We start from the raw sequence: 57,671 nt of genomic DNA on the forward strand, positions 1-57,671 counted from the left end.
CTTCGCGAAATACCAAAACTGTTGCAATGCAACATTATTCAGAATATTCTGACAAGAATTGTCACAGTGACGAAACTCTGGCTGGTACCTGCATGGATGCATTCCGTCACTGAGTCGATTTCTGGGCTTCCATCATCCCCACGATGCGTTGCAGATCGTCTACCGACCCGAATTCGACGACGATCTTGCCTTTCCGCTTGCCTAAACTGACCGTCACCCTGGTGTCGAACGAGTCCGACAACCGCTCTGCGACATCCTGTAGACCCGGCATGACGATCGGCTTCCGTTTCTGCTGCCGAGCCTGCTGGTCCTCGGAACGATTCGCCAGCGTCACCGCTTCCTCCGTGGCACGCACCGACATCCCTTCGGCCACGACTCTGGCAGCCATGACTTCCTGAGCGTCAGCGCCGGCCTCGAGAGCGAGGATGGCCCTGGCATGCCCGGCCGACAGCACACCGGCAGCGACCCGTCGTTGCACTGCCACCGGCAGCTTCAACAAACGAATCATGTTGGTCACAACGGGGCGTGAACGTCCGATCCGATTCGCCAACTCCTCGTGAGTAACCGAGAACTCTTCGAGTAACTGCTGATACGCGGCCGCCTCCTCGAGAGGGTTCAACTGCACGCGATGAATGTTCTCGAGGAGCGCGTCACGCAACATCGAGTCGTCTTCGGTGTCGCGGATGATCGCGGGAATCTTCTCGAGACCTGCCACCTGGCTCGCCCGCCAACGACGCTCACCCATGACGAGTTGGAACTTGTCACCGTGACGACGAACCACGATCGGCTGCATCAAACCGAACTCGCGGATGGAATGCACCAACTCCGCGAGCGCTTCTTCGTCGAACGCATGTCGCGGCTGTCGCGGGTTCGTCTCGATCAAGGCGGGTTCGATTTCCAGGTACACCGCACCTGACGACTCGACCACGGGACTCTTCTCGACCACGGGCGGAGTGGCAGCCGTTTTGGTCGCCTTCAGCGCTTTCGAAGGCCTTTCCTCCGGTGGGGGAGGGGAGGGGTTGCGCTTGTCGCCCCCGATCACGACGTCCGCTGCTGCCGATCCGAGACCCGGAGCCGTCGCCGGCCCGGTCGGAATCAGGGAAGCAAGTCCCCGGCCCAGCCCACCTTTACGTGCTTGGCTCATTTCACTGCTCCTGCGTGGTCGACGTGGCAGAGCGGGCGGCAAGTTCACGACCGGCATCGAGGTAACTCATGGCCCCCCGTGAACCCGGGTCGTAGTCGAGCACGGTCATTCCGTAACCCGGAGCCTCGGACACCTTCACACTGCGCGGGATGACGGCTCGCAGCACGGTGTCGCCGAAATGCTTACGAACCTCGTCGGCAACTTGGTCTGCCAGCTTCGTGCGACCGTCGTACATGGTCAGCAGAACAGTGGAGACATGCAGATCCGGGTTGAGGTGCGCCTGAACCAATTCGATATTGCGCAGCAACTGGCCGACCCCCTCGAGGGCGTAGTACTCACACTGAATGGGAATGAGGACTTCCTTGGCCGCCACCATCGCGTTGACCGTCAACAGGCCGAGAGAGGGCGGGCAGTCGATGAGGACGAAGTCCACGTCCAATTCGGCAAGGACCTTGTCGTTGAGAGCACCCTTGAGACGATTTTCTCGTGCCACCATCGACACCAGTTCGATCTCGGCTCCCGCTAGATCGATGGTTGCCGGAATGCACAGCAGTCGCTCACTGTGCGGGCTCGTCTGAATTGCATCGGGCGCCTTCACTTCGCCGATGAGCAGCTCGTAGCTCGAAGGGGTACCCGAGGTGTGCACGACACCCAAAGCCGTGCTGGCGTTGCCCTGAGGGTCCAAATCGACCACCAACACCGTGAGTCCTTGCAGGGCGAGCGCCGATGCGAGATTCACCGTCGTCGTCGTCTTTCCGACCCCGCCTTTTTGATTGGCGATGGTGATCACGCGCCGCACAGAAGGCTTCGGCAGGCTTACCGAATGGGGATGCAGAACTTGGCTGGCACGCTGAGCGGCAGCTGCGATGGGGGTCTCGTCGGACGAGATATTCGAATAGGGCGCTGTGAAGTTCTGGTCGTCATCAGGAACCGAATCCAAATCCAGACTCGTCTGCACGGGCGTTGTTTCACGTGAAACGGCGGATTCAGATCGACCCGACATTGACTGCTCCTTCGATTGGGAATCGATCACTGGGTGCTCTCATCGTCTGTTCGTTCTTCTCGGCTGCGCACAGATATGCGTCAGCGCTGCCGGCGTTTCGGGAGGCGTTCCGCTTTGACCACAACAGTGGGCGTGCGCAGTAGATCAGTGCCGCATTCGAGTATTTCCAACTTACCCGCATGAAGCTTCGCAAGAGCCGTGCGGTCCCGATCGATCTCTTCCGACGCACTCGAACCTTTCAATGCAAGCATGCGCCCGTGTTCGTGAATGAGAGGAAGCGACCACCGTGCGAGCTTCTCCAGCGGTGCCACCGCCCTGGACGTGACGACATCGGCGCCACCCGCTTCTTTGACGACCCCCGATTCCTCGGCGCGGCCACGCACCACGAGTACGTCGAGTCCGTGTGTCTCGATGAACTCTGCCAAGTACACCGAGCGGCGAAGTAGTGGCTCGACGAGTGTCACCTTCAAATCCGGTCGAGCAATCGCCAACGGGATACCCGGAAGCCCCGCGCCACTACCGACATCGACCACCGACTCGCCCTCCGCAATGAGCTCTCCGACGACGGCACAGTTGAGTAGATGACGTTCCCAGAGCCGCGGAACCTCACGGGGACCGATCAACCCACGTTCGACGCCATCGGTGGCAAGCGACTGGTAATACTGTTCTGCAATGGCGTATCTGTCACCGAACACAGCGTGCGCCGTTGCTTGTTCGTCCCAGCCATCCGACGCCGCTTCATTCTGTTCCACGTGAAACATCCTCCCGCGTAAACCGCGAAATCTACAATCCAGACCGAATCATTATCCGCCCTCGAGCCCGCAAGTGTCTGCTTCCGAGCGACGACTCGCTACAGGGACCGTCGAATTGCATCGAAAGTGGGGGAGTGGAGGGATCTGTAGTTTCACGTGGAACAACCACACCAGCTTGACGGGCCACCGGTGTTTCACGTGAAACACCGGTGCGGCGGCTTGGTCGACGCCGTCGCCGGTCCGCTTGCATCGTCACAGTGACGAAAATGAGCTGGGTAGGTATAACTCCAGCCGGCGCATCGGCTGATCGACAACCTGTCGAAAATCCAGGGTCTGCTGCGGGTGATTCCGCGACATCCGTCACGCGCCCGCCGGCGACGTCCGGTGAGAGCATTCGCTGCTCGATCACTTCACACCGACAATGTGCGGCTACGGCAGACCGCCACCCCTCCGCCGGCTGACAACGATCGTGCCGCACCGGGGGAGTGGACCTATCGGAGCAGTCGCGTCGATTCGGCGACACGGTTGTCGATTCCGCATGTTTCACGTGAAACTGCACGACCGCCGAAGGCCGATACGCATCGACTACCCGTCACACCCCCGAAGAGAACCGCCGGACATCCATATATGTTGCATGGGAAGGCCTTTCGTCGGCCTGGTGGCCGTCATCGACCGATTCGGTGGATCGTCTCGACACCGCCGAGTTTTTCGGGGTTGCGCATCGCGTAGATGTGCCCAATGACGCCACCGGAAAGCTCCGTGACAAATACCCCTTCCAGCTTGTGGCCGGAATAGAACGCCACCCCCGGCGAACCGTTGAAGACTGCCGGTACGACTCGATAGTCGTCTCGAGTTCCGATTCTGGTCACACCGATCATCAACGCGGCGACGGCAGCGGCACCTCGGATCGGTCGCCGCGCAGCGGTCGCCTTGCCGTTAGCATCCGCGACATACACGACATTCGGCGCCAACATCGACATCAAACCCTCGAGGTCTCCGGTTGCCGCCGCCATGAGGAACTCGGTAGTGACCGTCTCGGCGCGATGCGCGTCCACAGGCACGAATCGACGCCGGCGGGCACGCACGTGTTCACGCGCCCGATGGACACTCTGCCGTACCGCCACTGCCGTCTTGTTCACGATCGTAGCGATCTCTGCATACTCGAAACCGAACACCTCACGCAGTACGAACACGACCCGCTCGTCCGGGCTGAGCGTCTCGAGTACGAGAAGCATTGCAGTGGAGACGGATTCGGCGAGCTCGATGTCCAGAGTCGGATCTTCGGCAGCCATCAGGATCGGCTCGGGCAACCAGGGACCGACGTACTCCTCGCGCCGACGCACCCTCGCGCGCAAGGCATTGAGTGACTGACGCGTCACGACCTTGGCGAGATACGCCTTCGAGTCTTCGATCGAGACCACGTCGACTTTCGCCCACCGCAAGTAGCTGTCCTGCAGTACGTCCTCCGCCTCTGCCGCGGACCCGAGTATCTCGTAGGCGAGCGTGAACAACAACGGGCGTAACTCGGTGAACTGGCGGACGTGTTCGCGTCCGGCTCCTCGATCCCGGCGCTCGATCATCTCCGCTCCGTATCCGCACCCACCACTCCTGCTCTGTCGCCGCCGCGGAGCCACGTATAGGAACCCGGACGCCGGGCTTCCCTCCTGATCGCCCACAATGTTCCACGACAGATTGCCTCTTTGATCGACGCTCCGAATCGACCGCTCACCACCAGTCGTCTCGGAGCGTCGTCGAGACGTGACAACTGAATGGTTGCGCGCCGCCGGCCAAGGCTCACGTTCTGGCCGACGAATGCCTGGTTCAACGGTGTAGGTACCGTACCGGCGATCCTGCTCAGTATCGTGTTCGCGGACTGCGCGCCCAGCGGTTCCGCAGCTTGGCAGCTCATCCGCAGCGGATGTCCTGACGGCGCTGACGCATCGCCTGCTGCGACGATACGTGGATCATCGACGCTCGTGAGTGTCTCGTCGGTCGACAACCGTCCGAGGTCATCGGTGGTCAGTCCGCTGCGACGTGCCAGATCAGGAACCTCGAATCCCGCCGTGATCACCGTTGCGACACCCGGCAGCTCGGTGACTACACCATCGCGATCGACCACGAGTACCGACTCCCGTCGAACTTCGGTGACGCAGGTCTGCTCGTGAATCTCCACCCCCAGCCTTCGTAACACCCGTCGCGTCGAGCGGCGCCCGCGCTCACTCAATGTGGGCGCGGGCTCTCCGGCACAGATCAACCGCACGCGACGTCCGGATTCGGCGAGCTCCGCCGAAACCTCCACACCGGTCGATCCGCCACCGACGATCGTCACCACACCACTGACCGCGACTGCGGCAAGATGCTCGCGCAGTATCTGAGCGTCTTCCCATTCGGCGAAGATGTATCCGTGCTCGCGCGCGCCGGGAACGTCGAGGGGCCGACCCCGACTCCCGACTGCGTAGACGAGGTAGTCGTACGAGATGTGATCGCCGCCCGCCAACTCGACCGTCCCGGCGGCGACGTCGATTCGGCTCGCCGTAGCGACCATCAGTCGAACTCTTCCGTGGAGCAGCGTGTCGTAGCCGACGTCGGCTGTGCCACTGCCGGCAATCACCTGGTGCAGCCGAATCCTCTCGACGAAGTGCGGTCGCGGGTTGATCAGAACAACATCGATGTCGTCGACGGATGTCAGACGGTTGGCGGCGAGGGTACCCGCATAACCGCCGCCGATCACCACCACCGTCGGACGACGGGGCTCCGATCTGCCGTTCGAAACGGGTCCACCCTGCGATCGAGTTCTCATGTCGTCTCCTGTTCGTCCGTCACTACCCTCGAGACACCGGGAGCACGACGACTGTGACATCACGTGAGTGGCCTCACAGCTGTCGAAGCACAAGCGGCCTCAACACAGCGACCGGCAGGATCAGATCATCGTGTTTCACGTGAAACGGCCGCCTACGACGACGGGCCCCGAGGTGTTTCACCTCGGGGCCCGTTCACGATCGACGTCTCTTGGTCAGTCCTTGAGAACGACTACGCGGCGAGAGGGCTCTGCGCCCTCGCTTTCGCTCGAAACACCGTCGACCTTGGCTACGGCGTCGTGGACGATCTTGCGCTCGAACGGCGTCATCGGTGCCAGCTCTTCACGTTCGCCGCTTTCCAGAACGCGTTGCGCCGCCTCGATACCCAGAACGGTGAGTGCCTCGCGGCGCCCCGCTCGCCACCCGGCCACATCGAGCATGAGTCGGCTCCGTTCACCGGTCGACTGTTGCACAGCCAACCGGGTCAGCTCCTGCAGAGCGTCGAGAACCTCACCTTTACGGCCGACGAGCTTGCTCAGATCGTCTCCGCCGTCGATGCTGACGACAGCGCGATCACCCTCCACGTCGAGGTCGATGTCGCCGTCGAAATCGAGCACGTCGAGCAATTGCTCGAGGTAATCGCCGGCGATCTCGCCTTCTTCGATCAGGTCGTCGTCGGAATCATCGAGATCGGTGCCGTCGAGAGCTACCTCCTGAACCGGAGGTGCGACGTCGGTGCTCACGCCCGAGTTCTCGGCATCCACAGCGATATCAGCTTCACTGGACATAGTGTCTCTTTCCTCGATCAGCGCCGCTTGTTGCGCTTGGGGGAGTTACCACGATTGTTCTGTGGCCGATTCTGTCTCGGCTTGGCCCCGCCTGTCCCGGACCCGGTCGACTTCACGGGAGGCTTCGGTGCAGGCTTCTCAGTAGACTTTTCGAGAGAAACGTCCGGTGTGGCGGTCGTCGGTTCCACTGTCTCCCCGTCGATCACCTCGGGCGCCTTGGCGGCGGCCGCCGCACCCTTCTTCCGCTTCGGACGAGCACCCGGCTTGGGCGCGTTGTCGTTGCGGCGATTGATCGCTTCCTGCTTCTTCTGCTCCTCTTCCGCGTCGATCTTGCGGAACACGAGGTGCTGCTGACCGTAGGTCCAGATATTGTTCGAGACCCAGTACAACAGGATCGCGATGGGCAGGAACGGTCCACCGACCAGAACGCCGAGAGGGAAGACGTACAGCGCGAGCTTGTTCATGATCGCCGACTGCGGATTCGCGGCCGCAGCTTCACTCTGGCGGGCAACCGATGCGCGTGAGTTGAAGTGGGTGGCGACGCTGGCGATGATCATCAGCGGAATCGCGACCAACGCAATATTGAGCTTCGACGGAAGTTCCGGGACATTCTCGGTGACGAACGCCTGCAGCTGGTTCGCGGGCATGGTGATCCACGCCGAGATCGGAGCGCCGAACAGACGTGCGTCGAGGAAGGACTGGACGTCCGTCGTGTTGAAGACGTAGTTGGAGTGCAGCAGGTTCTCTTCCGGGCTCAATCCCAGTTGTCCCATGCCGGTACCGGTGCGGTTGAACGAGCGTAGGACGTGGAACAGACCGATGAAGACCGGTGCCTGGGCCAGAACGGGGAGACAACCCATGATCGGGTTGAATCCGTGCTCCTTCTGAAGCTTCTGCATCTCGACAGCCTGACGCTGACGATCGCCCGAGTACTTCTTCTGCAGCGCCTTGATCTGTGGCTGCAACTCCTGCATCTGACGGGTGGTGCGCACCTGCTTGACGAAGGGCTTGTAGAGCACTGCGCGGAGCGTGAACACAAGGAACACCACCGACAGCGCCCACGCGATACCGCTGTCTGCACCTAGCACGAAGCCGAAGACCTTGTGCCAGACCCACAGAATCGCGGAGACCGGATAGTAGATGAAATTGAGCACGGCTCTAAGTACTCCTCTGTTCGTCCGTCGGACTGTGACACGCTGCGCGTGCTTCCGGACAGCTTTGGGGGCTACCCGCATCACGGTCACGACGGGCAGGGACGGGGTCCCACCCTCCAGAATGCCAGGGGGCACACTTCGCCAACCGCACCACAGTCAAGAAAAGGCCTTTGATGGCACCGTGTAGACGCAGCGCTTCCACCGCGTATTCGCTACAGGTGGGAGCGAACCGGCAGGTCGGCATCCGCAAGGGCGACACATACGTCCGGTAGAGCTCGATACAGAAGATCAGAACGGTGGCGGGAGCACGACGGACGGCCTTCCACACCGCGCGAACGCGGGAGGCCTCTGCAGTCTCGATCTGCTCATCGAGCGAAGTACTCATGGCTCTTCACTTACCGGCACCACTAAATTCATTTTGGTCAGACCAGCCCGTAATTGCCTGGCCAGTTCCGCAGACGTGGCCGAAGCCGCCCCCGGAAGAGCACGGATGACGACATCCGTGTCCGGCGACACCTGTCCGACCAGGTCTGCGCAGATATGACGAAGCCGGCGTGCGACTCGATGTCGAATCACCGCCGGCCCGACAGCCTTGCTCACGATCAGCCCGAAACGGGGACCGCTACCACTTACTACCAACGCCTCGACTTGCCCGCGATCGAACGCGTGCACGACAAGGTCGCGTCTTCCCATACGGCGACCGCGTCGCACCGTCACCGAAAAATCGGAGTGACGGCGCAAGCGGTGCGGCTCAGGCAACACCCCGAGCTCCTGAACTCGAAATCAGATCAGGCGGTAAGAGAATCGCGGCCCTTACGGCGACGCGCCGAAACGATTGCACGACCCGCACGGGTACGCATACGAAGACGGAAGCCGTGAACGCGCGCGCGGCGGCGATTATTCGGCTGGAACGTCCGCTTGCCCTTGGCCACGGTCAACACTCCTCGAAGTTCATTGGCGCCTCCCGGCGCCTTCGGTGATCGACGCCTTACAGCGCCTTGGATCTGGCATGTACAACACTGCTTAGGAAAACAGCATTCACCACACGCCGTGTAGTTCGGAAGACCGTTTCGATCCGGCACATGCGGCCAGCACGAAAAGATCACCACCAGCGGGTGACTGTTCGAGGTTACTTACCACCGTTGCCGAGGTCAAACCAGCTCATTCGATCGAGCGCCGAGGCGGACGCTCGCAACACGCCGAGAGAAGCGGCATCCCACACCTCGGGGACACTTCATGCATAGAACCGTGACCTCGAGAGGGACTTCCGATGTGACCTTGGCAACACTTCTGCTATCAGCCCTCCGAGACCGGAAAAACCGGACCTCCCGCGTCGATGTACGAACACCCTACAAGCCCTCAGCTGCGCATTCGGTCCGCGACTGCGCAGTCGGCGCAGGCTTCCACAAATTCACATTCATCCACAGGGCTTCGGACCCGCTACTCGAGCGTCGATCCGGGCCATCGCCGAATCAACGAGAAAACATGCAGGTAGACCAACTTTCTGTCGCCGGCCGTCGCGGAAGGCCGCGAAATAACCGACCCGATGCAGGTTTGTCCACATCTGTGGATAATTGTGTGGAAACACAGTTCAGGTGGCATATTCGTATGCCTGTCACGAGGTTCTCCTCAGATGACACAGCCACCGATCATCGACGCCACTGATCATCGACGCCACTGATCATCGGACTCCGCAGCCCCGTGCTCGGCAGCTGCAGCACAACACCGACGGCGAAACACAGGAAGGAACCACGTGAACGACGATCCCAACGCGCTCGCACGAGTCTGGGTCGACGTGGTTGCAGAACTCACCAGTGATGATCCGGGGAGTGATCTTCCGACTTTGAGCAGTAAACAGAAGGCTTTCGTCCGTCTGGTGAGACCACTCACACTCGCACAGGGTTTTGCACTCCTCTCGGTTCCGTCGCCTTTCGCGCAGGAAACGATCGAACGTGATCTTCGTGAGCCGATTCTGCAAGCACTCGGTCGCCATCTAGGCGGACAGGTCGAAGGGCTCGGCGTCCGTATCGCAACGTCCGACGCCAATGGTGGTGCCGAGCCGACCGAGGACCGAACACCGAGTCGGCAATTCGAATCGGTCAACAGCTCCGGCGCCTACCGTCGCCGCCGCTTCACCGAAGGCGACGGCGAACCGTCCGATTCCGAGACCGCGGAAACGGAAGAGGTCGACGACGACCGGGAAGCTCTCGCGAGCGTTCACGAATCATGGCCGTCGTACTTCACGAAACCACCGGCCACTCCGTCCGCGTCCAACTCGGGCGCCAACAGCCTCAACGCGAAGTACACGTTCGACACTTTCGTCATCGGCTCGTCCAACCGATTCGCGCACGCGGCGGCGGTCGCGATCGCCGAAGCGCCGGCGCGGGCCTACAACCCGCTGTTCATCTGGGGTGCGTCCGGTCTCGGTAAGACCCACCTGCTCCATGCCGCAGGCCACTACGCGCAGCGGCTGTTTCCAGGCATGCGTGTGAAGTACGTCTCCACCGAAGAGTTCACGAACGACTTCATCAACAGTCTCCGTGACGATCGCAAGGTCGCGTTCAAGCGCCGCTACCGCGAGACGGACGTCCTGCTGGTCGACGACATCCAGTTCATCGAGGGCAAGGAAGGTATTCAGGAAGAGTTCTTCCATACCTTCAACACCTTGCACAACGCGAACAAACAGATCGTGGTGTCCTCGGACCGGCCACCGAAACAACTGGCAACCCTCGAGGAGCGCCTGCGGACGCGCTTCGAATGGGGTCTGATCACCGACGTCCAGCCGCCGGAACTCGAGACGCGTATCGCGATCTTGAGCAAGAAGGCCAGGATGGATCGCCTCGAGGTGCCACACGACGTCCTCGAGCTGATCGCCAGTCGAATCGAGCGCAACATTCGGGAACTCGAGGGTGCGTTGATCCGCGTCACCGCGTTCGCCTCGCTCAACCGGCAGCCCTTGGATCTGACGCTGGCCGAAGTAGTTCTTCGGGATCTGATGCCGGACTCCTCGAGCCTCGAGATCAATGCGGCGACGATCATGGCCGTGACGGCCGAGTACTTCAACATGTCGATCGACGACCTGTGTGGGCCGGGTAAGGCCAGGCCACTGGCGCAGGCACGGCAGATCTCGATGTATCTGTGCCGCGAGCTGACCGATCTGTCGCTGCCGAAGATCGGGCAGACGTTCGGCCGCGATCACACGACGGTGATGTATGCCGACAAGAAGATCCGCAAGGAAATGACCGAACGTCGCAAGGTGTACGACCAGGTTCAGGAATTGACAGCGCGAATCAAGCAGCGTTCCAAGCGCTGATCTGCAAAAACAGGTGGCGGTGCCGCTCGAGGGAACATGCCTCCTCGAGCGGCATCGTTGTTTCCACACCCGATCGACAGCTTCGCCCTCGAGGGCCGCCAGTCGTCGGAACAACGATTCACTGACGACACGCCGGTCGAGACACGCCGCGAGTTAACAAATATTTCGTTTCAGGCGAAAAGTATTCACATCTGGGGATAACTGTGTTGATAACTCTCGAAGTCTGTGGAGATCTCGAGGAGTAATTCGGAAACTTTTCCGGCGTGCACAGATGGAGACGATCGCTCCTCGAGTCTGTCCTCGAGATCTGCACAGTCCCTCGAGGGGACCTACCTGCGTCTCGAGGCGTTACTCCACAGATTGCACAGGACTTATTACTACTACTGAGAATTCCCTGGAAAAATCTCTTTGAAAACAGGATTGGGGACAACCCCTGTGATCAACTCACAGCCGATGCCCCCTCGTCCCTGCTTCCGGTTTCCACCAGCGCCCTCGAGGGCATAACGTGGGCATCGCTTCGTCTGTGTCAGACTTGCAAGTCAGTTGGTGCAGATTCGCATCACGAACATGCCTACCGAGAGGAACAACCCGGCGATGGAGCTTGGAAGCCTGAAGTTTCGCGTTTCCCGGGAAGAATTCGCCGATTCAGTGGCCTGGGTTGCTCGGAGTCTGCCCTCGAGGCCACCCGTCCCGGTGCTCGGCGGAGTTCTCCTCGATGCAAGCGAACAAGGTCTGACGGTTTCCGGGTTCGACTACGAGGTCTCCGCTCAGGTACGCGTTTCCGCCGATGTGACCACTGTCGGTCAGGTACTCGTCTCAGGTCGTCTTCTCGCAGACATCACGAAGTCGCTGCCCAACAAGCCGGTCGACGTCACCCTCGAGGGGACCCGTGTCCTCATCGCCTGCGGTAGCGCAAAGTTCTCCCTGCCCACGATGCCGGTCGAGGACTACCCGCAACTTCCCAGCCTTCCCCAGCAATCCGGTTCCATCCCGGTCGATCTGTTCTCCGAGGCCATCAGTCAGGTTGCGATCGCCGCTGGTAAGGACGACACCCTTCCCATGCTCACCGGCATTCGCGTCGAGATCGAGCAGAACTCGATAGTTCTCGCAGCTACGGACCGATTCCGTCTGGCAGTACGTGAACTCGAGTGGACCCCGGCCAACCCAGACGTTCAGGCTGCCGTTCTGATTCCGGCGAAGACTCTCTCCGAGTCCGCGAAAACACTTGCCGGTAACGCAAGTTCACCTGTCGAGCTCGCTCTGGGTTCCGGCTCGAGCATCGGAAACGACGGACTGCTCGGCATCGTCAACGACGGTCGTCGCACCACCACGCGACTACTCGACGCCGAGTTCCCCAAATTCCGTCAGCTACTGCCCGCCCAGCACACTGCGATGGCAACCGTGGAAGTCACCCCGCTCATCGAGGCGATCAAGCGTGTTGCGCTCGTTGCCGAACGTGGGGCTCAGGTACGGATGCAGTTCTCCTCCGAGGGCTTGCTCCTTTCCGCAGGCGGTGACGACGCCGGTCGAGCCGAGGAAACCCTCAATGCCACCTTCCAGGGTGAACCGTTGACCATTGCGTTCAATCCCGGCTATCTCACCGACGGCCTGAACTCGCTACACAGCGAGAACGTACTGTTCGGCTTCACGACGGCCAGTCGCCCAGCTGTTCTGCGGCCGGCCACCGACGAGGATCCCACGCCGGACGAGTCCGGGACCTTCGCGGCACCGCAGAGCGAATACACGTACCTCTTGATGCCGGTCCGCCTTCCCGGCTGAGAACCGAGTATCCGGAGTTCACCTCACGAGGGAGATCAGGATGAAGATCGGACTGGTAGGTCTCGGCAAAATGGGCTTCAACATGCGTGAACGTCTACGCGCCCACGACATCGAGGTAATCGGATACGATCCTCGTCCCGATGTCACGGACGTCGGATCACTCACGGAACTGGCGGCGGCCCTCGAGGGACCACGAATTATCTGGGTGATGGTTCCCGCCGGTGAGATCACTCAGAACACGATCGCCGAACTTGCTCTCACCCTCGAGGGCGGTGACCTCGTCATCGACGGCGGTAACTCCCGTTACACCGACGACGCAGTCCATGCCGAGCTTCTCGCAACCAAGGACATCGGTTTCCTCGATTGTGGTGTTTCCGGCGGTATCTGGGGCCGGAACATCGGATACGGGCTCATGGTCGGCGGATCAACGACGGACGTCGAGCGGGCCATGCCGATCTTCGACGCCCTTCGGCCGGAAGGAGACGTCGCAGACGGTTTCGTCCACGCCGGCCCGGTCGGTGCTGGTCACTACGCGAAGATGATTCACAACGGTATCGAGTACGGGCTGATGCAGGCCTATGCCGAAGGGTACGAGCTCCTCGAGGCGGAAAATCTCATCGACAACGTTCCCGGTGTGTTGAAAGCCTGGTCCAAGGGCACAGTGGTTCGCTCGTGGTTACTCGATCTACTGGTTGCCGCCCTCGAAGAAGATCCGGAGCTGGCGCAGATCAGTGGATACACCGAAGACTCGGGCGAAGGCAGGTGGACCGTCGAGGAAGCAATCAGACATGCTGTCCCCGCCCCGGTGATCTCGGCCGCGTTGTTCGCGAGATTCGCCTCGAGGCAAGATGATTCGCCCGCCATGAAAGCCGTCTCCGCGCTGCGTAACCAGTTCGGTGGTCATGCCGTGCGTAGTGCGTCGTCCAAGAATTCGACATCAGAGACCTAAGTGTTCGTTCGTAGATTTTCGATGCGGGATTTCCGGTCCTGGGACTCTTTGACACTCGATTTGAAACCGGGAACGACCGTGTTCGTCGGCTCGAACGGTCATGGGAAGACCAACATCCTCGAGTCGCTGGGCTACCTGTCCACGCTGTCGTCGCATCGTGTGTCCGCAGACGCGCCGATGATCAGATCAGGCGCCGCGACGGCATTCTCCGGTGCCACCGTCGTCAACGACGGCCGGGAATTGACCATCGACGTCGAACTGATCGAGGGAAAGTCGAACCGCGCCAGGATCAATCAGTCACCGACCCGTCGTCCACGCGAAATCCTGGGCGTCCTGCGGTCGGTGATGTTCGCCCCCGAGGATCTGTCACTGGTGCGCGGTGATCCGGGCGATCGGCGACGATATCTGGACGAGCTGTTGACGTCGAGGATCCCCCGAATGGCTGCTGTGCGTGCGGATTACGATAAAGTACTTCGTCAGCGATCCGCACTTCTGAAAACTGCCGGGGCAGCACTGCGCCGGGGAGCCAGGTCCGCGGACGCGGAGAACGTGCTCTCCACTCTCGAGGTATGGGACGGCCATCTTGCCGCCCACGGCGCTCAACTGCTGGCAGGTCGCCTCGAGCTGGTCCACGATCTCGCTCCGTATCTGGCGCAGGCCTACAACTCCATCGCTCCAGAGTCCCGCCCCGCATCGATTCGATACCGGAGCAGTCTCGGTACCTCGTTGGACCCTGAATTCACCGATCCAGCAAGGATTTCCGGAATCGATGACGTCGCGTACCTCGAGGAGCGATTTCATCACGAACTGTCGGTCATGCGTTCGAAGGAGATCGATCGCGGGGTATGCCTGGTCGGTCCACACCGCGACGACCTCGAGTTGAGTCTCGGTGACACACCCGCGAAAGGTTTTGCCAGCCATGGTGAATCCTGGTCGTATGCCCTGTCATTGAGACTGGCGAGCTTCACACTGCTACGTAGCGAAGGCAGTGACCCGGTGCTCATGCTCGATGACGTCTTCGCCGAATTGGACCGTCGCCGTCGTCGGGCTCTCGCGGAAGTGGCGGCCACCGCCGAACAGGTACTGATCACGGCAGCGGTATCGGAAGACATACCGGGCGAACTCGAAGCGGTGCGGTTCGGTGTCGAGGCCGTCGACACCGACGACGGACGCATCTCCCGAATAGTGTCGAGTGAACGACTACGGGAGGTCGGATCCGATGTCGGACAACAAGGGCAGTGACAACACGGGCAGCGGCGAGAGCAAGCCGGAACTGAAGGGGATCGATCTGGCTCGTCGTGCCCTCGAGGAGGCGCGAGCCACGGCGAAGGCCAACGGCAAGGCCGTCGGGCAGGGGCGGTCCTCGCCGAAATACGGAAATCGCCCGCGTCGACGTGGGGGTTGGTCCGGTCCGGGGCCGGATGCTCGGGACCCACAACCGTTCGGGGCGCTGACCGGTGCCGTCGCGAAGTCGCGCGGTTGGTCGCCGAAAGTGTCCGAGGGCACCGTCCTGGGGCGGTGGCCGCAAGTGGTCGGTGAAGACATCTCGGCCCATGCCGAACCGGTGTCGCTACGGGACGGGGTCTTGAGCATTTCTGCGGAATCAACCGCGTGGGCAACACAATTACGGATGATGCAGGCTCAGATCCTGGCGAAGATCGCGGCGGCGGTCGGTGACGGAGTTGTCAAGACACTGCGCATTACCGGTCCCAGTGCGCCTAGTTGGCGCAAGGGAGAGCGCCACGTGAAAGGCCGCGGACCTCGCGATACCTACGGTTGAGGGCCGGGGAACCACGACCTGGTTCTATCTATTACTTCGTGTTACAGTTAAAACTCGTTTATCGAGTGAACTGTGTCACAAGGCTGTCGTCCAGCAGGACCGACAGGCATGAAGGAGTAGCCAGATGTCGCCTAACGCCTCGACGCCCGCCTCTCTCACCGAGCCGGAGCACATCTTGTTGCAAGCCCGCAACGTCGAGTTCGACTGGGCCGACCTTCCCATGCACTGGATTCCCGGCGACCCCTTCAGCACCCACGTCCTCAACGTGTTGCATCTGCTGCTGCCGGCCGGTGAGGAATGGTTCGTCGAAACCTTCAAGGAAGCACTGCCCCTCATCGAGGACGAGAAGCTTCGCGAAGACGTCGTCGGTTTCATCGGCCAGGAGGCCATGCACTCCAACGCCCATTCCGGTGTCCTCGTGCACCTGAAGGAAAACGGACTCGACCCCACGCCCTACACCCAGCAGATGGAATGGGCGTTCTCGAAACTGCTCGGCCCCCGTCCGATGACAGGCCTGCGTGCCGAGAACCACCTGGTGGAGCGCTTGGCGATCATCGCTGCCATCGAACACATCACCGCATTTCTCGGCGACTGGGTACTCAACGCCGACGGCCTCGACAAAGCCGGAATGCACCCGACCATGCTCGATCTGCTGCGCTGGCACGGAGCCGAAGAAGTCGAACACCGCTCCGTCGCCTACGACGTGATGCGCTACTTCGACAAGCGTGAGACCCGCCGCATCCGCACTCAGATTCTCGTCACCCCCATGATCGTGTGGTTGTGGATCCGAGGCACCAGATTCCTGATGCGTAACGATCCCGAACTCGCTGCGCAGGCACCGCGCCGTCGACGTCCGCACCTGTCCGACTTCGTCGCAGCGGGAAAACGTGGCACAGTTCCCACCACGTTCGAGCTGGTCAAGCGGATGTCCACATACTTCAGCAAGTCGTATCACCCCAGCAACGAGGGCTCCACCTCCCAGGCGGTGCAGTACCTGGCATCGTCACCCGCAGCCCAGGCAGCGGCGCGATGATCTCGCTCTCGAGGGTCAAGGAAGTCATCTCCGGCCACGACGGTCTACCGCGGCTCGCGGCCCCACCGGATCTGTCCGGCCGCAACCGCCCCGATCGCGCCATGCGGATCACGGAGTTGTTGGCGGACAAGTACCTTCGAGTATTGACCGCGTACGACTACAATCCGGACAGCGCCGGCCACAACCCGGACAGCGCCATGACCATGGTGGTCACCGATCGCGTCGTGGTCGCGACCGACGAGAACGTGGTGCGTCTGCGATTCGAATCCGTCGACCGCTCGCCGATCCCCGCCTGGCATCCCGGCTCGCACCTCGATTTCCACCTGCCGTCCGGACTGCGCAGGCAGTACTCCCTGTGCGGTGATCTCGCAGACCGCACCGGATACAGCGTCGCCGTACGCCGAATCCCCGACGGTGGTGGTGGATCGATCGAAATGCACGCTCTCCAACCTGGTGATCGAGTCACCGTTCGTGGGCCGCGCAACGGCTTCCCGTTCGTCGGTGAAGGCAGCGCTCTCTTCGTGGCCGGTGGCATCGGAATCACGCCGATCATCGCAATGGTCCGTGCAGCAAGGCAATTGGGGATGGACTGGCACTTCGTCTATTCCGGTCGTTCTCGTGAATCCATGCCTTTCCTCGAGGAGATCGCCGGCTGGGATCAAAGTCGGGTCTTCGTTCGGCCCGACGATGAATACGGACTGCCCACTGCCGCAGACCTTCTCGGTCGCGCTCCGGACGGGGGAGCGGTGTACTGCTGTGGCCCGACGCCCATGCTCGACGCCGTTCGCCGCGGTTTCCGTGAAACACCATCCACTGCTTTGCATTTCGAAAGGTTCGGGGCGCCGCCCGTTGTCGACGGCAAGGAATTCGAAGTGCAACTGGTCAACTCGGGTCAGGTGCTGACCGTGCCCGCCGACGAATCCGCGCTCGACGTGATCAAGAAGACCTTGCCCGGCGTCGGATACTCCTGCCAACAAGGATTTTGCGGAACCTGCCGCGTGAAGGTTCTGGCCGGAACCCCCGACCATCGGGAGAAGCGCCTCACCGACACCGAACAGGAAAACGAGATGTTGATCTGCGTATCCCGCGCCGACGGCGGACGTCTCGTCCTCGATCTCTAGGACGTCCCGTCCCCGACTCCAGAAGGGTATTTCCGACAATGACCAAGCCCGCTGCCCGCCATGCCGTGACCGCCCGACGTGTCACCCACGGTGACGTCAGCCTCGCCGTGTTCGAACAGGGCAAAGCCGACGCCGAAACCATCGTGCTGGTCCATGGCTGGCCTGACACCCACGAGTTGTGGCAGCGCGTCGCACCGTTGCTCGCCGAGGACTACCGCGTCGTCAGCTACGACAGTCGCGGCGCGGGGGAGAGCACCGTCCCCTCGAGGGTGCAGGACTATCAACTCGGTGCACTGGCCGGTGACCTGTTTGCCGTCATCGACGCCGTGAGCCCCGGCACACCTGTGCACGTTCTCGCACACGACTGGGGATCCGTCGAGACGTGGGAAGCCGTCTGTGAACCGGGGGCCGACGCCAAGATCGCGTCGTTCACATCCATCTCCGGACCAAATCTCGATCACCTCGGCAAGTGGATCCGAGCCAGCGCGTCGAAGCGTCGGTTTCTCGGTCCCGCTGCGCAGGGTGTCGCATCGGCGTACACGGTGCTGTTCCAGGTTCCCGGACTCTGCACCCTCCCGTTGCGCCTGTGGTTCTCCAGGCACTGGCCTGCGTTTCTCGGTTTCTTCGACCGCCTCGACCCGAAAGTGGTGGGCACGGCGCCGACCCTCGCCGACGACATGGTCAACGGCCTGAAGTTGTACCGGGCGAACATCAGGCCTTCGCTCGGCAAGCCGCGTGAGCGGTACACGGACATACCGGTTCAGCTGGTGTTGAACAAATTCGACAAGGCGGTTCGTCCCATCGGCTACGAAGACACCGAGAAGTGGGTCTCCGACCTGCGACGACGTGAGATTCCGGCGGGGCACTGGTCACCGATCTCACATCCGGGCGAGGTTGCCGAACATACGCGGGCGTTTATTGCGAGCCTGCGATCACGTCGCTCGGTGAAGCAAAGTTCCTAGCGTTTCACCCTCAGTTGATCGTAATAATTCGTCTGCGGCGCAACCAGGGGTGTCATTGACCGCTTGTAGTCGGTGCTTACCAGTAAGATGGTTTTTGGTAACTAGCGGCAACATTTCTCGACCCCGCTCCGACGACACCCGCAAGGGCATGCTGGCGGCTGCGCTCGAGTATTGACGGAGAAGGAGAGCTACCCACCCGTGGCTGCCCAGAAGTCAGATACAAGCACTTCCAGCAAGGACTACAACGCCTCGTCCATCACAGTCCTCGAAGGACTGGAAGCGGTACGTAAGCGACCAGGCATGTACATCGGTTCCACCGGTGAGCGCGGCCTGCACCACCTCATTTGGGAGGTCGTCGACAACTCCGTCGACGAGGCCATGGCCGGATACGCCACCAAGGTCGAGGTGACCCTCCTCGAAGACGGTGGCATCCGCGTCGTCGACGACGGCCGCGGCATCCCGGTCGGCATGCACGCCTCCGGTGTCCCCACCGTCGAGGTCGTCCTCACCCAGCTACACGCAGGCGGAAAGTTCGACTCCGACTCGTACGCGGTGTCCGGTGGTCTGCACGGCGTCGGTATCTCCGTCGTGAACGCGCTGTCCACTCGGCTCGACGTCGACATCAACGTCGACGGTTACCGGTGGCAGCAGACGTACACCGAGTCCAAGCCGGGCGAGCTCGTCCAGGGCAACGCCACCAAGGAGACCGGTACCACCGTCAGCTTCTGGGCTGATCCGACCATCTTCGAGACCACGCGCTACAACTTCGAGACCGTCGCGCGTCGTCTGCAGGAAATGGCGTTCCTCAACAAGGGATTGACCATCACGCTCACCGACGAGCGGGCCGAGGTCGTCGACGACGAAGCCGTCGAGGTTGCCGAGGCACCCAAGTCGGCTGCCGACGAAGCACAGGAAGCCGCCGAAGCGGCGCCCCGTAAGGCGAAGACCCGGATCTACCACTACCCCGGTGGCCTCGAGGACTACGTCCGGCACATCAACAAGAGCAAGAGCCCGATCCACAACTCGGTGGTCGGATTCACCGCCAAGGGAACCGGCCACGAGCTCGAGGTCGCGATGCAGTGGAACTCCGGCTACTCGGAGTCCGTGCACACCTTCGCCAACACCATCAACACGCACGAGGGTGGAACGCACGAAGAGGGTTTCCGTGCCGCCTTGACCACCGTGGTGAACAAGTACGCGCGCGACAAGAAGCTGCTCAAGGAAAAAGAGCAGAACCTCAACGGTGACGACATCCGTGAGGGTCTCGCCGCCATCGTCTCGGTCAAGGTCGGCGAGCCCCAGTTCGAGGGCCAGACCAAGACGAAGCTCGGCAACACCGAGGTCAAGTCGTTTGTGCAGAAGGCCTGCAACGAGCACCTGCAGCACTGGCTCGAGGCGAATCCCGCCGACGCGAAGACCATCGTCAACAAGGCGGTCTCGTCGGCGCAGGCCCGCATCGCCGCCCGTAAGGCACGCGAACTGGTGCGTCGTAAGAGCGCCACCGACCTCGGTGGACTGCCCGGCAAACTCGCCGACTGCCGCTCCAACGACCCGGAGAAGTCCGAGATCTACATCGTGGAGGGCGACTCGGCCGGTGGCTCGGCCAAATCCGGTCGCGACTCCATGTACCAGGCGATCCTGCCGCTGCGCGGAAAGATCATCAACGTCGAGAAAGCGCGCATCGACCGCGTCCTCAAGAACACCGAAGTCCAGTCGATCATCACCGCTTTCGGCACCGGTATCCACGACGAATTCGACATCGCCAAGCTGCGCTATCACAAGATCGTGCTCATGGCCGACGCCGACGTCGACGGCCAGCACATTGCAACACTGCTGCTCACGCTGCTGTTCCGTTTCATGCGCCCGCTGGTCGAACACGGCCACGTGTACCTCGCGCAGCCACCGCTGTACAAGCTCAAGTGGCAGAAGGGTGCGCAGCCCGAATTCGCGTACTCCGACCGTGAGCGCGACGCGATACTCGCCGCCGGCCTCGAGTCGGGCAAGAAGATCAACAAGGACGACGGTATCCAGCGTTACAAGGGCCTCGGTGAGATGAACGCCAAGGAACTGTGGGAAACCACCATGGACCCGACGGTTCGGGTCCTGCGTCTGGTCACCCTCGACGACGCGGCCGCTGCCGACGAACTCTTCAGCGTGCTGATGGGCGAAGACGTCGAAGCCAGGCGCAGCTTCATCACCCGCAACGCCAGGGACGTCCGTTTCCTCGACGTGTAGGGCCTGCGGCCCCTGTGCGCCTTTTCGGTGGTCCCGACTACCGAAAATGCGCGCAGGGCGCGTGCGCCCCATCTTCTTCTTAAGAAAGTGAACTCATGACCGACACCACGTTGCCACCGGACGGACCGCAGCACGACCGGATCGAACCGGTCGACATCCAGCAGGAAATGCAGAACAGCTACATCGACTACGCCATGAGCGTCATCGTCGGTCGCGCTCTGCCGGATGTCCGGGACGGCCTCAAGCCGGTGCATCGCCGCGTGCTGTACGCGATGTACGACAACGGATATCGTCCCGACCGCGGATACGTGAAGTCCGCCCGCCCCGTCGCCGAGACCATGGGTAACTACCACCCGCACGGCGACTCCTCGATCTACGACACCCTGGTCCGCATGGCCCAGCCGTGGTCGCTGCGCTACCCGCTCGTCGACGGCCAGGGCAACTTCGGTTCCCGCGGCAACGACGGCGCCGCCGCCATGCGTTACACCGAGTGCCGGCTCACGCCGCTCGCGATGGAAATGCTGCGTGAAATCGACCACGAGACAGTCGATTTCACCCCGAACTACGACGGGAAGACGCAGGAGCCCACGGTCCTGCCCAGCCGGGTGCCGAACCTGCTCATCAACGGGTCCAACGGTATCGCCGTCGGCATGGCCACCAACATTCCGCCGCACAACCTGCGTGAGGTCGCCGAGGCCATCTACTGGGCCCTCGACAACTACGAAGCCGACGAGGAAGCCACCCTCGAGGCCGTCATGGAGTGCGTCAAGGGACCCGACTTCCCGACCCATGGTCTGATCGTCGGCGGCCAGGGAATCCAGGACGCCTACCGGACGGGTCGCGGATCGGTCCGCATGCGCGGTGTCGTCGAGATCGAGGAAGACGCCAAGGGCCGCACCACGATCGTCATCACCGAGTTGCCCTACCAGGTCAACCCGGACAACCTGATCACCTCCATCGCGGAACAGGTTCGTGACGCCAAGATCGGCGGCATCTCCGACATCCACGACGAATCCTCGGACCGCGTCGGCATGCGCATCGTCGTCACCGTCAAACGCGACGCCGTCGCGAAGGTCGTGCTGAACAACCTCTACAAGCACACCCAGCTGCAGACCAGCTTCGGCTGCAACATGCTTTCCATCGTCGACGGAGTGCCGCGCACCCTGCGTCTGGATCAGATGATCCGTCTCTACACGACGCATCAGCTCGAGGTCATCGTCCGACGCACCAAGTATCTGCTCCGCAAGGCCGAAGAACGTGCCCACATCCTGCGCGGCCTGGTCAAGGCACTCGACGCACTCGACGAGGTCATCGCGCTCATCCGTGCGTCACAGACCGTCGACGTCGCCCGCGCCGGTTTGATGGAACTCCTCGACGTCGACGAGATCCAGGCCGACGCGATCCTCGCGATGCAGCTTCGCCGTCTGGCTGCACTCGAGCGTCAGAAGATCGTCGACGAGCTCGCCGAGATCGAGATCGAGATCGCCGATTACAAGGACATCCTGGCAAAGCCGGAACGTCAGCGCACGATCGTGCGGGACGAGCTCAAGGAAATCGTCGACAAGTACGGCGACGACCGCCGTACCCGCATCATCGCCGCCGACGGGGACGTCAACGACGAGGATCTGATCGCCCGCGAAGACGTCGTGGTCACGATCACCGAGACCGGCTACGCCAAGCGCACCAAGACCGACCTGTACCGCTCGCAGAAGCGCGGTGGCAAGGGCGTCCAGGGTGCCGGCCTCAAGCAGGACGACATCGTCTCGCACTTCTTCGTCACCTCGACGCACGACTGGCTGTTGTTCTTCACCACGAAGGGCCGTGTCTACCGCGCCAAGGCGTACGAGCTGCCAGAGGCGAGTCGCACCGCTCGCGGCCAGCACGTCGCGAACCTGCTGGCATTCCAGCCGGACGAGCGCATCCAGTCCGTCATCCAGATCAAGACGTACGAAGATGCGCCTTACCTGGTCCTCGCCACCCGCAACGGTCTGGTCAAGAAGTCGAAGCTCACCGACTTCGACTCCAACCGCAGCGGCGGCATCGTCGCGATCAACCTGCGCGACGAGGACGAACTGGTCGGCGCCGTGCTCTGCTCCTCCGACGACGACCTGCTGCTCGTCTCGGCGCAGGGTCAGTCGATCCGCTTCTCCGCCACCGACGAGGCTCTGCGCCCGATGGGCCGCGCCACGTCCGGTGTTCAGGGAATGCGCTTCAACGGCGATGACGAACTACTCTCCCTCAACGTCGTACGCGAAGGCACGTTCTTGCTGGTCGCCACCTCCGGCGGCTACTCCAAGCGCACCGGCATGGAGGACTACCCGGTTCAGGGTCGCGGCGGCAAGGGCGTCTTGACCATTCAGTACGACAAGAAACGTGGCACTCTGGTCGGAGCGCTCATCGTCGACGACGACGACGAGCTGTACGCGATCACCTCGGGAGGCGGCGTCATTCGTACCGCTGCCAAGCAGGTACGGAAGGCCGGACGTCAAACAAAGGGCGTTCGCCTGATGAACCTCGGCGAAGGTGACACCCTATTGGCTATTGCTCGCAACGCCGACGAGCCGGAAGAGCTCCTCGACGCCGCGAACAATGCCGACAGTGCCGACGACGGAGCTAAGGAGTCCTAGTGAGCTCTCCCGACCAGCCGGGCAACGACCAGAAGCGCGCGAGCGTTTCCGGTCAGGTGCCCCCGAAGCCTGAGCAGAGCGCTGCTCCGGCCGGGACGAACAGCTCGAAACCGCCGGTAGGTCAGCCGGCGAGAGATCCAGGTCAGCCTGCTGCGTCGGCATCTATTCCGGCGCAGCAGGCTCCGACCCAGGCGCAGCCGACGGTTGCGCAGTCCCGCGGCGGTCAAGTCCCGCCGTGGCAGCGCGGAGCGCAACGGGCTGATGCTGCTCGGCCGACACCGCAGGCTGATGCTGCTCGGACGGGAGCCGACAAGCCGGTGGAGCCGGCTGCGCCGGTGAAGCCGGAACCGGCCGCACCGGAAGCCAAGCCGTCGCAAGCAGTCAAGGTGCCGCCGCCCGTGAAGCCGAATCCCACTTCGGAGCCGGCCAAACCGGCCGTCGCCGAAGCTTCGAAGCCGAAGCAGGTCAAGGCCCCGACCTCGCCGAATCCGACGTTGGCCAAGGCGCCGCAGAATGCACCGGCTGTGCCGCAGAATGCACCGCCGCAGAGTGCACCGGCTGTGCCGCAGAGTGCACCGGCTGTGCCGCAGAATGCACCGGCTGTGCCGCAGAATGCACCGGCTGTGCCGCAGCGGGAACCGCAGACCAACATCATTCGGCCAGGCGTCGATACCGCCAAGAGTGGTGTCCAGAAGTCCGCTCCGGGTGGTCCACGACCGGTGCAGCCGACCAAGAAACCCGTCGACGATCAGGGGCGCCCCGCTGCGGGCACTGCCGTCGACGCGGGGAAGGATCGACCGCCGACGCCGCCCACTCGACCGGTGGTGACCGGAACTGCGGCACCGGGTGCGAATAGTCAGCCTGCATCTCGAGCGAAACCGGCGGGTGCGCCAGATCCCAAAGCGGTCGCGGCCGTCATCGACGGGCCGACTCGGCATATCGATCGCAAGGATCTGCCGAAGGACATGCCGGATCTCTCCGAGGCGAAGCATCCGCTACCGCAGACGATTCGTAGTGAGAAAAGTCACGCCGCGAATGCTGAGGTGGCCGACGGTGCTCCGCTGCGTGCGACGGTGCAGGTTCGACGAATCGACCCGTGGTCGACGCTGAAGATCACCTCGGTGATCGCCGTATCGCTGTTTTTCGTGTGGATGGTTGCGGTCGGTCTCTTGTACGTCGTGCTCGACGGTATGGGCGTCTGGGATCGACTGAACAACGCGTTCACCGACATCGTGGCCGACGGCGGGTCGGACGGTCTCGTGACTGCCGGTGAGGTCTTCGGCTATGCCGCTCTGATCGGGGTGGCCAACATGGTGCTCTTCACGGCCCTCGTGACGATCGGTTCTTTCATCTACAACCTCTGTTCGGATCTGGTAGGCGGCGTCGAGGTAACTCTCGCCGACCGCGACTGACCTGCGGAAACGTTGCCCCGCCGGAGCCGTTTTGGTGTCAGCGGCCCGGTGGGGTAATCTTTGAAATCGGTTCAGGGGCCTATAGCTCAGGTGGTTAGAGCGCTTTACTGATAATGAAGAGGTCGGAGGTTCAAGTCCTCCTAGGCCCACTCCCATGTACCGCGAAGGGTTGTCGGAATGAAGGTTTTCCTGCTTGTCGGGGCCTCGATTCTGATCTCCCTCGGAGTTGCCACGTTGATCAAAAGTCGGCGCGGAAACCCCGTGTGGCACGAGTTGGAAACAGGATAGGAAATAGGTAGTCTGACTCCGGTCGGAAAACCGAACGGGGCCTTAGCTCAGTTGGTAGAGCGCTGCCTTTGCAAGGCAGATGTCAGGAGTTCGAATCTCCTAGGCTCCACAAGTACGTTGCAAGGAAAGCCACCCTCCGGGAAACCGGAAGGTGGCTTTTTTCGTTCCGGTGGCGCTACCTGCTCGCCCGGAGGGCGGCCGAGATCAACGGCCACTGCGCACGCCAATTCTGCTGCGCCCGACACCACTGTCAGTTCGCGATGCCGGGGCAGCGATCGTGGCATCGTCCGGGTGAAAACCTCGGGTTGACCAGATGCACGATCCCGGAAATCGAGAAAGCGGCAATCAAACCGCGAGCGGTGGGGGTGAGCGCCGACATGTCGTCACGGTACGCCCGGTGTCGCGTCCGCCGTGTCGTTCCGGATTCAACCAGCATTTGACCACCGTAAATACCGGCAACCGGACATCCTCCGCTTACGATTCCCGAATGAAACGTGTGTGGGAAGGTGTGCGGCGCTATTGCGCGACGCTGCACTCGGTCGGCCTTGCGGTCGGCCTGGTCTTTTTCGTCCTCTCGATGAGCCCGTCGCTGTTACCGCGTGCCTGGTACCTGCAAGGAGTGGCCACCGGCATCTCCGTCGCCATGGGCTACGCCCTCGGTGTGACCGCCGCCTGGATGATCCGCAAGTGCGGGGTGGAACCGACCTGGTCCGATCGGACCAAGAAAATCGGTTGGCGCGTCCTTGCCGTTCTGGCGATCATCCTGATTCCGCTGTTCCTGATTCTCGGATCCTGGTGGCAGCAGATCGTCCGCGATCTGGTCGAAGTTCCGCGTACCCAACAGCTGAATTACCTGCTGGTCCTGGTGATAGCGGTAGCGGTCTGGTTCATCCTGCTCGAGGCGGGCCGGGGCCTGCGGTATCTCACCAACAAACTCACCGCCGTCGCCCTGCGATTCGTCCCCAAGGAAGCCGCGAAGGTTGCCAGCTTGGTCGTCGTCTTCGCGCTGGCGATCTTCGTCGTGAACGGCGCCCTGTACAACGGCCTCATCGCCTTTGCGAACTGGAGTTTCTCCGGCGCCGACAACGACACCCCCGACGGCATCACCGAGCCTCTGATCGCCGAGCGCAGCGGCTCGCCCATGTCTGCCGAACCGTGGGACACCCTCGGCAGGGAAGGTCGTACCTTCATGGGAAGTGGACCCTCCGCCGAAAAGATCACCGAGGTGACCGGCCGCGAGGCGAAGCAGCCCATTCGCGTGTACGCCGGCCGCGAGTCGTCCGACTCGATCAACGGCGTCGCACAGCGTGTCGTCGACGAACTCGTCCGCACCGGCGGCTTCGATCGCGGCACTCTCGCCGTCGTCACCACCACCGGTCGCGGCTGGGTCAACGACGACGTCGCCTCCGCCTTCGAGTACACGCAAGGTGGCGACACCGCCATCGCCGCAATGCAGTACTCGTTCCTTCCCAGCCCGCTGGCGTTCATCGCCGACCGTGAAACCCCGATGGCTGCCGGTCAGGCCCTGTTCAACGCTGTCTACGCGAAGTGGATCGACCTGCCGCTCGACAAGCGTCCTAAACTCGTCGTCTTCGGTGAGAGTCTCGGATCGTACGGCGGTCAGGCTGCCTTCGCCGGAGCGCAGGACATGACAACTCGTGTCGACGGAGCGCTCTGGGTGGGAACCCCCAACTTCACCGCCCAGTGGCAGGCGATCACCGGAAATCGCGACTCCGGTTCACGCGAAGTTCTACCGGTGATCGACGAGGGGCGCGCGATCCGTTTCGCCGGCGATCCCGAAGATCTCGAACTGGACGCGCCCTGGAACGACTCACGCGTCGTGTACTGGCAGCACGCCAGCGACCCGATCGTCTGGTGGTCCTTCGACCTACTCCTCAACCAGCCGGACTGGCTCTCCGAACCACTGGGCCGCGACGTCGACCCCGGGATGAGGTGGATACCGCTCGTGACGTTCTGGCAGGTGACGCTCGACATGGTGTTCTCCGCCGACGTACCGTCCGGTCACGGCCACAACTACGGTGCCGAGGCGGCGGACATGTGGGCTCGGATCCTGCACCCGGAAGGCTGGACGCAGGCCGACACGGACGCGGTACGCAGCGCCCTGACGAACAACTTCCAACCCACCAAATAGGGACGGAGAAAGCCCGGAACACCGACGTGTTCCGGGCTTTGTCAGATCGAATTCAGGACTTTTCTTCAGCCTTGTCCGCGGGCTTCTCCTCGACTCGCGGGGGAGCAGGGGCCACCGGGGGATGCTCGCTACGACGATTCTTGAAGAACACCGCTCCACCGGCCACCGCAGCACCCGCGATCAGGAACAGCACGACCCGCTTACGTCCACGCGGCTTCGCGGTCTTCTCGACCCGCTCGGCGGACCGGTTGGGTAGCTGCTTGGCTTTCGCGACGCCCTTCTTCGCTACTGCGGCGCTTTGGCGACCCAGGAACACGCCGACCTGTCCGGCCCCACGAGCCAGCGATGTCGCGACCACCGCGGCGATCCGACGAGCATTGTCGGCAGCGTCGGATTCCTTGATCCGGGTGGCGGTTTCCTCGAGATACGCGGCAGTGTCGTCGAAGGTCTCCTCGACGCGTGCCCGCGCATGATCGAAGGAATCGGGCAGCTGTGTGCTGAGAGACTCGGTCACTCGTGTCATCCCTCCACTGTGTCATAACTGTGTGCGTGCGGCCCGGCGTCTCGGGACCGGAGTCACACAGTTTCCCGGGGCGCCATCCGCGCGAACGGACGCAATGGCACGATAGTGGGGTGACTTCAACTCAGACTGCAACACTGCACACGAACCGCGGCGACATCAAGATTGCCCTGTTCGGCAACCATGCCCCGAAGACCGTCGCCAACTTCGTCGGTCTCGCCGACGGCACCAAGGAGTACACCACCGCAAACGCGGCCGGCACCAAGACCGGCCCGTTCTACGACGGTGCGATCTTCCACCGGGTCATCGACGGCTTCATGATCCAGGGCGGCGACCCCACCGGAACCGGTGCGGGTGGCCCCGGCTACAAGTTCGAGGACGAGTTCCACCCGGAACTGCAGTTCGACCGCTCCTACCTGCTGGCCATGGCCAACGCCGGTCCGGGCACCAACGGTTCGCAGTTCTTCATCACCACCGGCCCGACCCCGCACCTGAACCGTCGCCACACCATCTTCGGTGAGGTGCTCGACGACGACTCCAAGAAGGTCGTCGACGCGATCTCCTCCACCTCGGTCGACCGCGGTGATCGTCCCGTGGAGCCGGTCGTCATCAACAGCGTCACCATCTCCTGAACAGGTAAGACAAGCAGATGACTAACCCCGGTTGGGGCGGCGGTGCGAACGAGGGCGTGCCGCCCCGACCGCGGTGCGTCCGACACCCAGATCGACCGACAGCGCTGGCCTGCACCAGATGTGGCCGACCCGCGTGTCCGGAATGCCTACGCGAAGCGTCGGTGGGATACCAATGTGTGGACTGTGTCGCTGCCGGTCAACGCGATATCCGTCCGGTGCGCGGGGTGGCGGGTAACACCGTCGCCTCCGGGCGAGTGGTTCCGCTGGTGACGTACACCCTGATGGGCGTGAACGTGCTGACGTTCCTCGTGACAGTGCTGCAATCTCGTAGCGTCATGAACAACCAGGTCGGATCGGCCCTCTTCCTCGACTGGGCGCTCAACCCGGCGCTCGTGGCCGGCGGTGAATGGTTCCGCCTCATCGGATCCGGATTCCTGCATTTCGGCATTCTGCACCTCGCAGTGAACATGTACGCCCTCTACATCCTCGGCCGCGACACCGAGATGGTGCTGGGGCGTTCCCGCTACATCGCGCTCTATCTCATTTCCCTACTCGGTGGATCTGCCGCGGTCATGGCCTTCCAGTCCGTCTTCTCGTCGCCGACATCGCTGTCCTGGACGGCAGGCGCCTCCGGGGCGATCTTCGGCGTCATGGGCGCGCAGGCAGTGATCCTGCTTCGGTTACGTCGCAGTCCCGCGCCCATCATCTCGGTGATCGCCATCAACGTCGTCATCAGTGTGACGCTTCCCGGAATTTCGTTCTGGGGGCACGCCGGCGGACTCGTGGCCGGCGCCGCTGCCACCGCAGCGCTGTTGTACGCGCCGCAGTGGCTCGGGGCGGCATCGGATCGCGTCAAGGCAGTGCGGATCGGTTGGATCGGGTTGGCGACGGTGACGGTGGTGACGCTCGGCATCATCGTGCTGCGAGTCGTTCAACTCCGCGACCAGGGGCTGTTTCTGAGCAGCTAGCGGCCGCCGCTATTTCCCCGGCGGCACCAGACCGTGGACGGTGAGGACGTCGAGTACGTCCTCCGGCGTGGTGCCCAGGTCCCAACGCCCGAAGATGAGCAGTTTCTCGGTACCGGCGGCCCGATCCACGATGTCGATTTCGAGCATCGGCACCCGCCGGCCGAGGCGCGGGTATCGCACGAGCCGGATGCGGTCGATCTGGTCGCGCCCGAAGACGTACCTGGCCCGAAGTTTCTGCACCGCGATGGCCGGCGACCCGTGGACGTCGACGACGGCCAGTCGTGGGCGCTGGCGGAGTCCGAGCACTCCGAAAGCGAACAGTCCGAGTACGGCGAGGGCGAGTAGGAATCGCCCGGCCGGTTCGGTGGGGGCGAAGAATGCGGCGATCGCCAATGCGAGTGCCCCGCCGAAAAACGCGTAGACAGCACCCATCGGAGTGGCCCACGAGACCACGTCGGCGGCGCCGTCACGAGGCTGTGGATGAAATTCATCCTCGAGCATGTGGATAACTTCCTAGGTTGTCCACAGGGGTTATCCACACTGGGGATGAATGACACCCATGTAATTGAAAGGTGGTCATGATCGGTTTGTCACACCGACACTGCAGGTCAACGCCATCGCATGGTCATCACGAGACCCACGATCATGAAACCGAACCCGATCAGGAAGTTGTACGCCCCCAGATTGTTCATCCACGTGAGGGAATCGGCCGCCAAGTAATACACAATCAGCCATGCCAGGCCCAGGAGCATGAAGCCGAGCATCACGGAAACGTACACCGGGCTCGAAGGACCCAACTTCACCTTCACCGGAGTGCGGTTCGCAGGGTTGATCGTGTAGTCGTTCTTCTTGCGGACCTTCGACTTCGGCATGACGTCCTCGCTCTAACGGTGTGACAGGGTCGGGGGCAGGTGATCACGACCGGCAAGCACTCCCGGGCCGGACATAACACCTGCATGTGTACCTACACGCTAACGTAGCTCAGGTGGCGGAGACCGAATCGAGTCGAACTCTGTGGCGTATCGGTGCCCTGGTGGTGTGCCTGGTCGCCGGATTGATGGTCGCCACCGCCCAACGATCGGCCGAGGAAAACCAACTGCAGGTCGCGGACAGCACCCGGCTGTCGGATCTGGTCCGCAGCGCTCAGGCGAACGCCGACGAGGTGACGGCCCAACGCGACAGTCTTTCAGCGCAGGTCAACGCATTGCAAGAGGACGCTGCCCGGTCCGACGTGGGTGTGGCGAACACACTGGCCGACATCAAGACGATCTCCGTCGACGCCGGTCTGACCGAGATGACCGGACCCGGTGTCGTCGTCACGATGACGGACGCCCCGCGCGGTGCTGACGGCAAGTATCCGGTCGACGCATCCCCGGACGATCTGGTGGTCCACCAGCAGGACGTGCAGAGTGTGCTCAATGCGCTGTGGTCGGGCGGCGCCGAGGCTGTCGGGATGCAAGACCAGCGCATCGTGAACACGTCCGCACCGCGATGTATCGGGAACACATTGCTTCTGCACGGTCGGACGTACAGTCCGCCGTACGTGATGACAGCGGTCGGGGACGTCGCGCGCCTCGAGGCCGCGTTGGCTGCCGAGCCCGGAATTCGCGTCTTCAAGCAGTACGCGACCCGCTTCGGTCTCGGCTACACGCAGACTGCTCCGTCGCAGATCACGGTGCCCGCCTACAACGGTGGCTAGCGCGGCCGTTTACCCTGCTCCCATGAGGATTCTCGTCGTCGACAACTACGACAGCTTTGTGTTCAACCTGGTGCAGTACCTGGGCCAGCTCGGAACCGAGGCCGTGGTCTGGCGTAACGACGATCCACGGCTGACGGTAGATCTGGGGGCTGCGGTCGCACAGTTCGACGGGATCCTTCTCAGTCCGGGCCCCGGCACCCCGCAGCGAGCGGGAGCCACCATGGATCTGGTGAAAGTGTGTGCCGAGACCGAAACGCCGCTGCTCGGCGTCTGCCTCGGCCATCAGGCGATCGGCGCGGCCTTCGGTGCGACCGTCGATCGCGCTCCCGAACTGCTGCACGGCAAGACCAGTCTCGTCCACCACGAGAACACGGGAGTGCTCTCCGGCCTACCTGATCCGTTCACCGCGACGCGCTACCACTCGTTGACGGTTCTCGAAGACACCCTTCCCGACGTTCTCGAGGTCACCGGACGTACCGAGAGCGGTGTCGTGATGGCCATGCGGCACCGCGAACGTCCCATCCACGGCGTTCAGTTCCACCCTGAATCCGTGCTGACTCAAGGTGGACACCGGATGCTCGCGAACTGGCTGGCGGTGTGCGGTGACGCGCCGCCGGAAGTTCTGGTGGCCACCCTCGAAGCCGAAGTGGCGTCCGCGCTCGGCGCACTCTGACCGCGTGAAAAAGGCCTCCCGGGTAGGGAGGCCTTTTTCACGGATTCGATCTATCTGCCGGGACCGGGGATGCCCAGTTGGCCGACGCTGACGGTGATCACCGCGTCCTTGGAGATCTCCGAGCCGGGTGGCTGGGACTGCGAGGCAATCTTGCCGACCATCTCCGGTATCAGAGTTGTGGTCTGGTTCTGAACCAGCTGACCACCGTTGCCGGCCCACCCGGCAGCGCGCAGTGCAGCGAGCGCATCGGAGACGGTCTTGTTGGTCAGGTCCGGCATCGCGATCTGGTTGCCGTTGGACACCCGAAGGGTGACGGTTGCGCCCTTGGTCGCGGTGCTACCGCCTGCCGGGTCGGTCGAGACGACCTGCCCCTTCGGCATTCCGGAATCTACCTCGGTGACCTGGACGACGAACCCGGCGGCTTCGATGTTCGGCCGCGCCACGTCCTCGGTCTGGCCGGTCACGTTGGGAACCCGAACCTGTTCGGGTCCGGTGCCGATGGTGATTGTCACCGCGGAGTTCAGAACCACGGACACACCGACAGCAGGATCCTGCCCGACGACCTTGTCGACCTCGGCGACGGTGGACGCCGCTTTTCCGATGGTCGGATCGAGTCGCAGACCCAGCGCGTTGAGCTTCTGCTCGGCGTCGTCTTCGCTGAGGCCGGTCAGGCGAGGGATCTGTACCTGTTCGGGTCCGGTGGACACGTCGATCGTGACGGTGCTGCCCTTCTCGACCGATACACCGCCGACGGGCCGGGTGGTGATGACGTTGCCCGACGCGATCACCTTGTCGGTCTTTTGTTGACGCTCCACTTTGAACCCGGCGTTGGTCAGGGCAGCTTCTGCGGTGTCGGCCGGTTGATTGGTCAGATCCGTCGGCACGGTCACCATCGTGACCTTCGGGGAACCGTTGTACTGCCAGAGGAAGACGGCCACGAGAACGATGATCGCAACGGAAGCGACACCGACCAGCGCATACCGCAGCCCCTTCTTCTTCGGTGCCGGCTCCGCGCGCCGACGAGACGTGGGTGCGACGGGTTCCACCGGATCGGGTGCGGTGCGGTAGTTGCCGGTATCCGAGCCGACAGCCCCCAGGATGGTGGTGCGGTCTTCGTCGTTCATGACCATCGGGGCGCTCGGACGCTGTCCGCCCAGTACCCGCACCAGATCGCTGCGCATGTCGCCCGCACTCTGATAGCGGTTGGCGGGGTTCTTGCTCATCGCTTTGAGAATGATCGAATCCAGCTCCCGCGGAATGTCTGGATTGACCTCCGACGGGGTGGGCGGATCTTCGCGAACGTGCTGGTATGCGACGGCGACCGGCGAGTCACCCTTGAACGGCGGCTCCCCGGTGAGGATCTCGAACAGAACGCAGCCGAGTGAGTACACGTCGGAGCGGGCGTCGACCGATTCACCCTGCGCCTGCTCGGGTGAGAGGTACTGGGCGGTTCCGATCACGGCAGCTGTCTGCGTCATCGGGCTCGACGCGTCGGAGATGGCCCGGGCGATACCGAAGTCCATCACCTTCACGGCACCGGCCCGGTTGATCATGATGTTGGCCGGTTTGACGTCGCGGTGCACGATGCCGTTTCGATGGCTGAAGTCCAGGGCCGCACACACGTCGGCGATGACTTCCATCGCCTTACGCGAGGGCATCGGTCCGCCGCCGCGCACGATGTCCCGCAGGGTGTCGCCGTCGACGTACTCCATGACGATGTACGGCAGCGGACCCGCGTCGGTTTCGGCTTCGCCGGTGTCGTAGACGGCGACGATCGCCGGATGATTGAGTGCGGCGGCGTTCTGCGCCTCACGCCGGAACCGTAGATAGAACGTCGGGTCACGGGCCAGGTCGGCGCGCAGGACCTTGATCGCCACGTCACGGCTGAGCCGGAGGTCACGCGCCAGATGCACCTCGGACATGCCGCCGAAGCCGAGAATCTCACCCAGCTCGTATCTGGAGGAGAGATTGCGGGGTGTGGTCATGGCGTTTGTCCTAGCGGTTCTTCAAGGGCCCCGGACTCCTCCGACGTGGTCGTCGTAGTGGTCGTCGTCGGTTGCGTGGTGGTGGTCGTCGGTTCCGTGGTGCTCGGCTGGGTGGTCGGTGCAGTCGTGGTGGTCGGCACCGTGGTGGTGGTGATCGGCGGCGGCACCACGGTCGTGGTCGTGGGTGCCTCGGTGGTGGTGGTCGGCCGCTTGGTAGTCGTCGTGGTCGGTTGCGTGGTGGTCGTGGGGAGCACCGTCGTCGTCACGGGCGAGATGGTCGGGCTGTCGGAATTTCCGCCGGCCAGTGCGACACCACCGATGATCGCTGCCAGCACGAGCAGACCACCGCCAGCCCATGCCACAGCTTTCTGGGTGCTGGTGAGCCCGGACGGGGTGGTGTTCGCTGTATTGACCGTAGCCGGTCCGCCGTAGCTGCCGGTGGCTCCGGGTGGGAGGACCGTCGTCGCGGAGGTCGGCGGATACGGTCCGGGCGCAGCGGCGACGCCACGTCCGGTCCCGGGCGGTGGTGGTCGGTGGCCGGCGCGGACGGCAGCCACCGCGTCGGCGAATTCGCCGCCGCTCGAGTATCGGCCGAGTGGATCCTTGGCGAGGGTGATGTCGATGAGTTCCCGGATGTTCGGCGGCAGGTCCGCGGGCATGGGCGCCGGGACTTCCTGCACGTGCTTCATCGCGACGGTCAGTGCGCCCTCGCCGGTGAACGGTCGTCGGCCCGAGAGCGCCTCGTAGCCGACTATGCCCAACGAGTACACGTCACTGGCGGACGTCGCGTCCTGGCCCAGGGCCTGTTCGGGGGCGATGTACTGGGCGGTGCCCATCACCATTCCGGTGCGGGTGACCGGCGAGTTCTCGACGGCTTTCGCGATTCCGAAGTCGGTGATCTTCACCTGTCCGGCCGGGGTGATCAGGATGTTGCCCGGTTTGACGTCGCGGTGGACGACACCGGCGTCGTGGGCGACCTGCAGTGCGCGCCCGGTCTGCTCGAGCATGTCCAGTGCGTGCGCCACCGCGAGGCGGCCGACGCGGGCCAGCACTGCGTTCAGTGGTTCGCCGTTGACCAGTTCCATCACCAGGTAGGCGGTGGAATCTCCGGAACTGTCCCGGGTTTCGCCGTAGTCGTAGATTCCGGCGATGCCGGGATGGTTCAGCTGTGCGGTGGTTCGGGCTTCGAAGCGGAAGCGTTCGAGGAATTCCGGGTCGGAGGAGAACTCCGACTTGAGTACCTTCACGGCGACGCGACGGTTGAGTCGGGAATCGGTGGCTTCCCACACTTGGCCCATGCCACCGGTCGCGATGAGGCGGTTGAGTCGGTAACGGTCGGCGATCAGAGCGCCGTTGTTCAATGCCACGGTTAGCCCCCCTGGATTCCGGCTGCGATGACTGCCCGACCGATGGGTGCGGCTACGGACCCGCCGGTGGCGGCCAGTCCGCGGTCACCGCCGTTCTCGACGATGACGGCCACGGCGACGGTCGGGTTCTGGGCCGGGGCGAACGCGATGTACCAGGCGTGTGGCGGGGTCTGCTGGGGGTTCACTCCGTGCTCGGCGGTGCCGGTCTTGGACGCGATCTGTACGCCGGGGATCTTGCCGTCGCCGCTGGTGTAGTTCTCGGCGCCGATCATCAGTTCGGTGAGGGTGGCGGCGACGGTCGGTGAGATCGCCTGGCCGAGGGACACCGGTGACGGTGAGCTCAGATCGGTGAGGTCGGGCCCTTGGAGCTGGGAGATCAGGTTCGGCTGCATGCGGACACCGCCGTTGGCGACGGTGGCTGCGATGACGGCGTTCTGCAGCGGGGTCAGGGCGACGTCGCGCTGCCCGATCGCGGACTGTCCGAGTGCCGCGTCGTCGGGGATGTCACCGACTGTGCTGTCGGCGACGGGCAGTGGGATGGTCGGGGTGTTGGGTCCGATACCGAAGGCTTTGGCTTCGTCCTTGACGGCGCCGATGCCGTCTTTGATGCCCAGTTCGACGAAGGCGGTGTTGCAGGAACGGGCGAATGCGTCTCGCAAGGATGCGGTGGGGCCGTCGCCACAGGTACTGCCGTTGTAGTTCTCCAGGGTGGTGTTGGTGTCGGGCAGTGTGATCTGCGGGGCCGCCGTCAACTGGTCGTCGGGGGTGGCACCGTTGCCCAGGGCGGCGGCTGTGGTGATGACCTTGAAGGTGGACCCGGGTGGGTAGGTCTGGGAGATCGCGCGGTTGACCAGTGGGTTGTTCGGGTCGGCGTTGAGGTCGTCCCACGCCTGGGTGGTGACGGCGCCGTCGTGGCTGGCGAGCTTGTTGGGGTCGTAGCTGGGGGTGCTCACCATGGTGAGGATGCGCCCGGTGCTCGGTTCGATCGCGACTACCGATCCGGTGTAACCCTTGCTGGTCAGCTGGTCGTACGCCACCTGCTGCATCGCCGGGTTGAGGGTGGTGACGACGTTGCCACCGCGCGGATCGCGGCCCGAGACGAGGTCGAAGAATCGCTGGCTGAACAGGCGGTTGTCGGATCCGTTGAGAATCGGATCTTCGGTGCGCTCGAGGCCGGCGCTGCCGTACTGCATCGAGTAGAACCCGGTGACCGGTGCGAACGGTTCGCCGTTCGGGTATTCACGGAGGTACTTGTATCGGTCGTCGGTGGCCTGCGACGATGCCAGTACCTGGCCGGAGGCGGAGATCTGGCCTCGCTGGCGCGAGTACTCGTCGAGCAGGATGCGCGAGTTCCGGGGGTCGTTACGCAGATCGTCGGCCTTGATGACCTGGACGTACGTTGCGTTGGCAAGCAGCGCGACCACCATCACCATGACGGCCATCGCGACGCGGCGCAGGGGAGTGTTCATACGCGCGGCATCATCTCGGTGTGGGCGTCCGCGATCGGACCCGGACCCTTCTTCTTGGGTGCCGCCGGGGCGCGGGCCGAGTCGGAGATGCGGACGAGGATCGCCAGCAGCAGGTAGTTGGCCAGCAGCGACGATCCGCCGTAGGACATGAACGGGGTGGTCAGGCCGGTCAACGGGATCAGTTTCGTGACACCGCCCACGACGACGAAGATCTGGATCGCAATGGTGAACGAGAGTCCGGCGGCGAGAAGTTTCCCGAAGCTGTCACGGACGGCCAGGGCGGTGCGCAGGCCGCGCACGATCAGCAGCAGGAACAGCATGAGTACGGCGGCGAGGCCGATGAGGCCGAGTTCTTCGCCGATGGTGGCGGTGATGAAGTCGGTTTTGGCGAACGGCACCTGGTTCGGGCGTCCGCTGCCGAGTCCGGTTCCGGCGATACCGCCGGTGGCCAGCCCGAACAGGGACTGGGAGATCTGGTAGCCGGTGTTGGCGTAGTCGCCGAGCGGGTCGAGCCAGGTGTCCACGCGGACGCGGACGTGCGAGAACATCTTGTACGCGAAGAAGAAGCCGACGCCGAGCAGTCCGATACCGATGACGAGCCAGCCGACACGTTCGGTGGCGATGTAGATCATCACCAGCACGGTGCTGAACAGCAGTAGGGACGTGCCGAGGTCGGTTTCGAAGACGAGGACACCGACGGAGACGATCCAGGCGAGCAGGATCGGGCCGAGATCGCGGGCGCGCGGAAAGTCCATGCCGAGGAAATGTTTACCTGCGGAGGTGAACAGGTCACGTTTCGCCACGAGTACCGATGCGAAGAAGATGATGAGCAGAATCTTCGCGAACTCGCCCGGTTGAATGCTGAAGCCGGGCAGCCGGATCCAGATCTTGGCGCCGTTCACGCTCGAGAACCGGGCGGGCAGGATGGCCGGGATGACGAGGAACACCAGGCCGGCGAGGCCGAGGGTGTAGCTGAACCGCGCCAGCAGACGGTAGTCCTTCAAGAACACCAGTAGCAGTACGAATCCGGAAATCGCCAGTGCTGTCCACAGGACCTGCTGATTGGCATCCGGTGACGGGGCCGCGACGCCGTTGTAGAGCGCGGTCTGCTCGTCGGCCAGGTCGAGGCGATGGATGAGTACCAATCCGAGGCCGTTGAGCAGGGCAACGATGGGAAGCAGCAGGGGATCCGCGTACGGGGCGTATCGACGGATCGCGAGGTGCGCGATCAGGAACAGTCCGGTGTAGGCGAGGGCGTACTTGGCCAGATCCAGGGTGATCTTCTGTTCCTGGCTGGCCTCGACCAGCAGCAACGACACCGTCGTCACGATCACGGCGAAGCCGATCAGGAGCAACTCCACGTTCCGTCGGGTGGATTGGACCGGGGCAGGCGCAAATCCTCCGGGTGGGCTCGGGAAAGCCACCCCCGATGCGGCGTTGGTGGACATCAGCTGACCGCCCTGCACGTCTGTCCGGGGATCTGAGCGCTGGGAATGGGTGCTTCGTCCGTTGTGGTGATGGGAGGGACCGTGGTCGCCGCCGGTGGCGGTGGCGGTACTCCGGGTGCGGGAGGAGCGGGCGGCGCGGCTGTCGTCGGCGTGGGCGGCGCGGTCGTGGTGCTCGTGCTTTCGCAACGGGGCAGCAGGTCGCCACCGATGAGTCGGATCATCTGACTCTGGGCATCCTGACGTTTACCGGACGGCAGTCCGGCCCGAACCTGTTCCTGGGCGGACGGTTGTAGATCCGCGACCTCGAAGATGTCACAGCCCACGGGAATCGCATCCGGGGAGACGAGGGTGAGGACGTCGTCGCTGCCGACGCAGCCGACCTGATCGGCTTGCTGCAGTGAGTACCCGAGAACGGAGCCGGGGATACCGCGCAGCACGGTGACGCGTCCGTCGTCGGCGCCCACGTAGTAGTTGTTCCGGATGACAGCGCGACCGATGACGGCCCCGACCACCACGACGGCGATCAGCACCACGGCAATCACCAGCCACCAGATCCGGTTACGCTTCTTCTTCGGCTCTGGTTCCGGTTGGGAGACAACACGTTTGGGTGTCGCGCGCGGCGGACGCATGGCGGCAGCCCGGCCGGCCGCGGTGTTCGGCGGCGGCGTGTCCTCTTCTTCCTCGGTGGACGCGGCACCGGCGACGATCGGGTGTGACTGGCCGTAGTCCAGATCGATCACGTCGGCGACGACCACGGTGACGTTGTCGGGACCACCGCTGCGCAGAGCCAATTCGATGAGCCGATCCGCACAGTGCTCCTGCGAACCGTCCCGCATCGTGTTCTCGATGGTCTCGTCGCTGACCACGTCGGACAGACCGTCCGAGCACAGCAGATACCGGTCGCCTGCGCGGGCTTCGCGCATCGTCAATGTCGGTTCGATCTCGTTACCGGTCAATGCCCGCATGATCAGCGATCGCTGCGGATGAGTGTGTGCTTCTTCGGCGGTGATCCGGCCCTCGTCGACGAGGGACTGGACGAAGGTGTCGTCGCGGGTGATCTGCGTCAAATGGTTGTCGCGCAGCATGTACGCGCGGGAATCACCGATGTGGACCAGACCGAGTTTGCTGCCGGAGAAGAGCATCGCGGTGAGGGTGGTGCCCATACCGTCGAGGTCCGGTTCCTCTTCCACGTGGTCGGCGATCGAATCGTTGCCTTCGATGGTCGCCGACTCGAGCTTTCCGAGCAGATCTTCGCCTGGTTCGTCGTCGTCGAGATGGGCGAGCGCGGCGATCATCAACTGTGATGCAACTTCACCGGCTGCGTGCCCACCCATACCGTCGGCGAGCGCGAGGAGGCGTGCACCTGCGTAAACGGAGTCTTCGTTGTTGGAGCGCACCAGACCTCGGTCGCTGCGCGCCGCGTAGCGGAGAACTAGGGTCACGGGCGCAACTCGATTACCGTCTTACCGACGCGGACAGGGGTACCGAGCGGTACCCGGACGGCGGTGGTGACCTTGGCACGATCGAGATAGGTGCCGTTGGTCGAACCGAGATCTTCGACATACCAGTCGACGCCTCGTTGTGAGAGTCGGGCGTGACGGGTCGACGCGTAGTCGTCGGTCAGGACCAGAGTGGAATCGTCGGCGCGGCCGATCATCACCGGCTGGGATCCGAGCGTGATGCGGGTGCCGGCCAGAGCGCCCTGGGTGACCACCAGATATCGCGGCACCTTGGCTTTGCCCAGTGACGGGAGAACACCACCCGCACGGCTGTAACGCGGCGGCACACGCACGCCGGAACCTGCGTAGATGTCGGATCGGAGAGTACGCAGGACTGCCCAGACGAACAGCCAGAGTAGGAGCAGGAAGCCCGCTCGTGTGAGTTGCAGAATCAGGCCCTGCACGGCTGTCCACCTCCTTCTACGGCCCGACCCGCACAATGGCGGGCGCGAGCATTGTCGACTGGCAGCATCATAGGGGGCGCTGAGCCCCTTGCGTCACGATACTGACAGCGCCGTGCCGGCGGCGCGCCGACGGACCGCCACGTGCTCGATTGTTATCGAACTGCGGGCGGCGCGGCGGCCGTTAGCTGTGGATCAGAGAATCCGAACGAGGATCTCGGAATGCCCGGCCCGGATGATGTCGCCGTCGGCGAGCTGCCAGTCCTGGACGGGTGCTCCGTTGACCGTCGTCCCGTTGGTGGATCCCAGATCGGAGAGCATCGCGGTTCGACCGTCCCAGCGGATGTCGATGTGGCGACGTGAGACGCCGGTGTCGGGCAGTCGGAACTGCGCCTCTTGCCCGCGTCCGATGACATTGCTGCCGTCACGAAGCTGGAAGTGGCGTCCACTGCCGTCCTCGAGTTGTAGCGTCGCCGTCGAACTCTGAGCGGCCGGTGCGTAAGCGCCGCCGTTGTATCCCTGCTGCGCGTACGCCTGGGTCTGGTCGTAACCGCCCTGCTCGTAGCTCTGTTGGGGCGCTGCGTCGTAAGACTGCTGGTCGTAGGCCGGCTGCTGATCGTAGCCACCCTGGTAACTCTGCTGTTGGGGCGCTGCGTCGTAGGACTGCTGGTCGTAGGCAGGCTGCTCGTAGCCGCCTTGGTAGCCCTGCTGGTTGTCGTAGCCGTTGCCCTGCGCCTGCGGTTCGTAGGACTGACCGTTGTACGGCTGCTGGTAGCCCTGCTGCTCGTACCCGTTCTGGTCGTAGCCACCCTGGTACGCCTGCGGCTGGCCGTAGCCCTGCTGGTTGTCGTAGCCCTGCTGGTTGTCGTAGCCGCTACCTTGCGGCTGGTCGTAGTTCTGCTGTTGGGGCGCTGCGTCGTAGGACTGCTGGTCGTAGGACTGCTGGTCGTAGGCAGGCTGTTCGTAGCCGCCTTGGTAGCCCTGCTGGTTGTCGTAGCCGTTTTGCTGGTCGTAGCCGTTGGTCTGGGAGTACGACTGCTGATCGCTCCCGTTGCGGTAGCCGTCACCGCGGTCGTACCCGTTCTGGTACGGCGCATCCTGGCCCTGCTGGGTGTAGGCGGCGTCGTCGTCGTGGGAGTAACCGTTGCGTGCCGGCTGCTGCGGTTCGGGCTGGCGCCCCGCCGGATCGCGGCTGGGTTCGTAGCCTGAGTTCTGCGTCATGGGACCGGCTCCTGGTAGTGGCGGGACGTGGTTGGAAACAGGGGGGACATTCTGTGCGGGTCGTTGCGGTGGTCGCGACGAAACCTGTGGAACGCGAGGACGTGGTGGCGGTATCGGTGGCACCGGCGACTGTGGGGGCGGCTGCACCGGACCCGATTGTGGAATCGGTGCAGGTTCGTCGTCTGGATTGACTGTTCCTCTGGTGCGGAACTGGCCGGTGTGCAGAGTCGGCGAGGGGGCGAAGGTGACGGCGACGTCGCCGTAGGTCTGCCAACCCTGATCACGAATGAAGTCCTGCAAATGGCGGGCGAACGCCTTGGTGGTCAGTTCGCGATCTGCGGCCAACTCTTCGTGATCGGAGTTGTTGATGGTGATCACGTACTGATTGGGAGCGAGGAGAAGTCCGTTGCCGAGATCCTCGACGCGGTCTCGCGCCTCCTGCTGCAGTGCGGCCTCGACTTCCTGTGGCACCACGCCACCGCCGAAGACCCGAGCAAATGCGTCACCGACAGCCCCTTGGAGCTTTCGCTCGAAACGCTGCACGATGCCCATGGTGCCCTCCTCTCGCCTCGCCTCCGCGACCTGCTGGTTCTGCGGCCGAAACCGCCTCACTGAACATTGTCGCGTGTCAACCGATCTCCTGTACAGGTTCCACGGTACTGTGAAACGTCTGTTCGGCAGTACTGCGGTCAAGTCTCAGCATGATATCCGGTTCGGGTAACCAGTTGCTGACTGTCGATCGATTTACCCGCTGAGCTGCACGAATGTGAAATTTCTCGAACGTCGTGATAATGTTTCGGCGTTGCTCGGGCGAGTGGCGGAATGGCAGACGCGCTGGCTTCAGGTGCCAGTGTCCTTCGGGACGTGGGGGTTCAAGTCCCCCTTCGCCCACAGTGAACGGGGCCGTCAATTCTCGGAATTGACGGCCCCGTTCGTTTTGTGCAAATCAGCTTCAGTGTTCGGCGGAGTATCGGTGACAGGCAAGCGACCACGCCACTCGATCGGCCGGCACCGTTCCCGGGTCGGATCGCCTCGACCCCGGGTCGGATCGCCTCGACCTCGGGTCGGATCGCCTCGACGTGTGATGGTCGAGAACTGCGATCAATGCCGACCGCAGTGGATCTACGTCGTCGGCGGCGACAATCCACCACATCTGGCTGCCGGCCGTGACACCGGTGTGAGCGCCGTCGACGGTTCGAGTCCATTGCGATTCGAGGCCGGTCAGCACCTCACGGTTGTCGCGGCCGGTGCCCGGATCCGTGTCCGAGCGCGACACCCACCCACGTGATTCGTGCCCGTCGCGTCCGGCTTCGCGGAGCGCCGACATCATCTGGTCGACTTCCCGGCGGAGACCGAACACACTCACCGCGATTACCGTGACCATCGCGGTTCACCCAGCGTGCGCAGCGTGGACTGTTCGTGCTTCTCGCGTGTCACCGTTCCAGCAGATCACACCGAACAGCTTACGAGCCATGTCGACGGAGCGCGTAGGCCGCGAACAGTGCGAGCGCGACCGTGCCCGCCGTGAGTGAGACGATGCCGAACCAGTTCATCGGTGTATCGGCTCCGGCGGGCATCGCGGATGATGTGGACGCGAGATCTGCTGCGACGGTGGACAAGTCGGGCGTCTTGCGGTGATCGGTTGCCCTTTCGTAATCGTAGGCGGCGCTCAGAAGCTCTGTCTCGCCGTACCGCTGACCGAGCAGGCTCACTCCGACGGGTAGGCCGTCCTTGTCGAATCCGGCTGGGAGGGAGACCACCGGCCGTCCGGTGAAGTTCGCCCATCCGCAACTCGTTCCGAGCTGCTCGTCGTTGACCGATACCGGCTTGACCCCGTCGTGAAGTGTGACGGGTGGCGCCGACATGGTCGGATAGGCGAGGAAGTCGAGTCGGTTCTCCGTTTCGAGTGCTTCCACACCCTTCTCGAGTAGTTCACGACTTTCCTGAGCCGACTGGTACGACGCGGGGTCGGCAGGCACGTTGTCGCCACTGCGCAGCATGGCGATCGTGGTCGGGTCCATGTCGTGATCGGCCGCCAGTAGGTCGCCGTAGTTGATCTGGTCCCTGGGCTCGGATTCGGCGGCCAGCCCGTCGGGTACCTTCGCGTCGGTTCGTAGGAAGTAGTCCTCGCGGCCGCCGGTACCCCAGTACTGGCGGTTCGCGGGCAGGTACGTATCCAGCCAGGTGGGGGAGAGGTCGATCGGGACCACCGTCGCGCCCCGGGCCGTCATCTCCTGCATCGCCTCGTCAGCGGTCGCAAGTACCGACGAGCTCTGCGCCCCCGGCTGGAAGTCGTTTCCGCCCAGCGGATGGACCATGTATCCGATTCTCTTGCCTGCGAGTGATCCACTGCCGAGAGCGTCACGGTAGGACGCGGGTTTGTGCGAGTCGGCGTCGTGGGTGAGGGGATCGGCGGGGTCGGTACCGGCGAGCGCGTCGAGAGCGATGGCCGCGTCCGCCACGTCGAGAGACAGTGTCCCGACGGTGTCTCCGTCCGGGTTGTAGTCGACCCCTGCTCGGCTCACCAGGCCGGGGGTGGGTCGAAGTCCTACCAGATTGGTGAATGATGCTACGTCGGTGAGAGATCCGCACGATTCTGTTCCGAGACCGATCGCGCCCAGACTCGCGGTGACGGCTGCACCGGAACCACCGCTGGATCCGTTGACGTTGCGGGTGACGTCGTACGGGTTGAGGGTTCGGCCGCGCACGGAACTCTGCGTGTCCCAGAATGCCGCGAACTCGGCCATGTTGGTCTTTCCGATCACCACGGCCTCGGCTTTGCGGAGCCGCTCGACCACGGTGGCATCGGAGAGCGGCTGGTAGGTCGCCAGCGCCTTGTTGCCTTGGCTGGTCGGCATTTCCGCGGTGTTGATGTTGTCCTTGACGAGCACGGGAACACCGTGCAGTGGGCCGAGGATGTCGCCTGCTTCGCGTTGCCGGTCCCGGTCCCGAGCTTCGGTGAGTGCATCGGGATCGAGCGACACGATCGAGCCGAGGCCGCCGTCCATCGGTGTCTGCCCGTCGTATTCGGAAATTCTCGTCAGGTAGGCCTCGACGAGTTCTTCCGACGTGGCCTTGCCGGTGTTCATGGCATCCAGCGCGCCTGCGACTCCGAGGTCCACGACGTCCACAGGTTGATTCGTGGGTGCTGCGATCGCCGGCCCCCCACCGACGCCGGCGCACAATCCGGCGATGCCGACTGCTGCCACGAATCGCGACATGGTTCTTCTTCGCACCTGACTGTCTCCTTGCTCCCATGGGGGTGGCGTGCCGTATCGGCGTCGAGAAGAGATTAAAGAGAACAGATTTCAGCCACGATTCGTAAATATGTCCGAAATGTGTCGCGCGTGATCCGAGTGACATGCGAGTAGTCGGTCCCTCCGGTCGACACCGTGACGAACCAGTGCCAGAAACTTGCATTTCGCCGAGACTCTCCCTGCGGTTTCGTTCGAATTGTGGCAAGGTTCGGCTGGTGTTAGCTTCACTGACACGAATGGTTAGTGGGTTCGAGTCGAGCGTGCCGGGGGGCGCACTGTGCAGTCGGTTGTCGAGAGTGACCTGTTGTGACGCGCTACCTTCTTCGTAGGCTTCCGTCCGCGGTGCTCGTGTTGTTCCTGGCGTCGATACTGATCTTTCTGGTCCTTCGACTCGTGCCTGGCGACGCGGCGACGACGCTGGCCGGCCCCGATGCCTCGCAGGCGTCCATCGATGCGATCAGAGCGCAACTGGGGCTGGACAAGTCGATTCCATCGCAGTATCTGACATGGCTGGGTGGAATTCTGACGTTCGATCTCGGTCGATCGTTCGTGATCGGCGGAAACATCTCCGACCTGGTGCTCGACGGGTTGACCAATACTCTGGTTCTGACGTCGGCCGCGCTGATCTTGGCGGTGGTGGTGTCCTTGGTGCTGTCCGTCGCCGCCGTGGCGTGGCCCAGACGCTGGTTGACGGCAGTGGTCAACGGTGCCAACACGCTTGCGGTTGCGTTGCCTCCCTTCGTGACCGGTGTCCTGTTGGTACTGGTTTTCGCCGTGCTGATTCCGGTTCTGCCTGCGGGCGGGGTGCCGCCGGCCGGGTTCCTCGCGAGACCGGACATCACCGTCCAGTACCTTCTCCTGCCTGCGGTTTGCCTCGCACTTCCGGTATCGGCGGCGTTGACCCGTTTCCTGACCGAATCGCTGCGCACCGAACTCGAGCAGCCGTACGTCACCACCGCCCGGGCCGTGGGGGTGAGGCGGTGGAACCTCGTCTCGCGAAGTGCACTGCGGAATGCATTGCCCACCATGATCACCGCTCTCGGTTTGCAGACCGGGCAGTTGCTCGGTGGTTCGATTCTGGTGGAGGCGATCTTCGCCTGGCCGGGGATCGGTCGGTTGATCGAGCAGGGAATCAGTCGTCGGGACTACCCGGTAGTTCAGGTGTTGTTGTTGCTGTCGGTGTCGATCTTCGTAGTCATCCAACTGTTGACGGATGTGGCGCACGCCTACCTCGATCCGCGTATTCGTATCGGAGGTAAGTCGTGACCGGCGTGACCCGCGGTCAGGGTCTGGTAGGTCTGGTCATGGTCGTGGTGATCATGGTGGCAGGAATTCTGGCTCCGATCCTTGCGCCTTACGATCCGCTCGAGCAGATCTCCGGGGCGAACCTCCTGGGGCCCAGCGCGCAGCATTGGCTCGGTACCGATCAGGTCAACCGTGACGTCTTCTCCCGTGTCCTCTACGGAATTCGAATCGACTTGCTCATCGCGTTTGTCGCCGTACCGATCGGCGCGGTGATCGGTGCTCTGATCGGCTTGGTGGCGACGCTGGACGGCGTGGCAGATACCCTGGTTCAACGACTGTTCGACGTCGTACTCGCTTTTCCCGCACTGATTCTCGCGATCACGCTGGCCGCGATCATCGGTCCGGGAGCGTTCACCGTAGGTGTGGTGATCGTTGCCACCGAGGTGCCGATCTTCGGCCGACTCGTCAGGACGGCGGTACTGCGGGTCCGCGAGCAGCCCTTCGTGGAGGCGGCCGAGGTGATCGGGGCGGGTCAGCTCCGGGTACTGCGAATCCACATCCTGCCGAACGTACTCGAGTCGTTGGGGGTGCAGGTAGCCCTGTCGCTCTCGCTGGCGGTCTTCGTCGAGGGGGCGATGAGTTTCATCGGTATCGGAGTCAATCCGCCGGATCCGTCGCTGGGATCGATCATCTCGGATTCGATCCCCAACCTGGACGTGAACACTGCTTTCGCGATCGGGCCGCTCGTGGTGGTGGCGGCACTGGTTCTCGGCTTTCTGCTTCTCGCGCAGGGAATCGGGCGGGCACGCCGATCATGAATGCACTGTTGGCGATAGATGATCTGTCCGTCTCTTTCGGTAGCCGGTCGCCGGTTGTGGAAGGTGTCGGTCTCACGGTCGGCTCCGGTGAAATCGTGGCTTTGGTGGGTGAATCAGGGTCGGGTAAATCGTTGACGGCTCGAACGATTCTCGGGTTGCTCCCCGACGGTGCCACGGCGACGGGGTCGGTGACGGTGGGCGGTATCGAGATCATCGGTGCCGACGATTCGGTGTTGAACTCGGTTCGTGGTGTGCGGGCGGCCATGGTCTTTCAAGAGCCGCAGACCGCACTGAACCCGGTGCAGAAGATCGGCAGACAGATCACGCAGGCACTGCAAGCACATCAACGGATATCGAAGCGTGCTGCGCGCGCTCGTGCGGTGGAACTGTTGGAACTCGTCGAGATACCCGACGCGTCGACGCGCGTCGACTGGTATCCACATCAGCTCTCCGGCGGGCAGAAACAACGAGTGGTGATCGCGTTGGCATTGTCCGGTGAACCCGAATTGCTGATTGCGGACGAGCCGACCACTGCCCTCGACGTGACGGTGCAGGCCGAGATATTGAAGCTCTTGCAAGGATTGCGCGACGCGAACGGCACGTCGATACTCCTGATCACGCACAATATGGGAGTTGTTGCAGCAGTGGCAGATCGCGTGGTAGTGATGCGAAGCGGGAAGGTTGTCGAGCAGCAGTCGGTGTTCGATCTGTTCGAGAATCCACATCAGCAGTACACGAGAGAGCTACTCGCTGCCGTACCGAGACTTCACGATCACCACCACGTCCTACCGGGCAAAGAATCCGAGTCGGCGGTGTTGGAGATTCGCAGTTTGACGGTGCGGTATCCGGCTCGGCTGGGTAACCCGGAGTTTCGTGCTCTCGACAACGTCGACCTCACCGTGGGCGCCGGTGAAGTGGTGGGGTTGGTCGGAGAGTCGGGCTCGGGTAAAACCACCATCGGCCGTGCGGCTCTGGGATTGGTGCAGCCCACCTCGGGTGCCGTCGAGTTCCTCGGCACGTCTGTCACCGGGCTACATCGTTCCGAGCTTCGTTCGCTGCGAAGGAATTTCGCTCTGATACACCAGGATCCGGCAGCGTCTCTCGATCCGCGACGCAGTGTCGGCGAGAGCGTGGGTGAACCGCTGGTCGTGCACCGAGTGGCTTCTGGAGCATCCTTGCGGGCGCGGGTCGCCGAACTACTGGAATCGGTGGAACTTCCGGCAGACCATGCGTCGCGGCGCCCGTCGGAACTGTCCGGTGGTCAGCGTCAGCGAGTGGCGTTCGCCCGTGCCTTGGCATTGCAGCCCAGGTTGTTGGTGGCGGATGAGCCGACCAGTGCGCTCGACGTATCGGTGCAGGCGAAGATTCTCGATCTGTTCGAAAGTCTTCGCGCCCAGTTCGGGTTCGCCTGCCTTTTCGTCAGTCATGATCTCGCCGTGGTGAATCGGGTGGCAGATCGCGTCGTGGTGCTCCGCCGTGGTGCGGTTGTCGAACAGGGCACTACCGAGGCCGTGTTCGCCGCACCGCGACACGAGTACACGCGTCAACTGATCGACGCAGTACCGCAACCAGATCCGAAAGATCGTCGTCAGAAGTAGTGAACACGAAGGGGGAGGGCTCATGTCGATGCCGTCGGGTGCAGGGCTGAACAGGCGCGATTTCGTGAAGTTGGGTATCGGTGGCGTGTCGGCGCTGGTGCTGGCCGCTTGCTCGTCGGCGGTACAGGAAGCGAAGCAGGACAACCAGTCCGAAGGTTCGGCCGAACCGGGTGGGACGTTGGTCATCGGCTCGTTGAGTGATCTGAATCCGGCCACGATTTTTTCCCAGAGTCTGACGTCGATGACCGTCGGGACGCTGGTTTTCGACACGCTGATACGGCTCGACCCCATCTCCTCGGATCCGAAGCCTCGGGTTGCGACGTCCTGGGACGTGTCCGACGACGGTTTGACGGTACGACTCGAACTACGTACCGACGTCACCTTCCACACGGGACGGACGTTGACGTCCAAGGACGTGGCGTACTCACTGGCGAACCTGGCCAAGGATTCTGCGGGCTCACAGCTTCAGGCTGCCGCACAGACGGTGACGTCGGTGGACACCTCCGAGGCTGCCGTGGCTGTTCTGACGCTGGCCCATCCGTTGGTGAACTTGTTCGATCTCCTCGAATTCATGCTGTTGACCGACTCCGAGACGGAAGCAGGTTTACTCGCCGGTGATTCGTTCGTCGGTACCGGCCCCTTCGTGTTCGACAGTTGGCAGCGTGGTCAACAGTCGGCATGGAAACGAAACGACACGTACTGGGGCGGCGCTCCGCTGCTCGAGAGCGTCACGGTGCGGGTGGTTCCGGACAACTCTGCCTTGCTGTCTTCGGTGCGGTCGGGTCAGACCAACGCCGTGATCGGAGTATCCGCGCAGGATGCGAGACCGTTCCGGAGCGACTCGGCTTTTCGCGTCGAAACCGAGGACGTGTACGACGTCGCCTACTATGTCGGAGCCAACGTGGTCGATCCGGCGCTGGCGGACAAGCGGATTCGGCAGGCGATCTCGTACGCGGTGGATCGGGACCGTATCCTCGCCGAGGTGCTCGGTGGTGCCGGTATCGCGAGCAGTGCGCCGTGGCCGCAGTCCTCCCCGGCATACGACGAGGCCGCTACGAAGCACTACTCCCGTGACCTGGACAAGGCGAAGTCGTTGCTACGAGATGCCGGTGCTCCGTCGACGTCGCTGAAGCTGTCGTACGGTACCGGACTGGCGCCGGCTGCCACCATCGCAGCCATCGTCCAGAGCAACCTCGCCGACATCGGTATCAAGGTCGATCTCGATCCGCGGGAGCAGGCGACGTTCTCACCGTTCCTGAGCAGCGGTCAGCAGCAACTCTGGATCAACCCGCATGGTTTCGGTCAGCTCAATCCGTCGACCCTGGCCACCGGGGCGGCCCCGTTCAAGCCGGCAAAGAATCTTTCCGGATATTCGTCACCGGAATACACCGCCATCGTGGATCGAGTGTGGAAGCAGCCAGACCCGAAAAGTGCCGATGCCCTCGCCGCGTACAAGGAGTTCTCGGATCTACTTCTGGACGAACAGTTCGTCATAGATCTGGCGATCACCACCAACACCAACGTCTACACCGGTGGTGTGCGTGATGTGGCCTGGAATCGATACAAGAATCTGATCCTGGACAAGACCTATTTCGCGTGAGGATGCTCAGAGCCTGCGCATCACGGACACGACCTTCCCGAGAATGACTGCCTTGTCGCCGTCGATCACCTGGTAGGCCGGGTTGCGAGGCTCGAGATACACGTGACCGTTCCGGCGCCGTAGTACCTTCACGGTGGCCTCGTCGTCGATCATCGCTGCGACGATCTCACCGGAATGAGCTTCGTCCTGGCGGCGCACCACTACGACGTCGCCGTCGCAGATCGCGGCGTCGACCATCGACTCGCCACGTACCCGCAGCCCGAACACGGTGCCGGAACCGACGAGTTCACGGGGCAGTGCCAACATCTCGTCGGTGTGCTCCTGCGCGAGAATCGGTGTTCCGGCGGCGATGTCGCCGACCACCGGCACCGTAACCGTATTGTCGGATGAGCGACTCTTCGCACCGGAGAGGAACGGGCGCACGTCGAGTTGGCGAACCATACCGGTGCCGCGCCGAAGGAAGCCTTTGTCTTCGAGGCTGCGCAGGTGTCCGGACACCGACGACGTCGAGCGCAGGCCCACTACGTCGCCGATCTGACGGGTGCTCGGTGCGTACCCGTTGTCGGCTACCCAGTCCCGGATGGCTGCCAGAATCAACTGCTGCCGCTGCGGCAGAGTGGACGGGTCGAGGCCGTCGAACATGTCGGGATCGTCGTAGTCGCTCACATCGGGAATCGTAGTCAATGCCACCGACCACCTTCCTCCCCAATCGGGTAGTCGCCAAAGCGCGGTCGCTGACGAAGAATGTGAGGGAAGCATCCGGCTGATCTCTATCCCAGGAGTGATGAACCATGTCTTCACCGAATCGCGCACTTGTTCTCGTCGATGTTCAGCAGGAGTACTTCGACGGCCCGTTGAGTATCGCGTATCCGCCCGGTAGTCGGTCACTGGCCAATATCCTGGATGCAATCGCCACTGCCGAGGCGAACGATCTACCCGTGCTGGTGGTACAACATCGGATGCCGGAAGGCGCGCCCGTCTTCGTGCCGGGAACGCCGGGGTGGTCACTGCACCCGGAGGTGGACAAGCGCGTCGAGGCTTCGTGGAAGCAGGTGCACAAGGAGTACGGGAGCATCTTCGCCGACACCGACGTCGCGGACTGGTTGCGAGAGCAGGGCGTCGACACGATCACGGTGGTCGGCTACATGATCAACAACTGCGATCTCGCCACGCTCGTCGAGGCGGAAGGGCTCGGGTTCGCGGCCGAGGTTCTCTCCGACGCCACCGGCGCGATCAATCTGGCGAACGAGGCCGGTCAGGTCTCGGCCGAGACCGTGCACACGACGCTCATGGTGTTGTTGCAGTCGAATTTCGCCGCCGTGGCCACGACGGCCGACTGGACCGAAGCTGTGAAGGCGGGTACTGAGTTGACGAAGAACAATCTTGTCGTCTCGGCCGTTCAGGGTCGTGCGGCAGCCGGGGTGTGAGCGTGTCGGTCACGGCGATGACATGGGGCTTTCTCGGTGTCGGCTTCGCTGCAGCCGAGGCGACGCACGATCTTCGTGCGTGGATCGGGAGAACTGTGGGGACTCGGCCAACGGTTACGGGAAGCGGGTGAGTTCGCTGCACCGGTCGGCTGCTTCGTCCGACTCGTCACCCTTGGCGGCTATGGATTCCCGTGTTCCCTCGGTGCGGGGCGCTGACCTGTTCGACGAGCCGCGAGGCGGATTGCACGGTGCGCTGCGCGGCTCGGGTGTGGGCATCAGTCGATTCACGGTCGGGGTGACGCCGTCGAGGTGACGCTGGAACCTCGTGAAGGCGTTGCGATCACCATGATGCTCTCCTACCTGACTCGCCCTCGACGCGGAGCCGAGCTGGTTCTCGGCAACCTCACGGCCGCGTTGGGACGGCGTGAGTTGTGGGGATCTCAGATGTAGTGCCCGTTGACATCATCCGGGATGAAGGTGGCCGAATCAGACACTCTTGTTCGGTGACTTCTCGCCGTGATTGTCGATTGTGGGCAGAAGAAATGCGAGTCCGACGGGGAATACGCTGAACGCGACGGTCTACCAGAATGCCGTTCCGAATGCACTTGCGATTCCAGCCGGGCCGTTCATCGCGAAAGCGCTCGCGCCGATGCCGATGCCGATTCCTCTGACGAACAGCGCCGTGACGGCCGCCGGGTCAATCGATCATGCGCGCATTACGTGAGCATCTCGTGGCCGGGCATACCGCCGCGTTCAGTATCGGGCCGGATCGGGAAACATTTGTCGAGTTGGTACGGGCAACGGCCGGCGTGGCCGACGACGATCTCGCCTGCGTCGCGCTTGCTCGATTCGCGCTCCAGGCAGGCAATCTCGCCGACGGCCGCGACGATCCGCGCGGGGCCGTCGGCGAGTTGTTCGACGTACTCGAGCACGGCTGGGTCGATGCCCTCGGTCATGATCGGGAGTGAGATTCCAGCGCCGCCCGCGCCGCGTTGGAGCCGGCCATCCCGTGCACACCGCCGCCCGGGGGGGTGGCGGACGAGCAGAGGAACACCCCCGGCACGCCGGTGGCATAGGGGTCGATGCCCAATCGTGGCCGACCGATGATCTGCCGAGCGGTGTTCGCCCCGGCTGAGATGTCACCGCCGACGTAGTTGGGGTTGTACGCCTCCATCTGCGCGACGGTCCGCACGTGTGTACCGACGATCCGTTCGCGGAAACCGGGGGCGAAACGTTCGATCTGACGAGTGATCGCCTCGGTAGCATCACCCGAATAGCCTTGTGGTACATGAGCATATGCCCATACCGGATGGATGTCGCCGACCGATCGGGACGGGTCGGCGAGGAACTGCTGACCGAGCAGGATCATCGGTTTGTCGGGCATCTGCCCGCGCGCTGCCTGCTTCTCGACGGCGGCGATCTCGGGCATGGTCCCGGCGAGGTGCAGGGTTCCAGCTTTGCGGGCATGCGAGTTGGTCCACGGTACGACGCTGCCGTCGGAGTCGGCGCGGACGGCGTAGTCGACCTTGAATGCTGCTGGACCGTAACGGTATCTGCGATACGCCCGCGCGATACGGTGCGGTTGGACGCCGTCGAGGAGGCGGGCGGCGGCGTCGGGTGCGAGATCGAGCATCACCAGGTCGTATCCGGCGATGTCCCGGCGGTCGGTGATGGTGCGCCCGGTTTCGACGGCGCCGCCGAGGCTTCGCAGGATCGAGGCGAGGGCATTCGCGATGGATTGTGAGCCGCCCTGTGCGACAGGCCAACCGTGGGCGTGCGCGGCGGCGGTCAGCAGAATTCCGACGGCACTCGAGAGGGGGGTGTTCAGCGGGCCGAAGACGTGCGCGGCGACACCGCCGAACAGGGCGCGGGCTTGCGGCGTCCGAAATGCTCGAGTGAATCCGGTGGCGGGAAGTATTGCCCCGGCTCCGAACCGGCCGAGGAGTAGCGGATGTTTCGGGACGTGCAGGACCGGCACGAACACGTCCTGTACGAGCTGGTCGAAATGCTCCGACAGGTATTCGAAGGCGGTGCGCCATCGTGGGCCGTCGACCCCGAGCCCGGCTACCGTGCGGTCGATGTCTCGCCACAGCACCCCGGCGGTGCCGTCGTCGAGCGGGTGAACGAGATCGATTTCGGGCCACCGCCAGGTCAGGCCGTGATCGGCGAGGCCGAATTGGCGGTCGAGTTCGGTGAAGAACGGCGAGGCCAGGGCGGTGGGGTGAAAGGCCGAGCAGTCGTCGTGGATCAAACCGTCGACGACGTATTCGCTGCTGCGGGTCCCCCCGCCGATCGTGGCGGCGCCTTCGACGACGCGGACGTCGACACCGGCCCGGGCGAGTTCGACGGCCGCGGCGAGGCCGTTGGGGCCGCTTCCGACTATCAGTGCTGTAGTCATTCGCCGGACAATCCCTTCGAATTGCATGTATCGGATTTTCGTGGCAAAAAATATGTCCGAAACGCTTGGTTGAGAGATCAACTTTTGTTAATGTTGTCCCCACACTGGCCGCAGCTGATTTTCATCGCTGCGGCCAGTTGTTGCAATTTCGGGCCCTTGTACCCCGCTGTGCATCGCGCGACGCGCCTGTTCGGGTCGGATTCGGTATCCTTTCAAGCAGCATCACTCTGCACGGACTCAGCTCCGAAACTTGTTGACTCATCCCGCCCGGCCCTGCATCGCCGCAGTTCAGAGCAATCATAGGGCAACCTTGCTTGCGCTCGTGCCGGGGTTCTGAATTATCGTTTTCGTTACACGGTTGACTCACAGAAGTTTCAACCGGTAACCGGACACATCGGGGTGTCTGTGTTGGGAAGAACTTGCGTTGCAAGTTGATGGCCATCAGCGCTGCTGGTCGTCGGTGCATCTTTATGGCATACGAAGGCTGGGTATGAAGCAACTTCCAGGCCCCCAGGGCCTCTATCACCCGTCAAACGAGCATGACTCGTGTGGAGTCGCATTCGTCGTGGACATGAAGGGTCGACGCAGCAGGGACATCGTCGAGAAGGCGATCACCGCGCTGGTCAACCTCGAGCATCGCGGCGCTGCCGGATCCGAACCCAACACCGGTGACGGTGCCGGCATCCTCTTGCAGGTTCCCGACAGGTTCTTCCGTGCCGTGGTGGACTTCCCGCTGCCGGCCGAGGGAGCTTACGCAACGGGAATCGCGTTCCTTCCGCAGAGCGACACCGGTGCCCACGAGGCCGCCGCGGCGGTCGAGAAGATCGTCGTCGAGGAGGGCCTGACGGTCCTCGGTTGGCGTGAGGTCGGCACCGACGACTCCTCGCTCGGCGCTCTGGCCCGCGACGCGATGCCCACGTTCCGGCAGATCTTCATCGGCTCCGAGGGTGACAAGGTCACCGGTATGGACCTCGAGCGTCGTGCCTACGTCGTGCGTAAGCGCACCGAACACGAACTCGGCACCGACGGCGCAGGCAAGGGCGGTCCCGGCAGCGAGACCGTCTACTTCCCCAGCCTGTCCGGCCAGACGTTCGTCTACAAGGGCATGCTCACCACCCCGCAGCTCAAGGGTTTCTACCTGGACCTGCAGGACGATCGCGTCGAGAGCGCCCTCGGTCTGGTGCATTCGCGCTTCTCCACCAACACGTTCCCGTCCTGGCCGCTGGCGCACCCGTTCCGCCGCGTGGCCCACAACGGTGAGATCAACACCGTCACCGGCAACGAGAACTGGATGCGCGCCCGCGAATCCCTCATCGTCAGCGACGTCTTCGGTGGCCGCGAGAACCTCGAGAAGATCTTCCCGGTCTGCACCAACGGAGCTTCGGACACCGCTCGTTTCGACGAGGTGCTCGAGATGCTGCACCTGGCCGGCCGCAGCCTGCCGCACGCCGTTCTCATGATGATCCCGGAAGCGTGGGAGAAGCACGAGAACATGGACCCCGCCCGCCGGGCGTTCTACGAGTACCACTCGGCGCTCATGGAGCCGTGGGACGGCCCGGCATCGGTGTGCTTCACCGACGGCACCGTCATCGGCGCCGTGCTCGACCGTAACGGTCTGCGCCCCTCACGTCTGTGGGTTACCGACGACGGTCTCGTCGTGATGGCGTCCGAGGTCGGTGTGCTGCCGATCGACCCGTCCACCGTGGTCCGCAAGGTGCGCCTGCAGCCCGGCCGCATGTTCCTCGTGGACACCGCACAGGGTCGGATCATCAGCGACGAGGAGATCAAGACTCAGCTCGCCACCGAGCAGCCGTACCAGCAGTGGCTCGACGAGGGTTTGCACCACATGGCGGACCTGCCTGATCACCCGTACACGTACATGTCGCACGAGCGCGCAGTGCTCCGCCAGCAGCTCTTCGGTTTCACCAACGAAGAGGTCAACCTGCTGGTCAAGCCGATGGCACTCGCCGGTGCCGAGGCACTGGGCTCGATGGGTACCGATACTCCGATCGCCGTGCTCTCCGCACGCTCGCGGATGCTGTTCGACTACTTCTCGCAGCTCTTCGCCCAGGTGACGAACCCGCCGCTCGACGCTATCCGGGAAGAGGTAGTCACCAGCCTCGGTGCCACCCTCGGCCCCGAAGGCGACCTGCTGCACCCGAATGCCGACTCCTGCAAGCAGATCGCGCTCCCGCAGCCGATCCTGCACAACGACGACCTGTCGAAACTGGTGCACGTCAACGACGACGGCAAGTTCCCCGGTTTCCGCAGCGTCGTGATCCGTGGCCTGTACCCCGTCCGGGAAGGTGGCGACGGTATCCGTCGCGCGCTCGAGGGCATCAAATATCAGGTGTCGCAGGCCATCGCGGGCGGGGCCCGCCTGGTGGTGCTCTCCGATCGTGAGTCGACGGAGGACTACGCACCCATTCCGTCGCTGCTCCTGACCGCCGCCGTGCATCACCACCTGGTTCGTGAGAAGTCGCGCACCAAGGTCGGTCTCATCGTCGAGGCCGGCGACGCCCGCGAGGTGCACCACATGGCGCTCCTGCTCGGGTTCGGCGCCGGCGCGGTCAACCCGTACATGGCGTTCGAGACCATCGACGAGTTCCTGCAGAACGGTGAACTCGAAGGTCTGACCCTCGAGAAGGGCATCGCCAACTACATCAAGGCAGCCGGTAAGGGTGTGTTGAAGGTGATGTCCAAGATGGGCATCTCCACGCTCGCGTCCTACACCGGTGCCCAGCTGTTCCAGGTCATCGGTCTGTCGCAGGAACTGGTGGACGAGTACTTCACCGGACTGCAGTCGCAGCTCGGTGGCATCGGCCTGGACCAGATCGCGGCGGACGTCTCCGCTCGGCACGCGATCGCGTACCTGGGACGCCCCGAAGAGCGCGCCCACCGCGAGCTCGAGGTCGGCGGCGAATACCAGTGGCGTCGGGAAGGCGAATACCACCTCTTCAACCCGGAGACGGTGTTCAAGCTCCAGCACGCCACGCGTACCGGGCAGTACGAGGTGTTCAAGGAGTACACGAACCTCGTCAACGACCAGTCGGAGCGGCTCGCCGCCCTGCGTGGCCTGTTCGACTTCAAGTTCGGCAAGCGTGAGCCGATCTCCATCGACGAGGTGGAGCCGGCCAGCGAGATCGTCAAGCGATTCTCGACGGGTGCGATGAGCTACGGCTCCATCTCCGCCGAGGCGCACGAGACCCTCGCCATCGCGATGAACCGTCTGGGTGCGCGCTCCAATTCCGGTGAGGGCGGCGAACATCCGTCGCGTTTCACGCCGGACGAGAACGGCGACCTCCGTCGCAGCGCCATCAAGCAGGTCGCGTCGGGACGCTTCGGTGTCACCTCGCACTACCTGAGCAACTGCACCGACATCCAGATCAAGATGGCCCAGGGCGCCAAGCCCGGTGAGGGCGGCCAGCTTCCCGCTCACAAGGTGTACCCGTGGGTGGCCGAGGTCCGGCACTCCACGCCCGGCGTCGGCCTGATCTCGCCGCCGCCGCACCACGACATCTACTCGATCGAGGATCTCGCGCAGCTGATCCACGACCTGAAGAACGCCAACCCGCAGGCCCGCGTGCACGTCAAGCTGGTCTCCGAGGTCGGTGTCGGAACCGTCGCCGCCGGTGTCTCCAAGGCACACGCGGACGTCGTGCTGATCTCCGGTCACGACGGTGGCACCGGCGCCACCCCGCTGACCTCGGTCAAGCATGCGGGCGCACCGTGGGAGCTCGGCCTCGCCGAAACTCAGCAGACGTTGCTGCTCAACGGTCTTCGTGACCGCATCGTCGTGCAGGTCGACGGCCAGCTCAAGACGGGCCGCGACGTCGTCGTCGCCGCGCTGCTCGGCGGCGAGGAGTTCGGTTTCGCCACCGCGCCACTGGTGGTCTCGGGTTGCATCATGATGCGCGTCTGCCATCTCGACACCTGCCCCGTGGGTGTCGCGACACAGAACCCGTTGCTGCGTCAGCGTTTCAGCGGCAAGCCGGAATTCGTCGAGAACTTCTTCATGTTCATCGCCGAAGAGGTTCGCGAACTGCTCGCCGAGCTCGGCTTCCGTACGCTTCTCGAAGCGGTCGGCCAGGTGGACATGCTGGACACCACCCGCGCCCTCGAGCACTGGAAGGGAAGCAAGGCAGGCAATCTCGAT

At 63.3% G+C, this 57,671-nt stretch carries 49 protein-coding genes and 3 tRNA genes (1 of these 52 running past the window's edge); 28 read left to right on the top strand and 24 right to left on the bottom strand.

The features are described 5' to 3' along the window. Positions 1-106 precede the first annotated feature (106 nt). The 10 genes from ABH922_RS23490 to rpmH form a co-directional block, all read right to left on the bottom strand. A complete protein-coding gene (locus ABH922_RS23490) occupies positions 107-1,144 on the bottom strand; it encodes a ParB/RepB/Spo0J family partition protein (protein WP_424809224.1) in 1,038 nt (345 codons plus the stop codon). 1 nt (position 1,145) lies between these two features. After that, positions 1,146-2,147 carry a ParA family protein gene (locus tag ABH922_RS23495; protein WP_424809225.1) on the bottom strand — a complete coding sequence of 334 codons (1,002 nt, stop codon included), beginning with the start codon at positions 2,145-2,147 and terminating at the stop codon, positions 1,146-1,148. An 80-nt stretch (positions 2,148-2,227) separates the two neighbouring features. Continuing rightward, on the bottom strand, positions 2,228-2,908 hold the full coding sequence (gene rsmG / locus ABH922_RS23500; RefSeq protein WP_424809226.1) for a 16S rRNA (guanine(527)-N(7))-methyltransferase RsmG: 681 nt from the start codon (positions 2,906-2,908) through the stop codon (positions 2,228-2,230). 656 nt (positions 2,909-3,564) lie between these two features. After that, positions 3,565-4,479: an RNA polymerase sigma-70 factor gene (locus tag ABH922_RS23505; protein ID WP_424809227.1), complete on the bottom strand. Its 915-nt coding sequence runs from the start codon at positions 4,477-4,479 to the stop codon at positions 3,565-3,567. Then, a complete protein-coding gene (locus ABH922_RS23510; RefSeq protein ID WP_424809228.1) occupies positions 4,476-5,699 on the bottom strand; it encodes an NAD(P)/FAD-dependent oxidoreductase in 1,224 nt (407 codons plus the stop codon). The genes ABH922_RS23505 and ABH922_RS23510 overlap by 4 nt, the downstream gene beginning before the upstream one ends. Before the next feature lie 213 nt (positions 5,700-5,912). Next, the gene (locus ABH922_RS23515) at positions 5,913-6,485 is read right to left on the bottom strand and encodes a protein jag (protein WP_424809229.1); all 573 of its coding nucleotides are present in this window, start codon (positions 6,483-6,485) and stop codon (positions 5,913-5,915) included. A gap of 17 nt (positions 6,486-6,502) precedes the next feature. Then, complete coding sequence (gene yidC / locus ABH922_RS23520) at positions 6,503-7,639, bottom strand: membrane protein insertase YidC (RefSeq protein WP_424809230.1); 1,137 nt, start codon at positions 7,637-7,639, stop codon at positions 6,503-6,505. A 4-nt stretch (positions 7,640-7,643) separates the two neighbouring features. Next, positions 7,644-8,024: a membrane protein insertion efficiency factor YidD gene (gene yidD / locus ABH922_RS23525; protein ID WP_424809231.1), complete on the bottom strand. Its 381-nt coding sequence runs from the start codon at positions 8,022-8,024 to the stop codon at positions 7,644-7,646. Continuing rightward, positions 8,021-8,401 (bottom strand): ribonuclease P protein component, encoded by a 381-nt coding sequence (rnpA, locus tag ABH922_RS23530; RefSeq protein WP_424809232.1) that lies wholly within the window; start codon positions 8,399-8,401, stop codon positions 8,021-8,023. Before rnpA ends, yidD begins: the two co-directional genes overlap by 4 nt. A gap of 26 nt (positions 8,402-8,427) precedes the next feature. Next, positions 8,428-8,571: a 50S ribosomal protein L34 gene (gene rpmH, locus ABH922_RS23535; RefSeq protein ID WP_003942540.1), complete on the bottom strand. Its 144-nt coding sequence runs from the start codon at positions 8,569-8,571 to the stop codon at positions 8,428-8,430. Between the two features lie 821 nt (positions 8,572-9,392). Between rpmH and dnaA the strand changes: the two genes are divergently transcribed. The 14 genes from dnaA (at position 9,393) to ABH922_RS23605 (ending at position 27,290) form a co-directional block, all read left to right on the top strand. After that, on the top strand, positions 9,393-10,952 hold the full coding sequence (dnaA, locus tag ABH922_RS23540) for a chromosomal replication initiator protein DnaA (protein ID WP_424809233.1): 1,560 nt from the start codon (positions 9,393-9,395) through the stop codon (positions 10,950-10,952). A gap of 594 nt (positions 10,953-11,546) precedes the next feature. Then, positions 11,547-12,731: a DNA polymerase III subunit beta gene (gene dnaN / locus ABH922_RS23545; protein ID WP_424809763.1), complete on the top strand. Its 1,185-nt coding sequence runs from the start codon at positions 11,547-11,549 to the stop codon at positions 12,729-12,731. Positions 12,732-12,771: 40 nt separating this feature from the next. After that, positions 12,772-13,680 (top strand): phosphogluconate dehydrogenase (NAD(+)-dependent, decarboxylating), encoded by a 909-nt coding sequence (gnd, locus tag ABH922_RS23550; protein WP_424809234.1) that lies wholly within the window; start codon positions 12,772-12,774, stop codon positions 13,678-13,680. Continuing rightward, a complete protein-coding gene (gene recF / locus ABH922_RS23555) occupies positions 13,681-14,922 on the top strand; it encodes a DNA replication/repair protein RecF (RefSeq protein WP_424809235.1) in 1,242 nt (413 codons plus the stop codon). Then, the gene (locus tag ABH922_RS23560; RefSeq protein WP_424809236.1) at positions 14,900-15,460 is read left to right on the top strand and encodes a DUF721 family protein; all 561 of its coding nucleotides are present in this window, start codon (positions 14,900-14,902) and stop codon (positions 15,458-15,460) included. The genes recF and ABH922_RS23560 overlap by 23 nt, the downstream gene beginning before the upstream one ends. Before the next feature lie 124 nt (positions 15,461-15,584). Beyond that, positions 15,585-16,493, top strand: coding sequence for a metal-dependent hydrolase (locus tag ABH922_RS23565; protein WP_424809237.1), 909 nt, complete (start codon positions 15,585-15,587; stop codon positions 16,491-16,493). Next, the gene (locus ABH922_RS23570; protein ID WP_424809238.1) at positions 16,490-17,614 is read left to right on the top strand and encodes a PDR/VanB family oxidoreductase; all 1,125 of its coding nucleotides are present in this window, start codon (positions 16,490-16,492) and stop codon (positions 17,612-17,614) included. Before ABH922_RS23565 ends, ABH922_RS23570 begins: the two co-directional genes overlap by 4 nt. Before the next feature lie 38 nt (positions 17,615-17,652). After that, positions 17,653-18,576 (top strand): alpha/beta fold hydrolase, encoded by a 924-nt coding sequence (locus tag ABH922_RS23575; RefSeq protein WP_424809239.1) that lies wholly within the window; start codon positions 17,653-17,655, stop codon positions 18,574-18,576. A 198-nt stretch (positions 18,577-18,774) separates the two neighbouring features. Continuing rightward, positions 18,775-20,811: a DNA topoisomerase (ATP-hydrolyzing) subunit B gene (gyrB, locus tag ABH922_RS23580; protein ID WP_424809240.1), complete on the top strand. Its 2,037-nt coding sequence runs from the start codon at positions 18,775-18,777 to the stop codon at positions 20,809-20,811. A gap of 95 nt (positions 20,812-20,906) precedes the next feature. Further along, a complete protein-coding gene (gene gyrA / locus ABH922_RS23585) occupies positions 20,907-23,438 on the top strand; it encodes a DNA gyrase subunit A (RefSeq protein WP_424809241.1) in 2,532 nt (843 codons plus the stop codon). Beyond that, positions 23,438-24,850, top strand: coding sequence for a DUF3566 domain-containing protein (locus ABH922_RS23590; RefSeq protein WP_424809242.1), 1,413 nt, complete (start codon positions 23,438-23,440; stop codon positions 24,848-24,850). Before gyrA ends, ABH922_RS23590 begins: the two co-directional genes overlap by 1 nt. 75 nt (positions 24,851-24,925) lie before the next feature. Beyond that, positions 24,926-24,999: transfer RNA gene (locus ABH922_RS23595), tRNA-Ile, on the top strand. A gap of 175 nt (positions 25,000-25,174) precedes the next feature. Next, a tRNA-Ala gene (locus ABH922_RS23600) sits at positions 25,175-25,247 on the top strand. Positions 25,248-25,625: 378 nt separating this feature from the next. Beyond that, positions 25,626-27,290: an alpha/beta hydrolase gene (locus tag ABH922_RS23605; protein ID WP_424809243.1), complete on the top strand. Its 1,665-nt coding sequence runs from the start codon at positions 25,626-25,628 to the stop codon at positions 27,288-27,290. 52 nt (positions 27,291-27,342) lie between these two features. On the opposite strand, the gene ABH922_RS23610 is transcribed toward ABH922_RS23605, so the two are convergent. Then, positions 27,343-27,813 (bottom strand): hypothetical protein, encoded by a 471-nt coding sequence (locus ABH922_RS23610; RefSeq protein WP_424809244.1) that lies wholly within the window; start codon positions 27,811-27,813, stop codon positions 27,343-27,345. A 110-nt stretch (positions 27,814-27,923) separates the two neighbouring features. Here ABH922_RS23610 and ABH922_RS23615 point away from each other — a divergent pair, with 110 nt between their 5' ends. Together ABH922_RS23615 and ABH922_RS23620 are read left to right on the top strand one after the other, a co-directional pair. Next, positions 27,924-28,442, top strand: a complete 519-nt coding sequence (locus ABH922_RS23615) for a peptidylprolyl isomerase (RefSeq protein ID WP_424809245.1) — start codon at positions 27,924-27,926, stop codon at positions 28,440-28,442. Between the two features lie 17 nt (positions 28,443-28,459). Further along, positions 28,460-29,410, top strand: coding sequence for a rhomboid family intramembrane serine protease (locus ABH922_RS23620; protein WP_424809246.1), 951 nt, complete (start codon positions 28,460-28,462; stop codon positions 29,408-29,410). Between the two features lie 9 nt (positions 29,411-29,419). On the opposite strand, the gene ABH922_RS23625 is transcribed toward ABH922_RS23620, so the two are convergent. Continuing rightward, positions 29,420-29,911 carry a PH domain-containing protein gene (locus ABH922_RS23625; protein ID WP_424809247.1) on the bottom strand — a complete coding sequence of 164 codons (492 nt, stop codon included), beginning with the start codon at positions 29,909-29,911 and terminating at the stop codon, positions 29,420-29,422. A gap of 107 nt (positions 29,912-30,018) precedes the next feature. Beyond that, positions 30,019-30,282 carry a cell division protein CrgA gene (crgA, locus tag ABH922_RS23630; protein WP_424809248.1) on the bottom strand — a complete coding sequence of 88 codons (264 nt, stop codon included), beginning with the start codon at positions 30,280-30,282 and terminating at the stop codon, positions 30,019-30,021. A 113-nt stretch (positions 30,283-30,395) separates the two neighbouring features. Here crgA and ABH922_RS23635 point away from each other — a divergent pair, with 113 nt between their 5' ends. Continuing rightward, positions 30,396-31,109, top strand: coding sequence for a DUF881 domain-containing protein (locus ABH922_RS23635; protein WP_424809249.1), 714 nt, complete (start codon positions 30,396-30,398; stop codon positions 31,107-31,109). A 22-nt stretch (positions 31,110-31,131) separates the two neighbouring features. Continuing rightward, the gene (locus ABH922_RS23640; RefSeq protein ID WP_424809250.1) at positions 31,132-31,782 is read left to right on the top strand and encodes an aminodeoxychorismate/anthranilate synthase component II; all 651 of its coding nucleotides are present in this window, start codon (positions 31,132-31,134) and stop codon (positions 31,780-31,782) included. Between the two features lie 50 nt (positions 31,783-31,832). Here ABH922_RS23640 and pknB read toward each other — a convergent pair whose 3' ends face one another. From pknB to ABH922_RS23675, 7 genes are all read right to left on the bottom strand, one after another. Continuing rightward, positions 31,833-33,767 (bottom strand): Stk1 family PASTA domain-containing Ser/Thr kinase, encoded by a 1,935-nt coding sequence (gene pknB, locus ABH922_RS23645; protein WP_424809251.1) that lies wholly within the window; start codon positions 33,765-33,767, stop codon positions 31,833-31,835. Continuing rightward, on the bottom strand, positions 33,764-35,134 hold the full coding sequence (locus tag ABH922_RS23650) for a protein kinase domain-containing protein (RefSeq protein WP_424809252.1): 1,371 nt from the start codon (positions 35,132-35,134) through the stop codon (positions 33,764-33,766). The genes pknB and ABH922_RS23650 overlap by 4 nt, the downstream gene beginning before the upstream one ends. Positions 35,135-35,136: 2 nt before the next feature. Then, positions 35,137-36,603, bottom strand: coding sequence for a peptidoglycan D,D-transpeptidase FtsI family protein (locus tag ABH922_RS23655; RefSeq protein ID WP_424809253.1), 1,467 nt, complete (start codon positions 36,601-36,603; stop codon positions 35,137-35,139). Then, positions 36,600-38,051, bottom strand: a complete 1,452-nt coding sequence (locus ABH922_RS23660) for an FtsW/RodA/SpoVE family cell cycle protein (protein ID WP_424809254.1) — start codon at positions 38,049-38,051, stop codon at positions 36,600-36,602. The genes ABH922_RS23655 and ABH922_RS23660 overlap by 4 nt, the downstream gene beginning before the upstream one ends. Next, complete coding sequence (locus tag ABH922_RS23665) at positions 38,051-39,493, bottom strand: PP2C family protein-serine/threonine phosphatase (RefSeq protein ID WP_424809255.1); 1,443 nt, start codon at positions 39,491-39,493, stop codon at positions 38,051-38,053. The genes ABH922_RS23660 and ABH922_RS23665 overlap by 1 nt, the downstream gene beginning before the upstream one ends. Beyond that, positions 39,490-39,954, bottom strand: coding sequence for an FHA domain-containing protein FhaB/FipA (locus ABH922_RS23670; protein ID WP_424809256.1), 465 nt, complete (start codon positions 39,952-39,954; stop codon positions 39,490-39,492). Before ABH922_RS23670 ends, ABH922_RS23665 begins: the two co-directional genes overlap by 4 nt. 192 nt (positions 39,955-40,146) lie before the next feature. Next, positions 40,147-41,724, bottom strand: a complete 1,578-nt coding sequence (locus ABH922_RS23675; RefSeq protein WP_424809257.1) for an FhaA domain-containing protein — start codon at positions 41,722-41,724, stop codon at positions 40,147-40,149. Positions 41,725-41,980: 256 nt separating this feature from the next. On the opposite strand from ABH922_RS23675, the gene ABH922_RS23680 reads away from it, so the two are divergent. Continuing rightward, a tRNA-Leu gene (locus ABH922_RS23680) sits at positions 41,981-42,063 on the top strand. Between the two features lie 61 nt (positions 42,064-42,124). Here the strand turns inward: ABH922_RS23680 and ABH922_RS23685 are convergent. Both ABH922_RS23685 and ABH922_RS23690 read right to left on the bottom strand, forming a co-directional pair. Continuing rightward, positions 42,125-42,556 (bottom strand): hypothetical protein, encoded by a 432-nt coding sequence (locus tag ABH922_RS23685; protein WP_424809258.1) that lies wholly within the window; start codon positions 42,554-42,556, stop codon positions 42,125-42,127. A gap of 79 nt (positions 42,557-42,635) precedes the next feature. After that, positions 42,636-44,408: an amidase gene (locus ABH922_RS23690; RefSeq protein WP_424809259.1), complete on the bottom strand. Its 1,773-nt coding sequence runs from the start codon at positions 44,406-44,408 to the stop codon at positions 42,636-42,638. Between the two features lie 327 nt (positions 44,409-44,735). On the opposite strand from ABH922_RS23690, the gene ABH922_RS23695 reads away from it, so the two are divergent. The 4 genes from ABH922_RS23695 to ABH922_RS23710 are packed head-to-tail and all read left to right on the top strand — an operon-like array spanning position 44,736 to position 49,690. Beyond that, positions 44,736-45,695: an ABC transporter permease gene (locus ABH922_RS23695; protein WP_424809260.1), complete on the top strand. Its 960-nt coding sequence runs from the start codon at positions 44,736-44,738 to the stop codon at positions 45,693-45,695. After that, entirely contained in the window at positions 45,692-46,492 is an 801-nt protein-coding gene (locus ABH922_RS23700) for an ABC transporter permease (protein ID WP_424809261.1), read from the top strand. The genes ABH922_RS23695 and ABH922_RS23700 overlap by 4 nt, the downstream gene beginning before the upstream one ends. Beyond that, entirely contained in the window at positions 46,489-48,090 is a 1,602-nt protein-coding gene (locus ABH922_RS23705; protein WP_424809262.1) for a dipeptide ABC transporter ATP-binding protein, read from the top strand. The genes ABH922_RS23700 and ABH922_RS23705 overlap by 4 nt, the downstream gene beginning before the upstream one ends. A gap of 22 nt (positions 48,091-48,112) precedes the next feature. Further along, complete coding sequence (locus tag ABH922_RS23710) at positions 48,113-49,690, top strand: ABC transporter substrate-binding protein (protein ID WP_424809263.1); 1,578 nt, start codon at positions 48,113-48,115, stop codon at positions 49,688-49,690. A gap of 6 nt (positions 49,691-49,696) precedes the next feature. Here ABH922_RS23710 and lexA read toward each other — a convergent pair whose 3' ends face one another. After that, the gene (gene lexA / locus ABH922_RS23715) at positions 49,697-50,332 is read right to left on the bottom strand and encodes a transcriptional repressor LexA (protein ID WP_424809764.1); all 636 of its coding nucleotides are present in this window, start codon (positions 50,330-50,332) and stop codon (positions 49,697-49,699) included. A 149-nt stretch (positions 50,333-50,481) separates the two neighbouring features. Here lexA and ABH922_RS23720 point away from each other — a divergent pair, with 149 nt between their 5' ends. The 4 genes from ABH922_RS23720 to ABH922_RS23735 all read left to right on the top strand — a co-directional run bounded on the left by ABH922_RS23720 (position 50,482) and on the right by ABH922_RS23735 (position 52,085). After that, complete coding sequence (locus tag ABH922_RS23720) at positions 50,482-51,117, top strand: isochorismatase family protein (protein ID WP_424809264.1); 636 nt, start codon at positions 50,482-50,484, stop codon at positions 51,115-51,117. Positions 51,118-51,298: 181 nt separating this feature from the next. Then, positions 51,299-51,430, top strand: coding sequence for a hypothetical protein (locus tag ABH922_RS23725; RefSeq protein ID WP_424809265.1), 132 nt, complete (start codon positions 51,299-51,301; stop codon positions 51,428-51,430). Continuing rightward, the gene (locus ABH922_RS23730; protein ID WP_424809266.1) at positions 51,427-51,567 is read left to right on the top strand and encodes a hypothetical protein; all 141 of its coding nucleotides are present in this window, start codon (positions 51,427-51,429) and stop codon (positions 51,565-51,567) included. Before ABH922_RS23725 ends, ABH922_RS23730 begins: the two co-directional genes overlap by 4 nt. 257 nt (positions 51,568-51,824) lie before the next feature. Then, the gene (locus tag ABH922_RS23735; RefSeq protein ID WP_424809267.1) at positions 51,825-52,085 is read left to right on the top strand and encodes a hypothetical protein; all 261 of its coding nucleotides are present in this window, start codon (positions 51,825-51,827) and stop codon (positions 52,083-52,085) included. On the opposite strand, the gene ABH922_RS23740 is transcribed toward ABH922_RS23735, so the two are convergent. Next, positions 52,070-53,515 (bottom strand): phytoene desaturase family protein, encoded by a 1,446-nt coding sequence (locus ABH922_RS23740; RefSeq protein ID WP_424809268.1) that lies wholly within the window; start codon positions 53,513-53,515, stop codon positions 52,070-52,072. The two genes, ABH922_RS23735 and ABH922_RS23740, sit on opposite strands and share 16 nt — an antisense overlap. A gap of 490 nt (positions 53,516-54,005) precedes the next feature. Between ABH922_RS23740 and gltB the strand changes: the two genes are divergently transcribed. Then, positions 54,006-57,671: the 5' portion of a glutamate synthase large subunit gene (gltB, locus tag ABH922_RS23745; RefSeq protein WP_424809269.1), read on the top strand. It continues 933 nt past the right edge of the window; the window shows 3,666 of its 4,599 coding nt (coding positions 1-3,666); its start codon is at positions 54,006-54,008; its stop codon lies off the right edge, out of view.

Origin of the sequence: Rhodococcus sp. 27YEA15 (genome assembly GCF_049739425.1) — a bacterium.
GTDB lineage: Bacteria > Actinomycetota > Actinomycetes > Mycobacteriales > Mycobacteriaceae > Rhodococcus_F.

Coding starts and splice junctions, on each gene's coding strand:
- ABH922_RS23565 (WP_424809237.1), top strand. CDS start 15,585: ATGTCGCCTAACGCCTCGACGCCCGCCTCTCTCACCGAGCCGGAGCAC.
- yidD (WP_424809231.1), bottom strand. CDS start 8,024: ATGAGTACTTCGCTCGATGAGCAGATCGAGACTGCAGAGGCCTCCCGC.
- gyrA (WP_424809241.1), top strand. CDS start 20,907: ATGACCGACACCACGTTGCCACCGGACGGACCGCAGCACGACCGGATC.
- ABH922_RS23710 (WP_424809263.1), top strand. CDS start 48,113: ATGTCGATGCCGTCGGGTGCAGGGCTGAACAGGCGCGATTTCGTGAAG.
- ABH922_RS23610 (WP_424809244.1), bottom strand. CDS start 27,813: ATGACACGAGTGACCGAGTCTCTCAGCACACAGCTGCCCGATTCCTTC.
- pknB (WP_424809251.1), bottom strand. CDS start 33,767: ATGACCACACCCCGCAATCTCTCCTCCAGATACGAGCTGGGTGAGATT.
- ABH922_RS23660 (WP_424809254.1), bottom strand. CDS start 38,051: ATGTCCACCAACGCCGCATCGGGGGTGGCTTTCCCGAGCCCACCCGGA.
- ABH922_RS23640 (WP_424809250.1), top strand. CDS start 31,132: ATGAGGATTCTCGTCGTCGACAACTACGACAGCTTTGTGTTCAACCTG.
- rsmG (WP_424809226.1), bottom strand. CDS start 2,908: ATGTTTCACGTGGAACAGAATGAAGCGGCGTCGGATGGCTGGGACGAA.
- ABH922_RS23510 (WP_424809228.1), bottom strand. CDS start 5,699: ATGAGAACTCGATCGCAGGGTGGACCCGTTTCGAACGGCAGATCGGAG.
- ABH922_RS23735 (WP_424809267.1), top strand. CDS start 51,825: ATGCGCGCATTACGTGAGCATCTCGTGGCCGGGCATACCGCCGCGTTC.
- dnaN (WP_424809763.1), top strand. CDS start 11,547: ATGGAGCTTGGAAGCCTGAAGTTTCGCGTTTCCCGGGAAGAATTCGCC.
- ABH922_RS23685 (WP_424809258.1), bottom strand. CDS start 42,556: ATGGTCACGGTAATCGCGGTGAGTGTGTTCGGTCTCCGCCGGGAAGTC.
- ABH922_RS23675 (WP_424809257.1), bottom strand. CDS start 41,724: ATGGGCATCGTGCAGCGTTTCGAGCGAAAGCTCCAAGGGGCTGTCGGT.
- ABH922_RS23720 (WP_424809264.1), top strand. CDS start 50,482: ATGTCTTCACCGAATCGCGCACTTGTTCTCGTCGATGTTCAGCAGGAG.
- ABH922_RS23655 (WP_424809253.1), bottom strand. CDS start 36,603: ATGAACACTCCCCTGCGCCGCGTCGCGATGGCCGTCATGGTGATGGTG.
- crgA (WP_424809248.1), bottom strand. CDS start 30,282: ATGCCGAAGTCGAAGGTCCGCAAGAAGAACGACTACACGATCAACCCT.
- ABH922_RS23705 (WP_424809262.1), top strand. CDS start 46,489: ATGAATGCACTGTTGGCGATAGATGATCTGTCCGTCTCTTTCGGTAGC.
- ABH922_RS23560 (WP_424809236.1), top strand. CDS start 14,900: ATGTCGGACAACAAGGGCAGTGACAACACGGGCAGCGGCGAGAGCAAG.
- gnd (WP_424809234.1), top strand. CDS start 12,772: ATGAAGATCGGACTGGTAGGTCTCGGCAAAATGGGCTTCAACATGCGT.
- ABH922_RS23505 (WP_424809227.1), bottom strand. CDS start 4,479: ATGATCGAGCGCCGGGATCGAGGAGCCGGACGCGAACACGTCCGCCAG.
- ABH922_RS23575 (WP_424809239.1), top strand. CDS start 17,653: ATGACCAAGCCCGCTGCCCGCCATGCCGTGACCGCCCGACGTGTCACC.
- ABH922_RS23740 (WP_424809268.1), bottom strand. CDS start 53,515: ATGACTACAGCACTGATAGTCGGAAGCGGCCCCAACGGCCTCGCCGCG.
- ABH922_RS23620 (WP_424809246.1), top strand. CDS start 28,460: ATGACTAACCCCGGTTGGGGCGGCGGTGCGAACGAGGGCGTGCCGCCC.
- ABH922_RS23625 (WP_424809247.1), bottom strand. CDS start 29,911: ATGCTCGAGGATGAATTTCATCCACAGCCTCGTGACGGCGCCGCCGAC.
- ABH922_RS23515 (WP_424809229.1), bottom strand. CDS start 6,485: ATGTCCAGTGAAGCTGATATCGCTGTGGATGCCGAGAACTCGGGCGTG.
- ABH922_RS23490 (WP_424809224.1), bottom strand. CDS start 1,144: ATGAGCCAAGCACGTAAAGGTGGGCTGGGCCGGGGACTTGCTTCCCTG.
- lexA (WP_424809764.1), bottom strand. CDS start 50,332: ATGTTCGACGGCCTCGACCCGTCCACTCTGCCGCAGCGGCAGCAGTTG.
- ABH922_RS23570 (WP_424809238.1), top strand. CDS start 16,490: ATGATCTCGCTCTCGAGGGTCAAGGAAGTCATCTCCGGCCACGACGGT.
- ABH922_RS23725 (WP_424809265.1), top strand. CDS start 51,299: ATGGATTCCCGTGTTCCCTCGGTGCGGGGCGCTGACCTGTTCGACGAG.
- ABH922_RS23495 (WP_424809225.1), bottom strand. CDS start 2,147: ATGTCGGGTCGATCTGAATCCGCCGTTTCACGTGAAACAACGCCCGTG.
- ABH922_RS23605 (WP_424809243.1), top strand. CDS start 25,626: ATGAAACGTGTGTGGGAAGGTGTGCGGCGCTATTGCGCGACGCTGCAC.